Source organism: uncultured Phyllobacterium sp., assembly GCF_902479695.1.
GTDB classification, from domain to species: domain Bacteria; phylum Pseudomonadota; class Alphaproteobacteria; order Rhizobiales; family Rhizobiaceae; genus Phyllobacterium; species Phyllobacterium calauticae.
This window is the reverse complement of the sequence record NZ_CABSQF010000004.1, coordinates 112,334-168,619: the sequence shown is the minus strand read 5'-3', so window position 1 is coordinate 168,619 and position 56,286 is coordinate 112,334. Positions and strand designations below refer to the sequence as shown.

57 protein-coding genes and 1 tRNA gene (2 of these 58 only partly in view) are annotated in these 56,286 nt (G+C 57.0%); 27 read left to right on the top strand and 31 right to left on the bottom strand.

The features are described 5' to 3' along the window. The 3 genes from RDL77_RS04400 to ccmA form a co-directional block, all read right to left on the bottom strand. Nucleotides 1-55: the beginning of a heme ABC transporter permease gene (locus RDL77_RS04400; protein ID WP_223613903.1), read on the bottom strand. 710 nt of this gene lie to the left of the window's left edge; the window shows 55 of its 765 coding nt (coding positions 1-55); the start codon lies at nt 53-55; the stop codon falls past the left edge of the window. A gap of 91 nt (nt 56-146) precedes the next feature. After that, entirely contained in the window at nt 147-812 is a 666-nt protein-coding gene (gene ccmB / locus RDL77_RS04395; RefSeq protein ID WP_288191932.1) for a heme exporter protein CcmB, read from the bottom strand. Next, on the bottom strand, nt 812-1,423 hold the full coding sequence (gene ccmA, locus RDL77_RS04390; protein WP_288191931.1) for a heme ABC exporter ATP-binding protein CcmA: 612 nt from the start codon (nt 1,421-1,423) through the stop codon (nt 812-814). Before ccmA ends, ccmB begins: the two co-directional genes overlap by 1 nt. 300 nt (nt 1,424-1,723) lie before the next feature. On the opposite strand from ccmA, the gene acnA reads away from it, so the two are divergent. The 3 genes from acnA (at nt 1,724) to RDL77_RS04375 (ending at nt 6,156) form a co-directional block, all read left to right on the top strand. Then, entirely contained in the window at nt 1,724-4,411 is a 2,688-nt protein-coding gene (gene acnA / locus RDL77_RS04385) for an aconitate hydratase AcnA (protein WP_288191930.1), read from the top strand. A gap of 207 nt (nt 4,412-4,618) precedes the next feature. Further along, entirely contained in the window at nt 4,619-5,389 is a 771-nt protein-coding gene (locus tag RDL77_RS04380) for a thioredoxin family protein (protein WP_288191929.1), read from the top strand. A 395-nt stretch (nt 5,390-5,784) separates the two neighbouring features. Beyond that, nucleotides 5,785-6,156, top strand: coding sequence for a DUF2794 domain-containing protein (locus RDL77_RS04375; RefSeq protein WP_223613908.1), 372 nt, complete (start codon nt 5,785-5,787; stop codon nt 6,154-6,156). 6 nt (nt 6,157-6,162) lie between these two features. Here RDL77_RS04375 and RDL77_RS04370 read toward each other — a convergent pair whose 3' ends face one another. The 4 genes from RDL77_RS04370 to RDL77_RS04355 form a co-directional block, all read right to left on the bottom strand. Further along, complete coding sequence (locus RDL77_RS04370; protein ID WP_288191927.1) at nt 6,163-6,711, bottom strand: GNAT family N-acetyltransferase; 549 nt, start codon at nt 6,709-6,711, stop codon at nt 6,163-6,165. 99 nt (nt 6,712-6,810) lie between these two features. Then, a complete protein-coding gene (locus RDL77_RS04365; RefSeq protein WP_288191926.1) occupies nt 6,811-7,587 on the bottom strand; it encodes a Bax inhibitor-1/YccA family protein in 777 nt (258 codons plus the stop codon). Between the two features lie 191 nt (nt 7,588-7,778). After that, complete coding sequence (locus RDL77_RS04360; RefSeq protein WP_288191925.1) at nt 7,779-10,343, bottom strand: ABC transporter permease; 2,565 nt, start codon at nt 10,341-10,343, stop codon at nt 7,779-7,781. Continuing rightward, complete coding sequence (locus tag RDL77_RS04355; RefSeq protein WP_223613912.1) at nt 10,340-11,044, bottom strand: ABC transporter ATP-binding protein; 705 nt, start codon at nt 11,042-11,044, stop codon at nt 10,340-10,342. The genes RDL77_RS04360 and RDL77_RS04355 overlap by 4 nt, the downstream gene beginning before the upstream one ends. 70 nt (nt 11,045-11,114) lie before the next feature. Between RDL77_RS04355 and RDL77_RS04350 the strand changes: the two genes are divergently transcribed. Together RDL77_RS04350 and thpR are read left to right on the top strand one after the other, a co-directional pair. Next, nucleotides 11,115-11,795 carry an arylesterase gene (locus tag RDL77_RS04350; RefSeq protein ID WP_288191924.1) on the top strand — a complete coding sequence of 227 codons (681 nt, stop codon included), beginning with the start codon at nt 11,115-11,117 and terminating at the stop codon, nt 11,793-11,795. A 220-nt stretch (nt 11,796-12,015) separates the two neighbouring features. Further along, nucleotides 12,016-12,609 (top strand): RNA 2',3'-cyclic phosphodiesterase, encoded by a 594-nt coding sequence (gene thpR, locus RDL77_RS04345; protein ID WP_105734179.1) that lies wholly within the window; start codon nt 12,016-12,018, stop codon nt 12,607-12,609. Here the strand turns inward: thpR and RDL77_RS04340 are convergent. After that, a complete protein-coding gene (locus tag RDL77_RS04340) occupies nt 12,561-13,031 on the bottom strand; it encodes a low molecular weight protein-tyrosine-phosphatase (protein WP_288191923.1) in 471 nt (156 codons plus the stop codon). The genes thpR and RDL77_RS04340 overlap by 49 nt on opposite strands. A gap of 56 nt (nt 13,032-13,087) precedes the next feature. On the opposite strand from RDL77_RS04340, the gene RDL77_RS04335 reads away from it, so the two are divergent. From RDL77_RS04335 to RDL77_RS04315, 5 genes are all read left to right on the top strand, one after another. Then, entirely contained in the window at nt 13,088-13,384 is a 297-nt protein-coding gene (locus RDL77_RS04335; RefSeq protein ID WP_223613915.1) for a 4a-hydroxytetrahydrobiopterin dehydratase, read from the top strand. Nucleotides 13,385-13,462: 78 nt separating this feature from the next. Continuing rightward, the gene (locus RDL77_RS04330) at nt 13,463-13,843 is read left to right on the top strand and encodes a YkvA family protein (protein ID WP_288191922.1); all 381 of its coding nucleotides are present in this window, start codon (nt 13,463-13,465) and stop codon (nt 13,841-13,843) included. A gap of 296 nt (nt 13,844-14,139) precedes the next feature. Continuing rightward, on the top strand, nt 14,140-14,643 hold the full coding sequence (locus RDL77_RS04325) for an invasion associated locus B family protein (protein WP_223613917.1): 504 nt from the start codon (nt 14,140-14,142) through the stop codon (nt 14,641-14,643). Between the two features lie 180 nt (nt 14,644-14,823). Next, nucleotides 14,824-16,005, top strand: coding sequence for a 23S rRNA (adenine(2503)-C(2))-methyltransferase RlmN (rlmN, locus tag RDL77_RS04320; RefSeq protein WP_223614135.1), 1,182 nt, complete (start codon nt 14,824-14,826; stop codon nt 16,003-16,005). Beyond that, nucleotides 16,002-16,439 carry a hypothetical protein gene (locus RDL77_RS04315; protein ID WP_223613918.1) on the top strand — a complete coding sequence of 146 codons (438 nt, stop codon included), beginning with the start codon at nt 16,002-16,004 and terminating at the stop codon, nt 16,437-16,439. The genes rlmN and RDL77_RS04315 overlap by 4 nt, the downstream gene beginning before the upstream one ends. A 6-nt stretch (nt 16,440-16,445) precedes the next feature. Here RDL77_RS04315 and RDL77_RS04310 read toward each other — a convergent pair whose 3' ends face one another. Further along, a complete protein-coding gene (locus RDL77_RS04310) occupies nt 16,446-17,087 on the bottom strand; it encodes a LysE family translocator (RefSeq protein ID WP_288191920.1) in 642 nt (213 codons plus the stop codon). A gap of 71 nt (nt 17,088-17,158) precedes the next feature. After that, nucleotides 17,159-18,109, bottom strand: a complete 951-nt coding sequence (locus tag RDL77_RS04305; protein WP_288191918.1) for a LysR family transcriptional regulator — start codon at nt 18,107-18,109, stop codon at nt 17,159-17,161. Between the two features lie 129 nt (nt 18,110-18,238). Between RDL77_RS04305 and tam the strand changes: the two genes are divergently transcribed. From tam to RDL77_RS04280, 5 genes are all read left to right on the top strand, one after another. Further along, nucleotides 18,239-19,039, top strand: coding sequence for a trans-aconitate 2-methyltransferase (gene tam, locus RDL77_RS04300; RefSeq protein ID WP_288191953.1), 801 nt, complete (start codon nt 18,239-18,241; stop codon nt 19,037-19,039). A gap of 206 nt (nt 19,040-19,245) precedes the next feature. Further along, nucleotides 19,246-20,037, top strand: coding sequence for a phosphatase PAP2 family protein (locus RDL77_RS04295; RefSeq protein WP_223613922.1), 792 nt, complete (start codon nt 19,246-19,248; stop codon nt 20,035-20,037). A gap of 112 nt (nt 20,038-20,149) precedes the next feature. Beyond that, the gene (locus tag RDL77_RS04290) at nt 20,150-21,850 is read left to right on the top strand and encodes a glycosyltransferase family 39 protein (protein ID WP_288191917.1); all 1,701 of its coding nucleotides are present in this window, start codon (nt 20,150-20,152) and stop codon (nt 21,848-21,850) included. 118 nt (nt 21,851-21,968) lie between these two features. Continuing rightward, nucleotides 21,969-23,192, top strand: a complete 1,224-nt coding sequence (locus RDL77_RS04285; RefSeq protein WP_288191916.1) for an argininosuccinate synthase — start codon at nt 21,969-21,971, stop codon at nt 23,190-23,192. 164 nt (nt 23,193-23,356) lie between these two features. Then, on the top strand, nt 23,357-25,408 hold the full coding sequence (locus RDL77_RS04280) for a M3 family metallopeptidase (protein WP_288191915.1): 2,052 nt from the start codon (nt 23,357-23,359) through the stop codon (nt 25,406-25,408). A 54-nt stretch (nt 25,409-25,462) separates the two neighbouring features. Here RDL77_RS04280 and RDL77_RS04275 read toward each other — a convergent pair whose 3' ends face one another. Together RDL77_RS04275 and RDL77_RS04270 are read right to left on the bottom strand one after the other, a co-directional pair. Then, nucleotides 25,463-26,443: an alpha/beta fold hydrolase gene (locus RDL77_RS04275; protein ID WP_374042657.1), complete on the bottom strand. Its 981-nt coding sequence runs from the start codon at nt 26,441-26,443 to the stop codon at nt 25,463-25,465. Between the two features lie 24 nt (nt 26,444-26,467). Next, complete coding sequence (locus tag RDL77_RS04270) at nt 26,468-26,890, bottom strand: organic hydroperoxide resistance protein (RefSeq protein ID WP_288191914.1); 423 nt, start codon at nt 26,888-26,890, stop codon at nt 26,468-26,470. 161 nt (nt 26,891-27,051) lie between these two features. Between RDL77_RS04270 and RDL77_RS04265 the strand changes: the two genes are divergently transcribed. Then, complete coding sequence (locus RDL77_RS04265) at nt 27,052-27,522, top strand: MarR family winged helix-turn-helix transcriptional regulator (RefSeq protein WP_374042660.1); 471 nt, start codon at nt 27,052-27,054, stop codon at nt 27,520-27,522. A gap of 16 nt (nt 27,523-27,538) precedes the next feature. Here RDL77_RS04265 and RDL77_RS04260 read toward each other — a convergent pair whose 3' ends face one another. From RDL77_RS04260 to RDL77_RS04250, 3 genes are all read right to left on the bottom strand, one after another. Further along, a complete protein-coding gene (locus tag RDL77_RS04260; RefSeq protein ID WP_288191913.1) occupies nt 27,539-28,975 on the bottom strand; it encodes a HAMP domain-containing sensor histidine kinase in 1,437 nt (478 codons plus the stop codon). Continuing rightward, entirely contained in the window at nt 28,972-29,646 is a 675-nt protein-coding gene (locus RDL77_RS04255) for a response regulator transcription factor (RefSeq protein ID WP_223613928.1), read from the bottom strand. Before RDL77_RS04255 ends, RDL77_RS04260 begins: the two co-directional genes overlap by 4 nt. Nucleotides 29,647-29,763: 117 nt before the next feature. Continuing rightward, nucleotides 29,764-30,156, bottom strand: coding sequence for a hypothetical protein (locus RDL77_RS04250; RefSeq protein WP_288191912.1), 393 nt, complete (start codon nt 30,154-30,156; stop codon nt 29,764-29,766). A 214-nt stretch (nt 30,157-30,370) separates the two neighbouring features. Here RDL77_RS04250 and leuB point away from each other — a divergent pair, with 214 nt between their 5' ends. Continuing rightward, complete coding sequence (gene leuB, locus RDL77_RS04245) at nt 30,371-31,483, top strand: 3-isopropylmalate dehydrogenase (protein WP_288191911.1); 1,113 nt, start codon at nt 30,371-30,373, stop codon at nt 31,481-31,483. Nucleotides 31,484-31,551: 68 nt separating this feature from the next. Here leuB and RDL77_RS04240 read toward each other — a convergent pair whose 3' ends face one another. Further along, nucleotides 31,552-33,435, bottom strand: a complete 1,884-nt coding sequence (locus RDL77_RS04240) for an MFS transporter (protein ID WP_288191910.1) — start codon at nt 33,433-33,435, stop codon at nt 31,552-31,554. A gap of 562 nt (nt 33,436-33,997) precedes the next feature. Here RDL77_RS04240 and RDL77_RS04235 point away from each other — a divergent pair. Then, nucleotides 33,998-35,032: an aspartate-semialdehyde dehydrogenase gene (locus RDL77_RS04235; RefSeq protein WP_223613932.1), complete on the top strand. Its 1,035-nt coding sequence runs from the start codon at nt 33,998-34,000 to the stop codon at nt 35,030-35,032. A gap of 77 nt (nt 35,033-35,109) precedes the next feature. Here RDL77_RS04235 and leuD read toward each other — a convergent pair whose 3' ends face one another. Next, entirely contained in the window at nt 35,110-35,715 is a 606-nt protein-coding gene (leuD, locus tag RDL77_RS04230) for a 3-isopropylmalate dehydratase small subunit (RefSeq protein WP_105734158.1), read from the bottom strand. 151 nt (nt 35,716-35,866) lie between these two features. On the opposite strand from leuD, the gene RDL77_RS04225 reads away from it, so the two are divergent. Both RDL77_RS04225 and RDL77_RS04220 read left to right on the top strand, forming a co-directional pair. Next, nucleotides 35,867-36,751, top strand: coding sequence for a CoA ester lyase (locus RDL77_RS04225; RefSeq protein WP_288191909.1), 885 nt, complete (start codon nt 35,867-35,869; stop codon nt 36,749-36,751). Continuing rightward, nucleotides 36,748-36,954: a DUF1737 domain-containing protein gene (locus RDL77_RS04220; protein ID WP_105734156.1), complete on the top strand. Its 207-nt coding sequence runs from the start codon at nt 36,748-36,750 to the stop codon at nt 36,952-36,954. Before RDL77_RS04225 ends, RDL77_RS04220 begins: the two co-directional genes overlap by 4 nt. A 148-nt stretch (nt 36,955-37,102) precedes the next feature. On the opposite strand, the gene RDL77_RS04215 is transcribed toward RDL77_RS04220, so the two are convergent. From RDL77_RS04215 to RDL77_RS04190, 6 genes are all read right to left on the bottom strand, one after another. Continuing rightward, nucleotides 37,103-37,525: a metallopeptidase family protein gene (locus RDL77_RS04215; RefSeq protein WP_223614138.1), complete on the bottom strand. Its 423-nt coding sequence runs from the start codon at nt 37,523-37,525 to the stop codon at nt 37,103-37,105. Nucleotides 37,526-37,593: 68 nt separating this feature from the next. After that, nucleotides 37,594-38,166, bottom strand: a complete 573-nt coding sequence (locus tag RDL77_RS04210; RefSeq protein ID WP_288191908.1) for a TetR/AcrR family transcriptional regulator — start codon at nt 38,164-38,166, stop codon at nt 37,594-37,596. Between the two features lie 76 nt (nt 38,167-38,242). Then, nucleotides 38,243-38,437: a Trm112 family protein gene (locus RDL77_RS04205; RefSeq protein WP_288191907.1), complete on the bottom strand. Its 195-nt coding sequence runs from the start codon at nt 38,435-38,437 to the stop codon at nt 38,243-38,245. An 18-nt stretch (nt 38,438-38,455) separates the two neighbouring features. Continuing rightward, nucleotides 38,456-39,118: an LON peptidase substrate-binding domain-containing protein gene (locus tag RDL77_RS04200; protein WP_223613936.1), complete on the bottom strand. Its 663-nt coding sequence runs from the start codon at nt 39,116-39,118 to the stop codon at nt 38,456-38,458. 61 nt (nt 39,119-39,179) lie between these two features. Further along, nucleotides 39,180-40,160, bottom strand: coding sequence for a thioredoxin (trxA, locus tag RDL77_RS04195; protein ID WP_288191906.1), 981 nt, complete (start codon nt 40,158-40,160; stop codon nt 39,180-39,182). Between the two features lie 67 nt (nt 40,161-40,227). Further along, nucleotides 40,228-40,737, bottom strand: a complete 510-nt coding sequence (locus RDL77_RS04190; protein ID WP_223613938.1) for a prolyl-tRNA synthetase associated domain-containing protein — start codon at nt 40,735-40,737, stop codon at nt 40,228-40,230. Nucleotides 40,738-40,972: 235 nt separating this feature from the next. On the opposite strand from RDL77_RS04190, the gene RDL77_RS04185 reads away from it, so the two are divergent. After that, nucleotides 40,973-41,047 (top strand) — tRNA-Gly (locus RDL77_RS04185). Between the two features lie 198 nt (nt 41,048-41,245). Continuing rightward, nucleotides 41,246-42,295 (top strand): DNA polymerase III subunit delta, encoded by a 1,050-nt coding sequence (gene holA / locus RDL77_RS04180; protein WP_288191905.1) that lies wholly within the window; start codon nt 41,246-41,248, stop codon nt 42,293-42,295. 78 nt (nt 42,296-42,373) lie between these two features. Here the strand turns inward: holA and RDL77_RS04175 are convergent, their stop codons facing one another. From RDL77_RS04175 to mnmE, 5 genes are all read right to left on the bottom strand, one after another. Continuing rightward, nucleotides 42,374-43,258 (bottom strand): ParB/RepB/Spo0J family partition protein, encoded by an 885-nt coding sequence (locus RDL77_RS04175; RefSeq protein ID WP_288191951.1) that lies wholly within the window; start codon nt 43,256-43,258, stop codon nt 42,374-42,376. A gap of 38 nt (nt 43,259-43,296) precedes the next feature. Next, on the bottom strand, nt 43,297-44,091 hold the full coding sequence (locus tag RDL77_RS04170) for a ParA family protein (RefSeq protein ID WP_223614140.1): 795 nt from the start codon (nt 44,089-44,091) through the stop codon (nt 43,297-43,299). A 51-nt stretch (nt 44,092-44,142) separates the two neighbouring features. After that, the gene (gene rsmG / locus RDL77_RS04165) at nt 44,143-44,787 is read right to left on the bottom strand and encodes a 16S rRNA (guanine(527)-N(7))-methyltransferase RsmG (protein WP_223613940.1); all 645 of its coding nucleotides are present in this window, start codon (nt 44,785-44,787) and stop codon (nt 44,143-44,145) included. Then, a complete protein-coding gene (gene mnmG, locus RDL77_RS04160) occupies nt 44,784-46,652 on the bottom strand; it encodes a tRNA uridine-5-carboxymethylaminomethyl(34) synthesis enzyme MnmG (protein WP_288191903.1) in 1,869 nt (622 codons plus the stop codon). The genes rsmG and mnmG overlap by 4 nt, the downstream gene beginning before the upstream one ends. 142 nt (nt 46,653-46,794) lie before the next feature. Continuing rightward, nucleotides 46,795-48,129, bottom strand: a complete 1,335-nt coding sequence (mnmE, locus tag RDL77_RS04155; protein WP_288191901.1) for a tRNA uridine-5-carboxymethylaminomethyl(34) synthesis GTPase MnmE — start codon at nt 48,127-48,129, stop codon at nt 46,795-46,797. 74 nt (nt 48,130-48,203) lie between these two features. Between mnmE and RDL77_RS04150 the strand changes: the two genes are divergently transcribed. Beyond that, nucleotides 48,204-50,213 (top strand): thioredoxin domain-containing protein, encoded by a 2,010-nt coding sequence (locus RDL77_RS04150; RefSeq protein WP_288191900.1) that lies wholly within the window; start codon nt 48,204-48,206, stop codon nt 50,211-50,213. 5 nt (nt 50,214-50,218) lie between these two features. Here RDL77_RS04150 and rho read toward each other — a convergent pair whose 3' ends face one another. The 3 genes from rho to hemE form a co-directional block, all read right to left on the bottom strand. Then, complete coding sequence (gene rho / locus RDL77_RS04145) at nt 50,219-51,484, bottom strand: transcription termination factor Rho (protein WP_091879370.1); 1,266 nt, start codon at nt 51,482-51,484, stop codon at nt 50,219-50,221. Between the two features lie 197 nt (nt 51,485-51,681). Continuing rightward, nucleotides 51,682-52,173 carry a protoporphyrinogen oxidase HemJ gene (gene hemJ, locus RDL77_RS04140; protein ID WP_374042659.1) on the bottom strand — a complete coding sequence of 164 codons (492 nt, stop codon included), beginning with the start codon at nt 52,171-52,173 and terminating at the stop codon, nt 51,682-51,684. A 72-nt stretch (nt 52,174-52,245) separates the two neighbouring features. After that, nucleotides 52,246-53,277: a uroporphyrinogen decarboxylase gene (hemE, locus tag RDL77_RS04135; protein WP_288191899.1), complete on the bottom strand. Its 1,032-nt coding sequence runs from the start codon at nt 53,275-53,277 to the stop codon at nt 52,246-52,248. Between the two features lie 413 nt (nt 53,278-53,690). On the opposite strand from hemE, the gene RDL77_RS04130 reads away from it, so the two are divergent. The 4 genes in view from RDL77_RS04130 to coaE are tightly spaced (at most 28 nt apart) and all read left to right on the top strand, a layout consistent with a single transcriptional unit that may run on beyond the window. Then, nucleotides 53,691-54,512, top strand: a complete 822-nt coding sequence (locus RDL77_RS04130) for a pyruvate, water dikinase regulatory protein (RefSeq protein ID WP_223613946.1) — start codon at nt 53,691-53,693, stop codon at nt 54,510-54,512. A gap of 28 nt (nt 54,513-54,540) precedes the next feature. Beyond that, on the top strand, nt 54,541-55,134 hold the full coding sequence (locus tag RDL77_RS04125; RefSeq protein ID WP_288191898.1) for a Maf-like protein: 594 nt from the start codon (nt 54,541-54,543) through the stop codon (nt 55,132-55,134). Beyond that, nucleotides 55,127-55,972 carry a shikimate dehydrogenase gene (locus RDL77_RS04120; protein WP_288191897.1) on the top strand — a complete coding sequence of 282 codons (846 nt, stop codon included), beginning with the start codon at nt 55,127-55,129 and terminating at the stop codon, nt 55,970-55,972. The genes RDL77_RS04125 and RDL77_RS04120 overlap by 8 nt, the downstream gene beginning before the upstream one ends. Then, nucleotides 55,969-56,286, top strand: the 5' portion of a protein-coding gene (gene coaE / locus RDL77_RS04115; RefSeq protein WP_288191896.1) for a dephospho-CoA kinase. 267 nt of this gene lie beyond the right edge of the window; 318 of the gene's 585 nt are visible here — the first part of the coding sequence; it begins with the start codon at nt 55,969-55,971; its stop codon lies off the right edge, out of view. Before RDL77_RS04120 ends, coaE begins: the two co-directional genes overlap by 4 nt.

Genomic DNA, 56,286 nt, shown 5'->3' with positions numbered 1-56,286 from the left:
GGGTTGGGTTGGCCAGATCGATCCAGCGTCCGGCTTTTGAAACAGCTTCAGTCATGGCGATTTCTTAGCTTCCCGGGCTCTGTTTCGCAATTCACCATCACATGATCCTCCCAAGCCCGAAAGGATCGTGCGTCGCGCGGCGCATGTCAATCAGCCGACGATTTCAACGCTGCGGCGGCTGCCAGCGGTCCAATGACCGCAAAGAACAGTGTAATTGCAACGAGAATAAGAAAGGGCGCGACAAAAGGCGCGGGGTCTTCCACTGCCCCGTAGGCTGCCGACACGCCGAAGATCAGCACGGGAATGGTCAAAGGCAGGATGATCACCGACACGAGCAGGCCGCCGCGCGGCAGTGCGACGGCAACCGCGGCGCCGACGGCGCCGATCAGCGTGATAGCCGGTGTGCCGACGAGCAGGGTCAGGGTTGTGGCGCCGATGGCTGCGGGCTCCATGTTCATGAACAGGCCGAGCAAAGGGGAAGCTATGACCAGAGGCAGCACACACGTGCTCCAATGCGCCAGGCATTTCACCAGTACGGTCAATGCCAATATGTGCCGGTCCGAAGCCATGATTAGCAGATCGAGAGATCCGTCGTCGCGGTCGGCCTGAAACAGCCGGTCGAGACCGAGCAGCGTCGCCAGAAGGGCGCCGATCCACAGCATCGCAGGTCCGATTCGCGCAAGGAGCTTCAAATCCGGCCCGACACCGAACGGCACGACGGCGATAACGGCGAGAAAGAACAATATCCCGATCAGCACGCCTCCACCGGCACGCAGACCCAATCGGGTGTCGCGGAGAAACAGCGAAAGCATCAGAAACCGCCCCTCCCCATCACGAGTTCCTGAGCCCCGTCCAATCCCAGCGGCAGATGGGTTGCGGCGACGACAATACCGCCGCCGGAAAGATGCGCATGCATGACGCCGGCAAACTGATCCTCCGATCCTTTGTCGAGGCCCGCTGTCGGTTCATCCAGAAGCCAGACCGGGCGATGGCTGATCAGGAGCCGCGCGATGCTGGCACGCCGTTTTTGCCCAGTGGAGAGATAGCCGAACGGCAGATGGCCGATATCGCCGAGCTGCACGCGGTCCAGCGCTTCACCAACGGTATGGTTCCCGATGCCGCTGAACGACTGCCAGAAGCGCAGATTCTCTTCGACGCTCAGGACGGGTTTCATGGCATTGAGGTGACCGAGATAATGGCAGGCCGAAACAAGCCCGTCGAAACCCGATGGCGCATCGTCAAGCCGGATACGGCCTTCGGCTTTGTCCAGAAGTCCGGCGATGATTCGCAGGAGCGTTGATTTCCCGGCCCCGTTCGGCCCCGTAATCATCAGCGCCTCTCCACCCGCGACGGCAAAGTTCAGCCCGGAAAACAAAATCTCCCCGCCCCGCTCCCCTGCCAGATTTTCGGCGACTAACCGCATGAAGTTCCCGCTCTTGTTAACCCCGACGTGCCGCCCGGAATGACCCATGTGCATTTCGACGCAGTCTCAAATTTTGACGAATGTCGGTCTGGCACAGATCGATGAAAATCTCTATATAGCAGTCAACCATGCCAGCGGTCGGCATGGAAACCATTTTTGGCCGATCTTCAATACGGGCGCCTTTTCGGACCTGTAGCGGGACGGACAGCGGAAATGACTGCACCCGCACCTTAGCGCGTCCTTGAAACGCGGCAAAGGCGTTCGTCCCGGGTGAGGCCAGTAGCATAAGGACGACGCAACATGTCTCAAATCGACAGTTTCAAATGCCGTAAAACCCTATCCGTAGGGGATAAGGAATATGTCTATTACAGCTTGACCGAAGCTGAGAAAAACGGCCTGGAAGGCATTTCCAAGCTCCCCTTCTCCATGAAAGTCCTCCTCGAAAACCTGCTTCGCTTTGAAGACAATCGTTCGGTTTTCAAGAAGGACATCGAAAACGTCGCCAAATGGCTTGTCGATCGCGGCAGTGCCGGCGCTGAAATCGCCTATCGCCCGGCCCGCGTTCTCATGCAGGACTTTACTGGCGTTCCTGCGGTTGTGGACCTTGCAGCAATGCGCGATGCCATGGTCAACCTTGGTGGCGACCCGGAAAAGATCAATCCGCTCGTCCCGGTTGATCTGGTTATCGATCACTCGGTGATTGTTGACGAGTTCGGCAATCCGCAGGCTTTCAAGCGCAATGTTGATCTCGAATACGAGCGCAATGGCGAACGTTACCGCTTCCTGAAGTGGGGCCAGCAGGCATTCAAGAATTTCCGCGTTGTTCCTCCGGGCACTGGCATCTGCCATCAGGTCAACCTTGAATATCTGGCCCAGGCAGTCTGGACCAAGGAAGAAGACGGCGTCACCGTCGCCTACCCCGATACTTGCGTTGGCACTGATTCGCACACGACCATGGTCAACGGCCTTGGCGTTTTGGGCTGGGGCGTTGGCGGCATCGAAGCGGAAGCGTCCATGCTGGGTCAGCCGGTTTCCATGCTCTTGCCTGAAGTCATCGGCTTCCGCCTGACCGGCAAGGTCAAGGAAGGCGTCACGGCAACCGATCTCGTGCTCACCGTGGTTCAGATGCTGCGCAAGAAGGGCGTCGTCGGCAAGTTCGTCGAGTTCTTCGGCCCCGGCCTCGAGAGCATGACGCTGGCTGATCGTGCCACCATCGGCAATATGGGTCCGGAATACGGCGCCACCTGCGGCTTCTTCCCGATCGACCGCGAAACCATCAACTACATGCATATGTCCGGCCGCGACGAAGAGCGTCTGGCACTGGTCGAAGCCTATTCGAAGGCGCAGGGCATGTGGCGCGAACCCGGCTCGGCCGATCCTGTTTTCACCGACACGCTGGAACTCGATCTCGGAACCGTGGTGCCGTCCATGGCCGGCCCGAAGCGTCCGGAAGGCCGTATCGCCCTCGAGGGCATTGCCTCCGGTTTCCATGAATCGCTGCAGAAGGAATACAAGAAGACCACGCAGCTTGATGCCCGTTATCCGGTTGAAGGCGAAGACTATGATCTCGGCCATGGCGATGTTGCCATTGCGGCGATCACCTCCTGCACCAACACCTCGAACCCGAGTGTGCTGATTGCAGCCGGCCTCCTCGCCCGCAACGCCGCTGCCAAGGGTTTGAAGTCCAAGCCCTGGGTGAAGACGTCACTGGCGCCCGGCTCACAGGTTGTTGCCGCCTATCTTGAAAATGCCGGCCTGCAGGTTGAGCTCGACAAGCTCGGCTTCAATCTGGTCGGTTTCGGCTGCACCACCTGCATCGGCAATTCCGGCCCGCTGCCTGCACCGATCTCCAAGACCATCAATGACAAGGGTCTGATCGCTGCAGCCGTGCTTTCCGGCAACCGCAACTTTGAAGGCCGCGTTTCGCCGGACGTCCAGGCGAACTACCTGGCTTCTCCGCCGCTGGTTGTTGCCTATGCCCTGGCTGGATCGGTCACCAAGGACCTGACAACCGAGCCGCTTGGCGAAGATCAGGACGGCAACCCGGTGTTCCTCAAGGATATCTGGCCGTCTTCGCACGAGATCCAGGAGTTCATCACCAAGAACGTCACCCGCAAGCTGTTCGCATCCAAATATGCGGATGTGTTCAAGGGCGACCAGAACTGGCAGGACGTCAAGGTGCCGGCTGGCCAGACCTACGCATGGGACGACAACTCGACCTATGTGCAGAACCCGCCCTACTTTGTCGGCATGGGCAAGACACCCGGCATCGTCAACGATATCAAGGGTGCGCGTATCCTTGGTCTCTTCGGCGACAAGATCACCACCGACCACATCTCTCCGGCCGGTTCGATTAAGGCAGCCTCGCCTGCCGGCAAATACCTGACCGATCACGGTGTGGCACCCCTGGACTTCAACCAGTACGGCACGCGTCGCGGCAACCATGAAGTGATGATGCGCGGCACGTTCGCCAACATCCGCATCCGCAACCACATGCTTGGCGAAAATGGCCGCGAAGGCGGGTACACGATCCATTACCCCTCGAAAGAGGAAATGCCGATCTATGATGCCGCCATGCAGTACCGCAGCGAGAATGTCCCGCTGGTCATCTTTGCCGGTATCGAATACGGCAATGGTTCATCGCGTGACTGGGCTGCCAAGGGCACGAACCTTCTCGGCGTTCGCGCTGTGATTTCCCAGTCTTTCGAGCGTATCCATCGTTCGAATCTCGTGGGAATGGGCATCGTCCCCTTCGTGCTGGAAGAGGGCACGAGCTGGCAGTCGCTTGGCCTGAAGGGCGACGAGTCAGTTTCCATCGACGGTCTTGCCACAATCCAGCCGCGCCAGAAAACCCATGCCACGGTGACGTTCGCCGACGGTACGGTCAAGCAGGTACCGCTGATCTGCCGTATCGATACAATCGATGAGCTGGAATACCTCAAGAACGGCGGCATCCTGCAGTACGTGCTGCGCGATCTCGCCGCTTAAAGCAGCGAAAAGTTCTGAAATCGGAGACCGCCGGTTGCCCGGCGGTCTTTTTTTCGCGATTTCGCCAATAATTATATGGTTTTGCCTGTAAACGTGATCGAATTCACCTCAAAGTGACTTCCTCTTGATAAAACGCATCCCTATCAATTGTCTGGCAATCACTCTCATACAAGATCAAAGAAAAATTCGGGAAGAAAGCTCGTACCCTTGACCCTGCGCCCTCTGCTCAAAGCCATTCTGATCGCCTGCCCGCTCCTTGTAGCGGCGGGGTTCACGTGGCCGGTTTATGCCGGGAGCATCGGCACGAAACCGGATGGCGTCGTTGAGCTTTATACCTCGCAAGGCTGCGGCTCATGCCCACCTGCCGATGCCGTCCTCAAACAGCTGGTCGCGGAAGGGAAAGTCGTCGCACTGGCCTTCCATGTTGACTATTGGGATTATCGCGGGTGGGTGGACAATCTTGCCCTGCCCGAAAATACCGCGCGGCAGAATGCCTATCGCAAGGCACTTGGACTGACAGGTGTTTACACACCGCAGGCAATCCTCAATGGTCGCGAGCATGTAAACGGTCAGGACGGCGGTAAAATCCGGCGCCGAATCGATGAGATGCGCAATAGTGATTCTGGCCTGACAATTCCCGTATCGATCGAAAAAACCTCCCCGGATCGCCTGGTCATCAATATTGGTGAGGGGCCTGCCGCAAAAAATCCTGTGCGCGTTCTTCTTGCCTATTTCAATAAGGAAACCATTGTTTCCATACCCGATGGCGAGAACGGCGGGCGCAATGTCAGCTACGCCAACAGCGTCCGCGCGATGGAAACGGTTGGCATGTGGGATGGCAAATCCCAGAAGATCGAAATTCCGCTGACCGAAATCGCCAGCAAGAAGGCTTCCGGCTGCGCTGTCCTGTTGCAGGAAATGCTTGGTGAAGGCAAACCGGGGCCTATCATCGGCGCCTCGATCATGACAAAGCCCTGATTTTAAAGAGCATTTCTGCTGACAAGAAAAAAGGCTGGTAAAACCAGCCTGAAGTCTTGGGGCTTGTTGCCATTGAGAGACTGAATGGTTCGGCCAGAACAGCCCGTTTGGGCGGGGGGCTTGGGGTATCGGACCGCTCAAGACCGAACCGTCTCAGACAACGAGCTGAAGGTGGGTCTGAAATCCGGCGGCAATGCGAGTGCAACATGGCGAAACTGTGGCCAGACATCACCAATGGAAACAGGGCGTATTCCTTTGTGAAAGGCACAGTAGCAGCGACATTTTTGCGTTCAATTGCGCGCGCCCTGACACTTACAGGCTTGTAAATGCGGGCGGAACAGGTCACCCTTCTGTCATCCAGTTGTCATACGGCAAATCTAAGGGCGGATTGATTGATGGACAGCAATGCAGGTGGCGACGAATCGCAACAGCAGGCGAAACTCATTTCACTCTCCGGCGCACGTGATCTCCCCGTTACATTCAATCGGCGGGAACTTGATCAAATCCTCAGAATATACGGCTTCATGGTTTCAGCAGGCGAATGGCGCGATTATGCCATTGACCACCTGAATGACCGGGCTGTGTTTTCTGTGTTTCGCCGAACCAGTGAAGTGCCGATGTTCCGGATCGAGAAAAATCCGCGGCTGGCCCGCAAGCAAGGCGCCTATAGCGTGATTGCCGCGAGCGGTCTTATTCTTAAGCGCGGCACGGAGCTCGACAGGGTACTCAGGATCTTCGACAAATCGCTGCGGGTTGTGCGGAGCTAGAGCTGCTCAGCCTCTCAAAGGGGCCGGCCCCGGGAGGGTCGTGGTCCCGCCATTCATATCAAGCTGCATGAGAACCGTATCCAGCCAGCGGCCGTGCTTGAAACCCGATCCTTCAATGGTGCCGCAATGCCTGAAACCACAACTGGTATGCAGGCGCACCGACGCTGACGCAGCGTGACCATCACCGATAACAGCGATGAACTGGCGAAATCCAAGCGCTGTGCAATCGATGATCAAGCGTTGAAGCAGGGCTTTACCCATGCCTTTGCCCTTGGCTTGCGGCGCAATGTAGATCGAATCCTCGACACTCCACCAATAGGCCGGGCGGGTACGGAAATAACTGGCATAGGCGTAGCCGCTCACGATGCCGTCCATCTCTGCCACGCTGTAGGGGAAACCATCACTGGTGATCGTATGGAACCGCTTGGTCATCTCCGTCAGCGCGGGCGGCTCGATCTCGTAGGTGGCCGTACCATGCAGAACCGCATCGCGATAGATTGCGGTGATAGCGGGCAGGTCAGCGGGCTGTGCCGGGCGGATATGAATGCTGGTCATGACCGCAATCGATCGCAAAAATACCGGATGAATGCAATGCCGCCAAGAAAAAGGGCAGCGTTTCCGCTGCCCTTTTTCACTCGTTCATAACGTCCAGGATCAGTTGCGGTTGCCGAGGAACTGCAACAGGAACATGAACATGTTGATGAAGTCGAGATAGAGGCGCAGCGCACCCATGATCGCCTTGCGGCCATAGGTGTCCGAGCTGTCACCTTCATAGTACATTTCCTTGATGCTCTGGGTGTCATAGGCCGTCAGACCTGCAAAGACCAGAACGCCGATCGCAGAGATTGCAAACTGCAAAGCACTGGACTGCAGGAAGATGTTGACCAAACCGGCAAGGAGAATGCCGATCAGACCCATGAACAGGAACGAACCCATTCCGGAGAGATCGCGCTTCGTCGTGTAGCCGTAGAGCGACAGCGCACCAAAGGATGCAGCGGTGATGAAGAATGTCTGCACGATGCTTCCCGACGTATAGACAAGGAAGATCGATGACAGAGAAACACCGACGAGCGCAGCATAAACCCAGAAGGTTGTCTGGGCCGCCGAAACGCTCATTTTCTCAATGCGGAAGCTCAAGAAGAACACCGCTGCGAGCGGTGCGAGCATAACAACCCAACGCAGGGGCGAGCCGTAAAGCGCCACGCCAAGGCTGGTCAGCATCTTGCCATTCGGCAATTGATGCGCGGCAAGTGATGCGTCATTGGTGGTTGCGAGATAAACAATTGCAAGCGCGGCAAGACCGGTCACTGCGAGACCGATCCCCATCAGATTGTAGACCTTCAGCATGTAGCTGCGTAGACCTTGATCGATCCCCGCGTCCACACGCACTCCGGCCGATGTACGGGCCTGGATGTTGCGATAGTCAGCCATGGTTTTCCTCATTGCTTCGTCCCGTCGGGTGTCGGGGGTTATTCCCAGGCGCCGCTGGCGGGACCCCAGCATGCCTTGCGGTGAATTATGGGGATTCAGCAGGGCGATAACAAGACCTGTTTTACTCAAGATCGCGTGTTTGGACGGCAAATGCGGGCAAAACGCTCGCATATTACGCTTTTTTAACGATTTCAGAGGTTTCGCAGGATTGGAGCCGCCTTTTGACCAAGGATTCTCCAGGTTCCCGCTAGGCCAAATCCGACGGTCAGAACCAGCGCCAGGACCAGCGTGGAAACCGCCACTTCCGGCTGGAATGATGCAGGCAGCTTCATCACCCGCACAACCACATACCAGGCCGCCAATCCGCCCGCCAGGAGCGCGAAAGTCGCTGTCGCCAGCCCCAGGATGACATATTCGTAGCTGAACGCCTTGATCAGAGTGCGCCGCGTGGCGCCAAGGGTTTTCAGCACCACCGCGTCATGCACGCGGGCGCGGTTGCCGGCCGCAAGCGCGCCGCCGAGCACAAGGATGGAGGCGATCAGAGCCACCGACGCCGCGGCGCGGATCGCAACCGCCAGCTGTCCGACCAGCTCATTGGCAATGCTAATGGCATCCTTCACCCGCACGGACGTGACGGCGGGAAAAGCCCGGGTCACATCACGCATGACCGTGGCCTCTTCCTGTGTTGTCGCAGAGGGATCGGTGAGCGTGGCAAGCCAGGCATGCGGGGCACCGGCAAAAGCATTGGGCGAGAACACCATGACGAAATTGATCGCAAGCGATTCCCACTCCACCTGCCGGAAGTTGGCAATGCGCGCCGTGATGTTGCGGCCGAGCGCATTGACGGTGACCGTATCGCCAAGCTTGAGGCCAAGGTTACGCGCCTCCTCGGCCGAGAAGGATACCAGCGGCTCGCCGGTGTAACCTTCGGGCCACCAGGTACCCGCTGTCAGCACCGAGTTTTCCGGTATCTTCTTGGCGTAGGTAATACCGCGATCCCCACGCAACACCCATGCCCCTTCCGGCGGTATGGTCAGCTTGCCGACATCCGTGCCGTTGAAGGCAACGATGCGGCCGCGCAGCATTGGCGCGCTGACAATCTTGCCTTGCGGCGCAGCCTTCTGCAGAAGGCTGGTGAACTGGTCGACCTGCGTACTCTGGATATCGACAAAGAAAAAGTTCGGTGCCCGTTCCGGCAAGTTGCCGGCGAGCTGCTGGCGCAAGCTGCCATCGATCAGCGCCAGCGTCACCAGCAGTGTCAGTCCCAATCCGAGCGACAGGACGACCGACGGCGTCAACGCGCCGGGCCGGTGAATATTGCCGATGGCAAGGCGAAGCGCCGTGGAGCGAACCCGGGGCGCACGCCGCGCCAGCCATTGCACAAGGCTGGAGACAGCGCGTAGCACAAGGAACGAAAAAGCGACCGCACCGATGAACGTGACGGCAATACGCCGGTCATAGGCGAACACCACCGCCAGGACGCAAAGCGTGGCGACAAGAACAGCCGCCACCGCGATATAGACAGGTTTTGGCCAGCCGCGCTGATCAAAACCCTGTTCGCGGAACAAGGCCGTCGCCGGAATATCGCGTGCCCGGCCCAGGGGCAGGATGGCAAACGCCAATGTGGTCAACAGGCCGAACAGTGCGGCCCACGCCAGTGCGCCCGGATAAAAGCCGCCCTTGGCCGCAATGGGCAGCACGCTCTGCAAGGCGTAGCCTGCGACATAGGGAATGATTGCAGCCAGGATCAAGCCAGCGGCGATACCGAGCAGGGCAATCAGCACGATCTGAATGAGATAGACGGCGATGACAAACCAGCCCGGCGCACCCAGCGACTTGAACGTGGCAATGACACCGCGTTTTGCGTCGAGATAAGCCCGGACCGCATTGGCCACGCCGACACCGCCGACGATCAGTGCCGTCAACCCGACCAATGTCAGGAACTGCGAGAACCGCTCGACATTGGCACTCAGCGACGGAGCAGCATTGGAGCGGCTGCGGATGGTCCAGCCGGCCTGCGGGAATTTTTCCTGCGCTTCATTGCGAATGCTTGCAATATCTGCCTCGCTGGCACCTGCCGGCAGGGCAATCTTGTAGCTGTGTTCGACCAGACTGCCCGGTTGAACCAGGCCCGCGGCGCGCAATCCGTCAAGCGAGACAAGAAAACGCGGCGCAAACCCAAAACCGTCCGACAATACATCCGGCTCGTTGTCGATCACCGCCCGCAATTCAAATGTCGCTGAGCCAAGCAAGACCCGGTCACCGAGCTTCAGATTGAGCCGGTCGAGAAAAATCTGGGCAACGGCAGCGCCAAATGCACCATCCTTTTCGCCAAAGAGAGCGCCCTTATCCAGCTTCGGCGCGGTATCTAGCGATACGTAAAGCGGATAGGCATTGTCGACGGCTTTCACCTCCACCAGAGACTGATCGGAACCATCGGCCAGCCGGGCCATGGAACGCATGTTGGCAGCGACCGCGACACGGCCTTTGCTTTCAACAAAGGCACGTTCTTCCGCATTGACCTCGCGCTGATTGAGCTGAAAGCGGATATCTCCGCCAAGTATGCCCTGCCCTTGCGTGGAAATGCCCGATGTGACCGAATTGGCCACCGAATTGACGCCGCCAATCGCGGCTACGCCAAGTGCAATGCAGGCAAGAAAAATATAGAACCCCGACAGGCCATTGCGCATTTCGCGCAATGCGAAACGCAGGGCCAGCTTGAGCGACGGCGATGCAGCGGAACCGTTGACACTCATGCGGTTTTCTTCAGTTGCGGGGCGTCTTCATCCGCCTCGATCAGTCCTGAACGGACTTTGATCTCGCGATCGCAGCGGGCCGAAAGCGCCGGATCATGGGTGACCAGCACCAGGGTGAGACCGAGATCCTTCTGTTTCTGGAAGAGCAGATCGGCGATCTGCCGGCCGGTCGTCGTATCAAGATTGCCGGTTGGCTCATCGGCAATCAGGATTTTCGGTGATGGCGCAAGGGCGCGGGCGATGGCCACGCGCTGCTGTTCGCCGCCGGACAGTTCGCCGGGATAGTGGGTGACACGGTCTGCCAGGCCGACCGCGGCCAGCTCACGCCGAGCGATCTCAAAAGCGTCGGGATGCCCCGCCAGCTCCAACGGAACAGCGACATTTTCCAGCGCGGTCATGTTGGGAATGAGGTGGAAGGACTGAAAAACGATCCCGATGTTCTTGCCGCGAAAGGCTGCCGTTGCATCCTCGCTCATCGTCTCCAGTTTTTGCCCGGCAATCTCGACTGAGCCGGAATCGATCCGCTCAAGTCCGGCCAGCACCATCAGCAAGGTCGACTTTCCCGAGCCCGAAGGCCCGACGATGCCCACCGATTGCCCGCCGACGATGGCAAGGGATATGCCCTTGAGCACATGCACCGAGGAAGCACCCGTCCCGAGAGTCAACTCAATGTGATCGAGTGTGATGACAGATTTAGTCACGAATGCAGATCCTTTACGCTATGGTCGACACTGACTTAAGTCGCATCCGGTCAGATATGGGTACCCGAACATGATATTCAAACCATTGATAAAGATCGTTGTGTCGCTCGGCCTTGTTGCCCTGCCCTCTCTGACCTTGGCCAATCAAAATCCCGTGTCCGGCCACGCTCTCTCCGTTGTCGGGTTCGGCGACAGCCTGATGTCCGGTTTCGAGCTTCCCGTACAGGATTCCTTCACCGCACAGCTGGAAAAGTCCTTGAAAGACAAGGGCGTCGAGATTTCGATCGCCAATGCCGGTGTCGCCGGAGATACCACGACCGGGGGCCTTGCACGCCTTGATTGGTCCGTCCCTGATGGCACCGATCTCGTCATCCTCGAGCTGGGTGCCAATGACGCATTGCGCGGCATCTCGCCGGAGATCAGCGAAAAGAACCTGGCCGAGATGATCGAGAAGCTGCAGAAGCGCAAAATTCAGGTGATACTCGCCGGAATGCTCGCCCCACCGAACATGGGCGGCGACTACGAAGAGAAATTCAACGCGATCTTCCCGGATCTCGCCAAGAAATACGATGTTCCGCTTTATCCGTTCTTCATGGAGGGTATTGCGACACAGGCCTCGCTGCTGCAGGCGGATGGAATGCACCCGACCACCCAAGGCGTTGCGGTCATGGTGAAGGGGTTCCTTCCCATCATGCAGAAGACCATCAAACAGCCAACGGTTACCTCGGACACATCCGACACCGAGCAGTGAGGCTTTCTCTGTAGAGCCCTTGGGCAAGACAGGCCCAGGGCCTATTTGATCATCCCGATGCCCTTAACCTCAAGGGCAAGCTATCCACATTGTTGTCATCTTCACACCACATCTTGCGTGTCTTATTTGTCGCGGCGCAAAAGAATGTGAAATTGTGCCTTGCTCTTGGACTCATTCAATGATTCCCTGAGGTTACAACTCGATTCGGGGAGGATGCCTTATGCCGCGTCTCTTTACTGCCCTCGAGATCCCGAGGGACGCCGCTCTCTCACTGTCGCTCCTGCGCGGTGGTTTGCCAGGTGCCCGATGGATCGATGTTGAAAACTATCACATCACGCTGCGCTTCATCGGTGATGTCGAAGGCCATGTGGCCGACGAGGTCGCCAACGCGCTTGATCGGATAAGGCGGCCGGAATTCACCCTGCAGCTTTCGGGCGTCAACGCATTCGGGTCCAAGAAACCCCACAGCGTATTTGCCGCCGTTTCGCCCTCCCCTGATATTCAGGCGTTGCATGCGGAAATCGAGCGTATTTGCCAGCGGTTGATGCTGCCGGCCGATCCGCGGAAATTCACGCCGCATGTCACGCTGGCGCGCTTGCGCAATGCCCGCAACGAAGAAGTGGCGCATTATCTCGCCTCGCGCGGCAACTTTTCCACCATGCCCTTCACCATCGGGCGCTTTGTCCTGATGTCATCACGCGATTCCGTCGGCGGCGGCCCTTACATCGTCGAGGAAGCATGGCCGCTGGAATCGGCACGCACCTATCAGAAGCGCTTCGAGAGGCCTTTGGAGGCCTTGAGGACCATCCGATAAACCCGCTCGAAATCGGCCTGGGTGCCGCAATAGGGATCGGGTATCTGACTGGCTTCGCCAAGTGCGATTTCACTGAAGAGCCCGGTCTCGGCGGTCGCATTGGCCGGTCGCCGGTCTTGGATGGCGGCGACGTTGGCGCGGTCCATGCCAAGGATCAGATCAAAACTCACGAAATCCTCCGCCTTGAGCTGCCGGCAACGCTGGTCTGAGATATCGATCCCGTGTTGCCTGGCCGCCAGGATGGAGCGCTCATCGGGCGCCTCGCCCGTGTGATAGCCATTGGTTCCGGCGGAATCGATATGGATGCCCCGGTCTTTTCCTTCTGCTGCAAGGACCGACCGGAACACACCTTCCGCCAGCGGCGACCGGCAGATATTGCCCAGACAGACAAAAAGGACAGAGCGAAGTGGATGGGTTTTCATGGGCCGTTGCACTATGGTTGGAAGCAAAGCAATGACCGTATATGAGGAAACACAGCATGGCGCGCAACCGGTTAAATCCCAGCGAACTCGACAAGGCATTGCAGGAACTGACCGGCTGGTCCAGGACCGGTGACCGCGAGGCAATCAACAAATCATTCAAATTCAAGGATTTCAACGCGGCATTCGGCTTTATGGCCCGTGTGGCCCTTATCGCCGAAAAGATGGACCATCATCCCGAATGGTTCAACGTCTACGATCGCGTTGACGTCACTCTTGCCACCCACGACGCCGATGGCATCACCGAACTTGATGTCACAATGGCCCGGGCGATGGACCGTTTCGCTGCCCTTTGACGATAATATCGACAAAACTCTTGCAGCAACAGGCGTGTCTTCCCATGTTGTCTCCTGAACAGACCTGAAGGAAGAGGAATGGACGACGTCAAGATTGGTGAAATTCTGCGGCCGGGCAGCACGTATGAACAGCGTGCCCGCGAAGAAACGGTGCGCGCCCGGTTCTGGAAAACTGCGCGCAAGGCCGCCAAGTCCATCCCCTTTCTCGACGAGGTGATTGCCGGGTATTACTGTGCCTTGGACCCTGCAACTCCGACATGGGTTCGCGGTACGCTTCTTGCTGCGCTTGCCTACTTTGTCATGCCGTTCGACATCATTCCCGATTTCATTGTGGGCCTTGGCTTTACCGACGACGCTGCGGTGCTGATGGCTGCACTGAATGCCATTCGCAACCATGTGACACCAGCGCATCGTGAGGCGGCAAAGAAAGCAATCGAGAACCTGGACAAGGACAACTAGGGTAGTGGGCGGTAAGTCTGGAGAATCCGGAACCGTTACCAGCCGTTTTTGCATCACATCCGCGTGATGGGATGAATTGTCAAAGTGTCGCCGCTTTTATTCCGCTGGAGTGCCACCGTGGGATTTTGCGCGGACAACGTGATCTTCTCGCTGACAAAATCGCTTTTTTGACCCCGTCTTCACCGTTTGGTAACCCAGATTAAGTCAAATTAAGAGAAAGCGAACTGGACAGTGGGGCCTGGCGGCTCTTGCCGGTTCGTCAGTTATGAAATGAACGATAAAAACTGGTAGGTAACATGTTTGGAAAATCAATCGCAGCGACCTCTGTGCTCATGCTTGGGCTGACAGGGACGGCTCTTGCCCAGACCCCAAGTCAGATCAGCCAGTTCAACGCATGGGGCGCCTATAGCTACCAGCAGGGCAAGGGCAAGGTTTGCTATGTCCTGTCCGTACCGGTCGACAAGCAGCCCGCAAAGATTGACCACGGCGACAACTTCTTCATGGTCAGCCAGAAGCCCGGCCAGAACGTCAGCTTCGAACCGCAATTCAAGGCTGGGTACGACCTTCAGGTCAATTCGAAAGTGACCGTCACCATCGATTCACGCAGCTTCTCCATGTTCACCAATGGCAGTCATGGCTGGATGGAAAACGCGGCGGAAGAGCCGCAGCTTGTGGCGGCGCTGCGCACCGGCCATACCATGTCCATCGCCGCGGTTTCCAAGCGCGGGACAAAGACCAGCTACACCTATTCGCTCAAGGGCGTATCGGCGGCGCTCAAAGCCATCGCCACCTGCAAGTAAACCGCCTGAATCTTCTTCTTTTGCAGAGGCCGGACAGCACGTGTCCGGCCTTTTTGCTTGTGGAGGTGACGGAACGGCCAGAACATGATATGAGCCGCGCTTCACTAGAGAACGTTAGAAAACCCAATGTCCGTTTTGCCTGAGACACAGTCCTTCGCCCGGGAGAAATCCCGTGATGCCATGCTTGCCGCCATGAATGGCAAGCCGACACTGATCGGCCTGTCCCGTGCCGAGATGGGCGAGGCTTTGGCCGAAATCGGCGTAGCCGAGCGTCAGGTCAAGATGCGCGTCGCCCAGCTCTGGCACTGGCTCTATGTCCGCGGTGTGTCGGATTTCGCCGATATGCTCAACATTTCCCGCGATATGCGCGAGCTCCTCGACCGGCATTTCACCATTGCCCGGCCAGAAATCGTCGAGGAACAGATTTCCACTGACGGCACGCGCAAATGGCTTTTTCGCTTTCCGCCGCGCGGTGCCGGCCGGCCGGTGGAGATCGAAACCGTTTATATTCCCGAGGAAGGCCGCGGCACGCTGTGCATTTCCAGCCAGGTCGGCTGCACGCTCACATGCTCCTTCTGCCATACGGGCACCCAGAAACTGGTGCGCAACCTGACGGCGGAAGAAATTCTCTCGCAGTTGCTGATTGCCCGTGACCGGCTCGGCGATTTTCCGGATCGCAACACACCGGACGGTGCCATTGTTCCCGCCGAAGGCCGCAAGGTCTCCAATATCGTCATGATGGGCATGGGCGAACCGCTCTACAATTTCGAGAACGTCAAGAAGGCACTGCTGATTGCGTCCGACGGTGACGGCCTGTCGCTGTCGAAGCGGCGTATCACGCTGTCGACATCGGGCGTCGTGCCGGAGATTTACCGCACCGGTGAGGAAATCGGCGTCATGCTTGCCATTTCCCTGCATGCGGTAAACGATGACCTGCGCGATATGCTGGTGCCGATCAACAAGAAATATCCGCTCAAGGAACTGTTGGATGCCTGCCGGGCCTATCCAAGCCTGTCCAACTCCAAGCGCATTACTTTCGAATATGTGATGCTCAGGGGTGTGAACGACTCGCTGGCTGATGCCAAGGAACTGGTGCGCATGCTGAAAGGCATTCCCGCCAAGATCAATCTCATTCCCTTCAACCCCTGGCCTGGCGTCAATTACCAGTGCTCGGAATGGGAGCAGATCGAGAAATTCGCTGACTACGTCAACAATGCCGGTTATGCTTCACCCATCCGCACCCCCCGAGGCCGCGATATTCTGGCGGCATGCGGTCAGCTGAAGTCGGAATCGGAACGAATGAAGAAGACAGAGCGTTTGGCATTTGAGGCTGCCATGATCGCCGGGCACGGTGAAGATTGAGCCAGATCGCCTTCTATATCTTCCGCTTTGCCCTGATCGTTTTCGGTTTCGTTTGCGCGACCTTCGCCGCATCGTTGTTTCTCAACCTTCTCTGGCTCGGCAGCACGGAAGCCATCGGAAGCGAAGGCCCATTCCTGTATTCCACGGTTCCGATCTTTGCCACGATGATTGGCTACAGCGTCTTCATTCCCGCCTGTATCCTCATCTTGTTTGCAGAACTGACCGCATGGCGGGACTTGTTGTTCTACGCCCTTGGCGGTGCAGCGACCGCCGTTGTCATCATCGTCTGGAAGTGGCGGCCACAGACCGAAGACATCGACACATTCGCGGCCATCCTCGCCACCGGCGTTGTCGGGGGCTTTGTCTATTGGCTTGTTTCCGGGCGAAGCGCCGGGCTGGTGATGCCCCCGCGCTCCGGTGGCCCCACCGCATAGAGGCGCCTACTTCGCCTGAGCCATCAGGATTTTTGTCGCAAAGGCCGAAAACACCCCGGCAAACAGCCAATCGGTCACCCGCGTAACCGTCGGGTTCTTCTTGAGAAGACCGGCAAACCGGTCAGCTGCAAGAATCATCGGCGTTACCACCGGCAAAGACAACGGGATGAACAGCAGGCCAAGGAAGAAAAGCTTGCCCGGCGCATGCGGATCGCTTGCCGACACGAACTGCGGCAGAAACGTCATGAAGAACAGGATGATCTTGGGGTTGAGCAGATTGATGCCGATCCCCGTCAGCCAATTCTGGAACAATGTGTGCGACTGGCCGCTCTTCTTCTCTGGAGAAAAGGCTGATCCCTTGCGGATAGCCTGAAAGGCGAGCCACACGAGATAACCCGCACCAACGACTTTCAGCGCAAGGAATGCGGATGGCGATGCGATAATCAACGCGGAAAGGCCGAGTGCGACCATTGTTGTATGCACCACAATTCCGCAATTGGCACCGGACAGACACGCAAACCCGGCCACTTTTCCCTCGGAAAGAGCCCGCCCCACGAAAAGCGTCATATCGGGACCCGGAGTGATCGAAAGAACAAAGGTTGCAATCGCGAACTGCAGGATAATCGGCCATTCGGGAATGAAGGTCATGGGAGGCTCCGTCGAAAAACTGGGGGAAGCTAACGCGGAACCGTCCTTTTGGCCACCCGATTCTGAGGGGTCTAGCGATTTCCCCGATCCGCCGCGGCATCAGCCAGATTCGCTGCGCGCATTTCTGCTGTCATGCGCTGCACGAGACCGCGAAATTGCGCGAGGGCCGGTGCCGGATGCGTCTGCCGCATGGCCAGAAGCAACGGGGCTATCAGTTTGGAACTGCCCGCAACCGCCCGGTAGGCGATATCGTCGCCGCCAAGGCGCCGCATCGATGCAGGCACGAGGGAAATACCGAATCCTGCAGCCACCAGGCTCAGCGTTGCGGTCAAGCGCGGTGCCTCCTGCGCGACAGCCGGGCTGAACCCCGCCTCCCGGCATGCGGTCAGAATGGTGTCATAGAGGCCTGGCCCTGCGGTGCGGCGATAGAGAATGAAGGGTTCGGTGGCCAATTCTGTCAGCAGCAGCCGCGAGGCAGTATCCCGCGCCAGCCTATGCCCCATCGGCAGCGCGACGAGCATCGGTTCCTCCAGCACGGCATCGATCCGCAGGCCCGGCGTGCGTCCTACGGGAGAGCGAATGAAGGCTGCGTCGAGCCGTTCATGCATGAGCGCATCCACCAACTCAGCCGTGCCGGCTTCTTCCAGCACGACGGAAAGTTTCGGCAGGCTTTCATGAAAAGCCCGCAACGCTTTCGGCACGAAAGGATGCAGGGCAGCAGAGCTGGTGAAGCCGATGGCCAGACGGCCCTGTTCGCCGCGTGCCGCCCGGTGAACCATATCGGCAACACCATTGGCGCGCTCCAGAATGATCTTGGCTTCATCAAGCAGCACTTTTCCGGCCTCGGTGGGACGAACGCCGCGCGGCATGCGGTGCATCAGGATTACACCCAGTTCCGCCTCCAGCCCCTGCAGGAGCCGCGTCAGCGGCGGTTGCTGTATACCCAACCGCTCGGCAGCCCGCGTCACATGGCCTTCCTCTGCCAAGACAACAAAAGCGCGAAGACGCCGCAGATCAATCATCACCATACCTTGAAAGTATTGAAATTGTAAAAAGCATGCATTGGAAATCATAAGGCAGAAAGCCTATTCTGCCAATGCACTGCTTTGGGGCCAAGCGATGCGCCATGACTTGCCCCTATCGTCCCGCCTATCCGGCGGGCAACAAAAAGGAAACCCGTTGTGAGCTGGTCAGCCGAACAATATGTGAAATTTGAAGATGAGCGGACACGTCCAGTCCGCGATCTCCTGGCGGCGGTACCCGGCGTATACGCCCGATCCGTGATTGATATCGGTTGCGGTCCCGGCAATTCCACGGAAGTCCTCATTGCCCGTTTTCCCAGGGCAGTTGCAACGGGAATGGACAGCTCCGAGGATATGGTCAAAGCAGCCCGCAAACGGCTTCCTGAAATCCGCTTCGACGTCGCTGATATCGCACGATGGGATGCACAGGGACCCTATGATGTCATTCTTGCCAATGCGGTGCTGCAATGGCTTCCGGACCACGCCACCCTGTTGCCAGCCCTTGTCAGCAAACTGGCCGTGGACGGCAGCCTCGCAATCCAGATTCCGAACAATCTGGATGAACCCACACACCGTCTGATGCGGGAAATAGCCGCTGACGGCCCATGGGCGGCCAAACTGGCGAAATCAGCGGGGCAAAGGTCGCCGCGGCAGAGCGCGGAGTGGTATTACCGAATCCTGCGGCCGATAGCGTCCAGGGTTGATATCTGGCAAACCACTTACCACCACCCGCTTGCCGGAGGAGCTGCAGCCGTGGTCGAATGGTTTAAAGGAACGGGCCTGCGGCCATATCTGGACCCGCTCAATGAAACCGAACGGGCGTCCTATCTCAAACGGTATACGGACGCGGTTGCGGAAGCTTATCCGGCGCTGCCTGACGGCACGGTTTTGCTGCCTTTCCCGCGGCTTTTCATGGTAGCTACCCGCTAAGGCGGCATTCACGCCCTATCTGAGGCACGGATTTTCCATACCCATGGCGGCCCAATGGCCGCTATTTGCATTTAAGACATCAAAATACTGACATTGCGCGGCCTTAATTAAATACTTTTCTGCAGTCACTGGAAAAATATGCTCTGTAATGACACTGCAATCATCGCAAGCCAGAACAGGCAAGTTTTTCAGCCTTTGAGAGCCGCATGGTCTATTACCGAACAACATCTGCTTCATGCGGTAAAGCGCTCTATGGCTTCGGCGTTTGGAGCCAGCCAGCCCTTGCGATCAGCCTTATCCTCGTGTGGGCGGCCCTGGCCATCCTGTTTAACCGCGCGCCTGAGATCGACAAGGCCGTTTCGTCGTTTTTCTTCCTGAGCTCTGACTGCATCGCCACTGCGACCGCAAAAATTTGCGGGGATTTTCCTGCCGCATCGGTGCCGCTTTTCAAGACACTGCGGCGTGTCTTCTATGCCCTGCCCATCGTGGCCGCTTCCGTGGTCGTCACCATCGCGCTGCGCGATGTTGCCTCCGGTCTCCGCTGGAATCACGAGCGCATTCGCATATCAATCGTATCGCTTCTTACGCTGGCCATCGGCCCCGGTCTGTTGGTCAACGCGTTCATGAAGGAATTCATCGGACGTCCGCGGCCCGCGAACACATGGCTTTTCGGCGGGGAGCAGCCCTTCGTGGCGGCGGCTGAATGGTCGCACGTCTGCCAGCACAATTGCTCCTTTATTTCCGGGGAAGCTGCCGGGATAGCTTGGCTTGTCTGCCTTTTGCCCTTGTGGCCCCATCAGACAAGGAAAAAGCTCATGTGGCCCATCGCTGCTATCATCATAACCACCGATTTCCTTCGCGTTGCTTTTGGCCGGCACTATCTCTCCGACGTCGTCCTTGGGTCTCTTTCAACCGTGATTGTTTTCTGCGTGCTGACCACGATTTGCGAGTCGTGGACGGGGCATTGGCGTGGCACATCCAAACAGAGAATCAAGTAACCGCTGAAACCGCATAGTACGTCCCCTGTTGAAGACATAAATTTTTATTGGCGCTACTGTTCGTTCGGGTTATTAAAACTGAGGGGACAACAACAAGCGCGACAATCAGACGATGCTTCAGAAGAATCCAAGCCTGAGCATTTCGGACGACGCGGTGGATTCAGCTGCAAGCCGGCGCTTTGTTCTCATGTTGGCCTTGGCCCTGATCGTGAGCCTTCTCCCGCTTGCCAGCAACCTCATCACGCATTTTCCCGACGAACGCCATTACTCCAATGGTGCTGTCATCATGCTGCACACGGGCGATTACCTGACACCGCATACGGCGGAGGGCGATGTCCGGCTGAAAAAGCCGCCCCTCACATACTGGATGAGCGCAGCCGGCATGAAAATCTTCGGGATCTCCGTGCTCGGATCGCGCTTCCTGTGGCTGATAGCCGGGGCGGCCACGCTGCTGATCACGTTCTGCCTGGCCCGCACTATCACGCGCAATGACCGAACGGCATTGCTTGCAGCTTCGCTTCTGGCAACGAATGCCGTCTTCCTGCGCGCCTGTGTCAACGCCATTCCTGACATGCCCCTGACCATGTTCATGCTCATCGGCATGCTCGGCTTTGTCGGCCTTCTCTTCCGTGATGACCATCACCACGTCTACGGCATTCTTGCCTATGCCGGTACGGGATTGGCTATTCTGGCCAAGGGCCTCCTTCCCGTGGCAATGCTCGGCTATATCCTGCTCTACTGCATGACGGTGCCGGCGCTACGCCGGCGCAGCCAGCGCCTGTGGCAGCCCCTGACAATCGCCGTGTGCCTCGGCATCGTCGGCATCTGGTTCATCTATCAGTCTCTGCACACACCAAGCATGCTTTCGGCCGATTTCGTTGCCGACCAGATTTCAGACAAGATCAATGTCAATCCGGATATCATCGCCATGGGATTGATCCACAGCTTCGCCGGCCTCATCGGTCCGACATTTGTCTGGCTGGGGTTGCTTTTCTATGGCGCGCGGAAAGCGGGACTGAGACTGGAGAGGGATTCACTCAACGGCATAGCCCCCTTCTTCCTCGGCTGGATCATTGCCGTTTCGATTATTTTTTCCCTCAATAGCCTTCCCTCTCACCGTTACGTCATTCCCGTTATACCGCTGCTTTGCGTGCTTCTCGCCTGCGGGTTTCAGGAAGTGACAGATTCCCGCTTCGAAAAATTGGTTCGGCGGGTATTGCGCATCATCATCCTGTTTGCAGCCATCCCTATCGCCGGCGTATTCTTGGTCGGGATACAATTGTTGTCGCCACTATATGTGGCAGGATTGGCAGCCGGGATCGCAGGCGTCATGACGACGCTGTGGGTCGTTAACGCCGGCCTGAAAATGCATGGTCTGGCAGCCTCCGCCGCCGTGCTTGCCATGGTCAGCACATTAGCCGTTACCCCCGTTGCAAAGGCTCTGCTTGTACCGGACATCGGCAAGCCTCTCGCGGCCAGGATCAACACATTGCATCTCCAGGAGAACCAAGTCCTCTTCGTCGGACCCGTGCTGGACGCTGCGAAAATCCGGCTTCACGCCAATTTTGATGCACAATTCAGGCAAAGGACCGTGTTTCCGCCTGCAGAGATTGATCCCGGCGTGAAAGTCGTTCTTTCGACCGACAAGCACATTGCAGATGCATTGGCACAACGAGGTTTTGCCGTGGAAGAGGTTACAGCCGGCTGGCGGCGCATTCACATACAGGATTTCCTTTCCGCGCTGAAAACGGGCACGTTGCAGGAGGCCCGCGAGCGATATGGTGAGCACGGTTACGTGGCTATCCGCAGCTGATTTCCCCGTACAGGTCCGCTGCAGCCAAAGCCGATCTTGCCAACATCCCCTCACCTGATAAAAGAACCTCCATCTTCACCAAACGACAGCGAGACTGCACAGCGGTCAGGGAAACAGAATGAACAAGTGGAAAGACGTCAAGAAAGTCGTGCTGGCCTATTCCGGCGGTCTCGATACATCGATTATCCTCAAATGGTTGCAAACGGAACTGGGTGCGGAAGTCGTTACCTTCACTGCCGATCTCGGCCAGGGCGAAGAGCTGGAACCAGCGCGCAAGAAAGCCGAAATGCTCGGCATCAAGGAAATCTATATCGAAGATGTGCGTGAAGAATTCGTGCGCGACTTCGTGTTCCCGATGTTCCGTGCCAATGCCGTCTATGAAGGCGTCTATTTGCTCGGCACGTCCATTGCACGGCCGCTGATTTCGAAGCATCTCGTTGAGATTGCCGCCCGCACCGGAGCCGATGCCATCGCTCATGGGGCGACCGGCAAGGGCAATGACCAGGTTCGTTTCGAGCTCTCCGCCTATGCGCTGAATCCTGATATCAAGGTTATCGCCCCGTGGCGCGACTGGACATTCAAGTCACGCACCGATCTTTTGGAATTTGCCCGCGAACATCAGATTCCGATCGCCAAGGACAAGCTCGGCGAAGCCCCCTTCTCCGTCGATGCAAACCTGCTGCACTCCTCATCCGAAGGCAAGGTTCTGGAAGATCCGTGGCAGGAAGCGCCGGAATACGTGCATCAGCGCACGATTTCACCGATGGAAGCGCCCGACAAGGTCACGGAAATCGAAATTGCCTTCGAGAAGGGCGACGCCGTCGCTATCGATGGCAAACCGCTTTCTCCGGCAACATTGCTGAAGACACTCAACGATCTCGGCCGCGACAACGGTATCGGTCGCCTTGATCTGGTCGAGAACCGTTTCGTTGGCATGAAATCACGCGGCGTTTACGAAACCCCCGGCGGCACGATCCTTCTCGCTGCCCATCGCGCCATGGAGTCGATCACACTGGATCGCGGTGCGGCGCACCTCAAGGATGAGTTCATGCCACGCTATGCGGAGCTGATCTATAATGGCTTCTGGTATTCGCCGGAACGCGAAATGCTGCAGGCCATGATTGACAAGAGCCAGGAAGATGTGGAGGGCGTCGTGCGCCTGAAGCTGTACAAGGGCAATGTCATGATATCCGGCCGCAAGTCGAAGAAGTCACTTTATTCCGATGCGCTCGTGACTTTCGAGGATGATCGCGGCGCCTATGATCAGAAGGACGCGGCGGGCTTTATCCGCCTCAACGCCCTGCGCCTGCGCACGCTGGCTGCCCGTAAGCGCAACAGCTGATCCGGCAAATATCGACTGAGAACGGGGCGCAAGCCCCGTTTTTTTGTTGGCTGACCGTTTGATATACTTTCGTGCCGCGCTTTCTGTACCTGCCGACTTGTGATCCCCCAGTTGCGAGCTTAGATGTTAAAGTCAGAGTTCATCAGCCATGACGGAGCCTTCCCATGTCCTCACAGAAACCAGCCATCAATCCCGCACTGACGGACTGGACCGGACCGCTCGGACTTCCCGACTTTACTGCCTTCACCGACGACGATTTTGCCCCGGCCTTCGATGCGGCACTTGCGGCCGATCTTGCCGATGTTGACGCGATCATCAACCATCACGAGGCACCGACCATCGACAATACGCTGAAGGCCTTGCAGCTATCCGGCGAAGGTCTCAACCGCGTCTCTTCCATTTTCTGGATGCGGGCCGGGGCCAATACCAACGACACCATACAGGCGTTGGAGCGCGTCATCGCGCCCAAGATGTCCCGTCACTATTCGTCCATCATGATGAACCCGCAGCTGTTTGCCCGTATTGACTCGCTCTACGAACAACGCGATTTCCTCGGCCTTGACGCCGAAACGGATCGCGTTCTTGAGAAGACATGGAAGGGCTTCGTACGCAGCGGCGCGCGGCTGGATGAGCAAGGCAAAGCACGTCTTGCAGACATCAATGAGAAGCTTGCGGGATTTGGCGCACAGTTTGGTCAGAATGTCCTGAAGGATGAAGCCGACTGGGCGCTTTTCATCACCGATGAAGCGCAAATGAAAGGCCTGCCGGACTTCGTGCGTGCTGCCATGCGCGGTGCTGCCGAGGAACGGGATCGGCCGGACGCCTGGGCGGTTACCCTTTCGCGTTCGATCATTGAACCTTTCCTGTCCTTCTCTGAAGACCGCGGCCTGCGGGAAAAGGCATTTCGTGCCTGGGCCGCGCGCGGCGAGAACGGCGGAGCAAGCGACAACCGTGCAATTGTTGCCGAGATGGTGGCGCTGCGTGCAGAAAAGGCCAAGCTGCTCGGTTATCACAGTTTTGCCGCCTACAAACTTGACGACACCATGGCCAAGACACCGAAGGCCGTTATGGACCTGCTCGAACCGGTGTGGGACAAGGCGCGCAACCGCGCTGCCGAAGAAGAGATTGATCTGGAACGCCTGATCGCCGCCGAGGGGAGCAACCACAAGGTTGCTCCATGGGATTGGCGGTTCTACGCAGAGAAACTGCGCAATGAGCGCTTTGCATTCGACGAGGCGGAACTGAAACCATACCTGCAGCTGGAAAAGATCATCGAAGCTTGTTTCGACGTGGCAACCCGACTCTTTGGCATCCGCTTTGAAGAGAAGACCGGCATTGCGACCTGGCATCCCGATGTGCGGGTGTGGGAGGTCCAGAATCCGGATGGCAGCCGCCGCGGTGTTTTTCTGGGCGATTATTTCAACCGCCAATCCAAGCGTTCCGGCGCCTGGATGAGCGCATTGCAATCGCAGCACAAGCTCGACGACGGCCAGACGCCGATCATCTACAACGTCATGAATTTCGCCAAACCGCCGAAGGGTGAGCCCGCGCTTCTTTCGTTGGATGGTGCACGCACCCTCTTCCACGAGTTCGGCCATGCTTTGCACGGCCTATTGTCCGACGTGACGTGGCCGGCCGTGTCGGGCACATCGGTTTCGCGCGACTTTGTCGAACTGCCTTCGCAGCTCTACGAACATTGGCTGACGGTACCCGCAGTTCTGGAAAAATATGCGGTCCACTACCGCACTGGCGAGGCGATGCCCAAAGCGCTCCTCGACAAGGTGCTGGCTGCCAACACCTTCAATGCCGGGTTCAACACGGTAGAATTCACCTCGTCAGCACTGGTCGACATGGCTTTCCATGCGGACGGCACACCGCCAACCGACCCGATCCAGTTCGAGGCTGACACGCTGAAAAGTCTGTCCATGCCCGACGCGATCATCATGCGTCATCGCACGCCGCACTTTACGCACGTCTTCTCCGGCGACGGCTATTCCGCCGGGTATTATTCCTACATGTGGTCGGAAGTGCTGGATGCCGATGCGTTCAAGGCATTCGAGGAAACCGGCGACGTGTTCAATACCGACCTCGCCAAGAAGCTCAAGCAATATATCTATTCGGCTGGCGGTAGCCGCGACCCGGAAGAGCTCTACAAGGCTTTCCGCGGCAAGATGCCAACACCCGATGCGATGATCGAGAAGCGCGGTCTTGCCTGATCCAAGTAAAAGCCCGCCGCGCTGAAAACACGGCGGGTTTTTCATGTCAGCGGATCATGCCTTGGCGAAAGCCAACAGATCCTTGTTAAGCTGATCCTTGTGGGTGGTTGCAAGACCATGCGGAGCGCCCGGATAAATCGTAAGCTTCGAGCCCTTGACCAGTGTCGTGGCGATTTTGGCCGAGTCATCGATCGGCACAATCTGATCATCGTCGCCGTGGACGAACAGGGTCGGAACGTCGAACTTCTTCAGATCTTCGGTGAAATCAGTCTCCGAAAATGCCTTGATGCAATCGAGTTCGTTCTTCAAACCACCCTGCATACCCTGAGCCCAGAAGGCATCGCGTACACCCTGCGAGACCTTGGCGCCGGGACGATTGGCTCCGTAAAACGGCGCTGTCAGATCCTTGAAGAACTGCGAGCGGTCCGCAGTCACACCGGCGCGAATGCCATCGAACACTTCCATTGGCAGACCCCCGGGATTGGCGGCGGTCTTCAGCATCAACGGCGGAACGGCCCCAACCAGTACGGCCTTGGCAACACGCTTGGTGCCGTGGCGGCCGATATAGCGCGCGACTTCACCACCGCCCGTGGAATGACCGACCATGATGGCGTCCTTCAGATCAAGCTTCTCGAAGAGCTCAGCCAGATCATCCGCATAAGTGTCCATGTCATTGCCGTTCCAAGGCTGACTGGAACGGCCGTGGCCGCGCCGGTCATGGGCAATGGCGCGGTAGCCATTGGAGGCGAGGAAGACCATCTGGTCTTCCCAGGCATCGGCATTGAGCGGCCAGCCATGACTGAATACGACGGGCTGTCCCTTGCCCCAGTCCTTGAAATAAATCTCGGTTCCATCCTTGGTGATAAACGTGCTCATGGTCTTGTGCCCTTTCGCGGCTTCCTTGGATTTGGTTTTGCTGATCTTGTCTGCTGCGTCTGCGTCGCCGACCTTGAGGCTGACAGCCGCGACGAGAGCCGCCGTCGCTGTCAGGAAGGAACGGCGTGATGTCAGTCCGGTCTTGCTCATGGTCTTCATTCCTCTGCCAACGCCTGCGGCGTCTTAATTGATCGAGATACGGACCTTCAGATTGCTGCGGGTGGCTTCGGAATAGGGACAAACGATATGGGCACCATCAACGATCTCACGGGCGGTGGCTGCCTCGATCCCCGGCAGCGATACGGCCAGAGCCACATCAAGGCCAAAACCCTTGCCATCGTCGCGCGGACCGATACCCACGGTTGCCGTGACCGATGTGTCATCGGCGAGCTTGACCTTCTTCTGCGCGGCAACAAACTTCATTGCGCCGATAAAGCAGGCGGAATAGCCCGCAGCAAAGAGCTGCTCCGGATTGGTGCCTTCGGCGCCGTTACCGCCCAGTTCCTTCGGTGTCGATAGCGTCACCTTCAGGCGGCCATCTTCACTCGATGCAGTGCCGTCACGTCCGCCCGTTGCTGTCGCTTTGGTTGTGTAGAGAATGCTCATCGTAGGCTCCTTTGGTTGAGTTGGGTTGTTCGATGCATATTAAGTTGCACACAATTAAATTGTACGCAATATGAAATTATGCATAAGTTATGAAAAATTAAATGATGCGCAATTTAATTGCTTTGTGTATTGTAAGCGGGAATACAAATGGAGTGATGACGATGGAGAAGACAGGTTTAAACGATCAGGAATCCCTCCTTAGCCTGGAGAACTTCCTGTGCTTTGCCATCTATTCCACGGCCAATGCGGTGACGCGGGCCTATCAGCCCCGCCTCGCGGCGCTGGGCCTGACTTATCCGCAATATCTTGTCATGGTTGTCCTCTGGGAAGAGGAAAACCAGACCGTCAAGGCAATCGGCGAGAAGCTCAGCCTGGACTCGGGCACGCTCACGCCGTTGCTTAAGCGCCTGGAAACGGCTGGTCTGATCACACGCCGCCGTGACACGGTGGACGAAAGACAGGTCTTGATTGGCTTGACCGCAGACGGGCGTGCAATGCGCGCACGCGCTGAGGCAGTACCTGTCGCCATGGGCAAGGCTTTCGGCTGCACCATGGACGAAGCAAAGTCCCTGCGATCGGAACTGATCGTCATGCGGGACAATCTGATTGAAAGCATTGAAGAGGTGAAGTAGCCGCCCGGCTATTGTCTCAGGCCGACTTGTAAAGGGGCAATTGCAGGCGGATTCGGGCGCCGCGCCATGGCCCGGTCAATATGTCAACGCGACCGCCGTGCAGCCGCGCAATCTGCCGCGTCAGGTTAAGACCAAGACCGGCACCGCTGGAACGCGGCCGCAAGCGATAAAACGGCTCGAACACGTGTTCATGCTCTTCCTCGGGAATACCCGGTCCTTCATCGCGAACCTCAATGCCACCCGCTTTGTCCACCAGTACGGTGATTGTTCCCGTCCCGTCGCAATGTTCGATGGCATTGCGGATAAGGTTGGCCACGGCTTGTTCGATTTGCAGGGCATTGACCTGTGCGCGGACGCTTTTGGGTGCCGGTTCGAATGAAAGATCATAACCGGCGGCAATCGCCAATGGCGCGAAGTCCGCCACGATCTGCCCCGTCAGTTCGACCAGATCGACAACTTCCCCCGGCCCCACCGGCTGGTCGAGCAATTGCCGGTCGAGCAATTGCTGCGCCAGATGAGAGAGACGCTCAATGTCCTGCAGCAAACGGGCGCTTTGCGGATCCTCTGTCAGAAGCTCGGCGCGTGTACGCAGAATCGCGATAGGAGTTCGCAACTCATGCGCTGCATCCGTCAGGAAGCGATTGTGCTGATCATATCCTTGGCCAAGGCGTGCAAGCGCGTGGTTGAAGGCTTGGACCAGCGGTGTGATTTCCGACGGCACCTGTTCGATCGGCAGTTGCATGGCGCGGTTGTTGATGTCGATACGTCCGGCCTGGCTGGCGATGGCAACCAGGCCGGCCAGAGATCGGCGCACCACCGCCGGCGTTGTCACCAGCGTTGTTACGCCCATGACAATGATGATGGGCAGAAGCAGTGCGACGATGATGATGATCAGAACAGGAATAACCCTGATCCAGGCTGTGGTTCCATCCGGATTGCGCGCCATATCGACCTGCATGTCGATATTGACTTCCAGCCCTTCGTTCTCATCCCGCGATGCACGGGTTGAAGTAATGACCTGTATCGGTCCCGCCTTGGTATCAATCTTCGAAACCACCGCCTCGGGTCGCAGATCGCCCTCTCGAAAACCGAGCGTCGCATGATCCACGGCTTTCAGGAGATCACTGGTATCATTGCCATAACCGACGGGAACGTCACCACGTTGGACAGCCTGACCATTCGTGTCACGTGCTATGTACCAAAGTTTTGGAAATTCCTGCAGAAAGGTTTTTAGCTCTTCCGTCTCATGAACGATCAGTTTGCCATCGGCATCCCTGTCGATTGCGCTCTTCAGAATGGCAACCGCCGCCTCATTGTCGATGAGCAGCCGCGGATTGGCCACCCACAACACCAATGTGAATAGGCCGATAAAGATAAGCAATGTCGCCGCCTGCAGCAAAATGAGCCTGCGCACCAGAACCCATTGCAATGAGCGCGGGCGGGTTTTCTTCATACAATTGCCCGTAACAGATAGCCGAGATTGCGTATAGCCCGTATCTCGACACCTGCCGACACATCCTCCAGCTTGCGTCTCAGCCGCGATACATGCGCGTCAAGCGCGTTGGATCCGATTTCATCGTCCATGGCATAGACGGATTCCTCAAGTGTCGCGCGCAGAACTGTCCGGCCGGGGCGGCGGATCAGCGTCTCAAGCACCAATCGCTCGCGCCGCGGCAACTCCAGCGGCTGATCTTCTATCAGCGCCTCCCGGTGGCGAAAATCATAGGTAAGGCGCCCGATAACCGTTTGTTCCGCGCGCAGCGTGAACGGACGCCGATGCAATGCCCGCAACCGGGCCATCAGCTCTTCCGTCGCAAAGGGCTTTACCATGTAATCGTCGGCCCCCGCATCGAGCCCGGCAACACGATCACTCAGGCTGCTCATGGCGGTCAGCACGATGACCGGGGCATCGACATGCAGCGCCCGCAGTCTTGGGATCAGACTGAGGCCTTCGCCATCAGGTAATCGCCGGTCCAGCACGACAGCATCATAAGGGCCAAATTTTGCCATGGCCTCGGCGTCGGCCAATGTCGATACATGATCGACGACCACATCGCGACGCTCCAGCGCGGCCTTCAGGACCGAAGCCATTTCCGGCTCGTCCTCAAGCAGCAAGATGCGCATTTGAATTCTCCGTTCGTAGAAAGTCGGCAGCAATACCGATTGTGGCGGTCAAATCTCTACCATGCATCGCAAGCAAAAGCAGTGTCACTCACTCGGCACGGCCGCCGGCGAGGATGCTTACTCACACTCCAGTTTTGGTTTACGGAAGTTGGTGATATACCAGCGGCCGCCCGACGACCGCGCATAGAACGTATAGAAACACTCCTTCTGTTCGACATAGCTTGGCGTTTCCGTTTCGATATATCGCCTGCCATGCCTTGTATCGCGAACTTCACCAGTGGATGTGCCGGATACGGCATTGGTCGATATCTTGCGCCACTGGTACGCGCGCTCGCCTGGCCCCAGATCGAGGACTTCGGTCGGCGGCCCGTAGTCGATAACCACGGATTCCAGCGGCTGCCCGATATAATTCTTCATGATATCGGACGCACACCCGGCCAGAACCGCTGCAGCCAGTACGAAACCGGCTCCGATTGCCCGCTTGCAATTGCGAGCATTGCGTGTCGACATGTGGAAGATTCCCATCAAAAATATTCATGAGCGGCAACTAGGCTGCGAAGATTGCACCGACATTACCGGAGGGTTGCGGGGGCTGACCGCTGCTTCACAATTCATTGCAGGGCGTATCAGCTATCGGAAAATTTCGCAGAAAGCTTTCCATCTTTGCTGAACTTGCGCTAAGGAACCGCCATCCCTTTCAAACACTCCTAGAGGTTTCCCCGAAATGGCATCGAAAAAGCTCCTTCTTCTTCCCGGCGACGGCATCGGACCTGAGGCAATGGCCGAAGTTCGCAAGATTATCGCCTATATGAATGCTGAACTGAAAAGTGGCTTTGAACTTGAAGAAGGCCTTGTCGGCGGTTCCGCTTACGATGCCCATGGCAAGGCGATCTCAGATGCCGACATGGCCAAGGCCATGGCCGCCGACGCGGTTCTCTTCGGTGCCGTCGGCGGACCGAAGTGGGACAGCGTTCCCTATGACGTTCGCCCGGAAGCCGGTCTTCTGCGTCTGCGCAAGGACATGGAACTGTTTGCAAACCTGCGCCCTGCCATCTGCTATCCCGCGCTGGCCGATTCCTCGTCCCTCAAAAAAGACGTGGTTGAAGGTCTCGATATCCTGATCGTGCGGGAATTGACCGGCGGTGTCTATTTCGGTGAACCGAAGGAAATCATTGACCTCGGCAACGGCCAGAAGCGCGGCATCGATACCCAGGTCTACGATACCTATGAGATCGAGCGTATTTCGGGCGTCGCCTTTGAATTGGCCCGCACGCGCCGGAACAAGGTTACATCGATGGAAAAGCGCAACGTCATGAAATCGGGTGTGCTGTGGAATGAGGTCGTTACAGCAACCCATAAAGCCCGTTATTCCGATGTTCAGCTCGAGCACATGCTGGCCGATGCCGGCGGCATGCAGCTCGTGCGCTGGCCCAAGCAGTTCGACGTGATTGTCACGGACAATCTCTTCGGTGACATGCTTTCCGATATTGCCGCCATGCTGACCGGTTCTCTCGGCATGCTGCCCTCAGCCTCACTCGGTGCGCCAGATGGCAAAACAGGCAGCCGCAAGGCGCTCTACGAACCCGTGCATGGGTCGGCCCCCGATATCGCCGGAACCGGCGCCGGCAATCCGATTGCAATGATCGCCTCCTTTGCCATGTGCCTGCGCTACTCATTCAACATGGTGGAAGAAGCGGACCGGCTGGAAGCTGCGATTGCCAGTGTGCTTGGCGACGGCATCCGCACCGCCGACATCATGTCGGAAGGCAGCACCAAGGTTGGTACCACCCAGATGGGTGATGCGATCCTTGCCAAATTCAAGGCGCTCGCTGCCTGATCACACTCATACGGACAAAGAAAAGCCCGGCGCGAGGAATCGCGCCGGGCTTTTTATTGAGCCGTCGACTACTTGATGTCGTGCAGATCCTCGTTTTTGGTTTCACGAACGAAGATCAGGCCGATCACCAGCGTCATGGCTGCAATAACGATCGGGTACCAAAGGCCATAATAGATATCGCCCTTGGCGGCGCTCATCGCAAAGACCGTTGCCGGAAGCAGGCCACCGAACCAGCCATTGCCAATGTGATAAGGCAATGACATGCCGGTATACCGGATGCGGGTCGGGAACATCTCAACCAGAATCGCGGCAATCGGGCCATAAACCATCGTCACATAGAGCACCAGAACGAACAGGATGGCGATGGTCATCGGCCAGTTAACGGCCTTGGGGTCAGCGACCATGGTGAAGAGACCGCCATTGGAAATGGTATAAACCGCCATCTCCGTGGCACCGGCTGCCTGCTCCGTGGTGATCAGCTTTGCTTTGACGAGATCAGCGACCGGGGTGACCGCCTTTTCGCCGGCACGAACCGCGGCAGCATCGATGTTCAATTCGGGATTGGCCTTGATGAAGCCGTCAAGTTTGACATCGGCTACCTTGGCAGGCGCCCGCACAAGCGGGAAACCGGCCTTCTGCAACGCTAGGTTCAGGTCATGGGTAAGCACGGCGCTTTTGGCAGCAGCATCGGGACCAGCGGCCACGGCATCATAGGATGGAATGACCGTATCGCCGATTTTGACAGTGGCTGGCTGACCGGCGGGACCGGCAACCACTTCATAGGGCACCGAACTGCGGGACAGGAACGCTGTCGCAATGTCACATGAATTGTTGAACTTGGCTGTACCAACCGGGTTGAACTGGAAGGTACAGTCGCCCGGTGCCGCGGTCACCGTAGCGCGGACTGTTGCCTCCGCCTGGGCCAGCGCCGGATTTGCAGCGTGCGTGAGTGCCTTGAACAGCGGGAAGTAGGTCAGGATTGCCAGGGCAAGACCTGCCATGATGATCGGCTTGCGGCCGATCTTGTCGGAGAGCCAGCCAAAGAAGACAAAAAATCCCGTGCCAAGCAGGAGCGCGATTGCAATCATGATATTGACGGACTGCCCATCCACCTTCAGCACGTTCTGCAGGAAGAACAGGGCATAGAACTGGCCGGAATACCAGACAACAGCCTGACCGGCGGTCAGGCCGAACAGGGCGAGCAGCGCAATCCGGGCATTTTTCCACTGACCGAAAGCTTCTGACAGCGGTGCCTTGGAGCCCTTGCCTTCTTCTTTCATCTTCTTGAAAGCCGGTGATTCACTCAACGAGAGCCGAATCCACACCGATATTCCCAGAAGAACAAATGAGAGAATGAAAGGCACGCGCCAGCCCCAGGCAGCAAATGCGTCCTTGCCAAGCCAATTCTGGACGATGAGGATAACCACCAGAGACAGAAACAGACCGAGCGTTGCGGTCGTCTGGATCCATGACGTGTAATAACCGCGACGATTGTTCGGCGCGTGTTCCGCCACATAGGTTGCAGCACCGCCATATTCGCCGCCGAGAGCCAGTCCCTGCAACATGCGCAGCGCAATCAGGATGATCGGTGCGGCAATGCCCCAGCTGCCTGATCCTGGAAGAATACCGACCAGAAACGTCGACAGACCCATGATCAGAATGGTCACCAGGAAGGTATATTTGCGGCCGACGAGATCGCCGATCCGTCCGAAGACCAGGGCGCCGAAGGGGCGGACGAGAAAGCCCGCGGCAAACGCCAGAAGCGCAAATATGTTGCGCGTCGCTTCAGGGTATTCACTGAAAAACGCTGCACCAATGAAGGCAGCTAATGAGCCGTACAAGTAGAAATCATACCATTCGAAAACAGTTCCGAGTGAGGAAGCGAAGATAACTTTCTTCTCCTCTCTCGTCATACCCCGGCTGGCAGTACCAGCCACAGAAGTGGTCGCCATTTGCATTCCTCCCAGAAAACAGCATTTACGCCGGGACTCGATCGGCTCAGCAACCGCTCACGTCCCTCGGATTTGTCACTGCGTATGAATCAACGGCAAAGTCCTGCGGGACTTCGACTGACCTTACGCCGGTGAATGTCCTCCGGAACTCTCCCCCCAAAGGTCATGCACCCCATGCACCGCTCAAGTGTTGAACAAATATTCGCGAAAGCAAAGACCGCATTTTACGGCAAAAGTTCAAAATTGTGCGTAACGCGACATATTCTTCTCTTTTGAATGGACAATTGACTCTTTTTGGAAAGCGGATACAAGCATGTCAGGTTAAGGAGACGCCCCGTGAGCAGCGAATCAACTGCACACTTTTTGACGAGCGGTTCCGGCATTCGTGCCGGATGCGCAGGCGCGTCTGTTCTTTCCACCAAAATGCCGGCCAAAACGACCACCAAAACGGTCTGATTTCCCTTGGCCTGCTCGCCCCCTCCCGGGTCCGGCCCGGGGGAAAAGACCCGCAATGGCCAGCGGGTTTTTCGCAAAGAGCGGTGAGGGACAGGAGATAACACAGATGAGTTTCAAGGTTGCGGTTGTAGGCGCCACAGGCAATGTGGGCCGCGAAATGTTGACAATACTGGAAGAGCGCGGCTTTCCGGTCAGTGAAGTCGTGGCGCTCGCCTCACGCCGGTCCCAGGGCACCGAAGTCTCCTTTGGCGACCGCACGCTGAAGGTCAAGGCCCTCGATACCTATGATTTTTCCGATACCGATATCTGCCTGATGTCGGCTGGTGGCAATATATCCAAGGAGTGGTCGCCGAAGATCGGGGCGCAGGGCTGTGTCGTCATCGACAATTCCTCCGCCTGGCGCTACGATTCCAACGTTCCGCTGATCGTGCCGGAAGTAAATCCGGACGCGATTGTCGGTTTCTCCAAGAAGAACATCATTGCCAACCCGAACTGCTCCACGGCACAGCTTGTGGTGGCGTTGAAGCCGCTACATGACAAGGCCAGAATCAAGCGTCTTGTGATCGCCACCTACCAGTCGGTTTCCGGCGCCGGCAAGGATGGCATGGATGAGCTGTTCCAGCAGTCACGGGCGGTGTTCGTTGCCGATCCGGTGGAAGCCAAGAAGTTCACCAAGCGCATCGCTTTCAACGTCATCCCGCACATCGACGTCTTCATGGAAGACGGCTACACCAAGGAAGAGTGGAAGATGGTCGCCGAGACCAAGAAGATGCTCGATCCCAAGATCAAGCTCACGGCGACGTGTGTCCGCGTACCCGTCTTCATTGGACATTCCGAAGCCGTGAATATCGAATTCGAAAGCCCGATGAGCGCTGAAGAAGCCCGCGAGATCCTATCGGATGCACCGGGCTGCCTGGTTATCGACCGGCACGAGGATGGCGGCTACATCACCCCCTATGAAGCAGCGGGCGAAGACGCCACCTATATTTCGCGTATCCGCGAAGACATCACTGTCGAGAATGGCCTGTCGCTTTGGATTGTTTCGGACAATCTGCGCAAGGGTGCGGCCCTCAACACCATCCAGATCGCCGAGCTTCTCGTCGCGCGCGGGCTGATTCAGCCGAAGCAGCTCGCAGCCTGAAACCCGGCATGCCGCAAAAATAGAAAAGGGCGCAGTTTCTGCGCCCTTTTTCGTTGAAGCAATTGCCGCGCCCGAACTCAGGCCCAGGGATGCCTTTGGGCGTTGGCCGCCTCGAAGCTGTCGATCTTGGCCGCCTTTTCCATAGTCAGGCCAATGTCATCAAGACCGTTCAGCATGCAGTAGCGGCGGAATTCATCAAGATCGAAACTGATCTGGCCGCCATCCGGGCCCTTGATCGTCTTCTCTTCCAGATCGATCGTCAGCGTTGCATTGGCGCCGCGCTGCGCATCATCCATCAGCTTGTCCAGGTCCTCATGGCTGACGCGGATAGGCAGGATGCCGTTCTTGAAGCAGTTGTTGTAGAAAATATCGGCGAAGCTGGTCGAGATGACGCAACGGATACCGAAATCGAGCAATGCCCACGGCGCATGCTCACGGCTGGAGCCGCAGCCGAAATTGTCGCCGGCCACCAGAATCTGGGCCTTGCGATAGGCCGGCTTGTTGAGGACGAAATCCGGATTTTCCGAACCGTCTTCATTGTAACGCATTTCGGCAAAGAGCCCTGTACCAAGACCGGTGCGCTTGATCGTCTTCAGGTAGTCCTTCGGAATGATCATATCCGTGTCGATATTGATGATCGGCAACGGTGCGGCAACGCCGGTGAGCTTGGTAAACTTGTCCATGATCTCTGCCTGTAGTGTTCGGTAACATGAGTATCTTCGCTTTACACCAGCTTGACGGCGAATCAAAGACTTTCCCCCTGTGGCAGATTGGGGCAGGCCACGCCGCATGATTGCGCTTGTCTTGCCCCGTCGATCAATGCAAAAAAGTGCCATGCGCAAAACATTTCGCCCTCGCCGCTCGGTTCTCTATGTTCCCGCCTCGAACGCCAAGGCTCTTGCCAAGATTGCGAGCCTTGACGCAGATGCGGTCATTTTTGATTTAGAGGACGCCGTCGCTCCGCAGGCCAAGGACGATGCCCGCGAAGCATTGCGCAATTATTTTCGCGCGAATCCGGCAAGCAAGGCCGAACGGATCATCCGCATCAATGCACTTGCAAGCGAATGGGGCGCCGAGGATCTTCTCGCCGCGCGCGCCTGCAAGCCTGACGCCATCCTTCTCCCCAAGGTGGAAACACCGCAGGACGTGACTGGCGTGACTGAAATACTTGAGGAAACCGATGCATCCGAAAACATTCGGCTGTGGGCGATGATCGAGACACCGCGTGGTATCCTCAATGCGGACGAGATCGCCGAGCTGGGTCTGCGATCCACCGGGCGTCTGGATTGCTTTGTCGTCGGGACAAACGATATAGCCAAGGAAACCGGTGTGAGCACGGATGGCAATCGCGCCTATCTCGTCCCGTGGCTGATGCAGATCGTGCTTTGTGCCAAAGCCGGAAAGCTGGACGTGATCGATGGCGTCTATAATGACTTTGCCGATGCGGTGGGTTTCACGCTTGAATGCGACCAGGGCTCAAGGATGGGTTTTGACGGCAAAACGCTCATTCATCCCGCACAGATCGGTGCTGCAAATCACGCCTTTTCACCGGATAAGGCAGCCCTTGCCGCCGCACGATCGATCATCGAGGCATTTTCCCTTCCGGAAAATGCTGACAAGGGCGCAGTTGCCCTGAACGGAAAAATGATAGAACGCCTGCATCTTGCCAACGCGGAGAAGATGATGGCCAAAGCACTGATGACAGGAGACAAAGCATGAAACTTTATCGCTTTTTGACCGGACCGGATGATGCCAGCTTCTGCCACAAGGTAACGGCGGCCATCAACAAGGGCTGGCATATCTATGGTTCCCCCACCTATGCATTCAACACCGTTACCGGGGTGATGCAGTGCGGTCAGGCTGTTGTAAAGGATGTCGATGGCGTCGATTATGAGCCGGGTATCAAGCTCGGCGACTACTGACCGGTGGCGGCGTTCCACACAGGATGCCGTTTGAGCGCTTGATATTGCTGCTCTGACGTACGCGCCATGGCGTCTTCGCGCGAGACCGGCCTGTCCTCAAACGGAATAGGCCGGTCAAACCGGCTGATGGCAGGGTCCCGTCAGCCGATTATTCGACACTTGCCTCAATGCGCTCCATATCCTCGTCCGAGAGGCCGAAGTGATGGCCGATTTCATGGATGAGGACATGGGTAACGATATCCCCCAAGGCCTCCTCATACTCCGCCCAGTAATCCAGCACGGCGCGGCGATAAATCGTGATGATATTGGGTCTTTCCCCGGTTTGAAGCGAGAACCGTTCTCCGATACCCCGGCCTTCAAACAATCCAAGCAAATCAAACGGCGATTCCAGCCCCATGTCCTCGACAATCTGATCATCGGGGAACTCCGATACCTGAATGGTGATGTCACCGCACAAACTGCGAAAATCGTCGGGCAGATGTGCATAGGCCTCTATCGCGAGTGATTCGATCTCACTCAAGGCTGGTGACAAGCGATTGCCCCAATCGGCGGTTTGATTACTTCTGGCCATTAAAACTCCTGGAGCACTTTCCGGCCTCATATAGTGCCTTTGCAGCAAGGATGCGAGTGGTATGCAGACTAACCCCGCATTGGCACCAGAAGCCGCTCCATACGCCGGAAGCTTTCAGCAAGCACTGTCGCGTCTTTGAGACCATGCGCGAGCATGATGCCGCCCTGCCATTCGGCCAGGGCATTGCGGGCGGTTCCAAGTGCTGCAGAGGGGCGCACGCCGGTTCGCCCCAGCTCTCTCCCAATGAATCCGATCAGGAGGCTGAAAACTTCGGCCGCCCGTTCGGCGGCTTCCGGCGATTCATGGCGAAAATCCCGTATTCCCAAGGCGATCGGGCAGCCATTCTCGACACGGCTTTTGAGGGAATGCGACAGCTTTTCAATCAGCAGCAGCAGACGCTTGCGCGGATCCTGATCCGCTTCGACAATGGCCGTCAGCATATCCTCGGTTTCAGCAACGAAAATATCGGCAACGCCGCGCGCCAGCTCTGCCTTTGTCTTGAAATAATAATAGATGTTTCCAAGCGGAATTCCCGATTCCGCCGCGATGTGCGCAAGGCTTGTCACGGTAAAGCCCCGCCGCCAGAACAAGCCGGCGGCCGTGGCAACAAGGATATCACGTTTGTCGTTCCGCCTGGCCATCGCACCACCTTCGAATATCAGTTGTTCAACTGACTCATATTTTGGCAGGTTCGGCAATGATTGCAGTAAAAATAAACTAATCTTCGATGGTTCGCGCTTCCGATGGCAGCATGATCGGTATCCCGTCCCGGATCGGATAGGCGAGACGAGCCGACTTCGAGATCAGCTCGGACCTCTCCTGATCGTAGACAAGCGGCCCCTTGGTCAGCGGGCAAACCAGAAGCTCAAGCAGCTTGCGATCAATGGAAGGGTCGCGTTTTGGTTCGATCATGGCTCGCTTCCTCGGGGATTACTGCAGGTTCGATTCGTAACCATCCTGGTCTTTCGCCAGCATGATTTCGGTGATCGCGATCAAAGTCTCGGCCCGCGTTTTCAGATCGGCGGCTTCCAGCAAAGCCTGCTTTTCCGCGGCTCCAAAGGGCGACATCATGGCGAGGGCATTGACCAGCGTTTCGTTGCCCGCGCGGGAAATACCGTCCCAATCCGCTTCGAGGTTGTTGGCATCGAGATAATCCCGGAAGACGCGCAGCAGCGCCGGCCGGTCGACTTCCGAGTCGTCTGCCTCGTCCAGATCCGCCAGAAGCGGCGCAATCTTGCACTGACGGAACGGTGTCCGTGTGGAAAGTTCCTTGACAATTCGAAAGCGGCAAATGCCCTGCAATGTGATGAGAAGGCGCCCGTCACCGGTCTCGGCAAACGATGTGATGCGGCCAAGGCATCCCACTTCACACAGTTCATCCGCGTCCGTATCGCCCTCGTCAAAGCGTGGCTGAATCATGCCGATGACGCGCTTTCCACTCAAAGCCGCGTCCACCATGGCCAGATAACGCAGTTCGAATATATTCAACGGCAACTGACCACCCGGAAGCAACAGGGCTCCCGAAAGGGGGAAAATCGGCACGCTTTCCGGAATATTGTCCAGCGTCCGATAACGAACATTGCCTGCTTGCATCACCAGCTCCAGTGATTGATCCGCAGCATCAGGGATCGATCGCTATTGTGCCCTATTTCAGTCAGGAAAACAGCAGGGAAGACAGTTTCCGGCGCGCGGTCAGGGAAGCCTGATCAGCCGGACCCCATGCGTCGAAAAACTGCAACAGCTGTTTGCGGGCTCCGTCATCATTCCAGGTACGATCGGCCTTCATGATGGCGAGAAGATGATCGGCCGCCTCATCCCGCTGTCCGGTGGCATTCAGGAACATGGCAAGGTCGAACCGCGCCTGATGATCCCTGGGATTCGCCGCAAGTTTTGCTGCCAGCGCAACAGGGTCACCCAGCTTGGCCGCTTGATCAGCCAGGGCAACTTTTGCTTCTGCCGCACGCACACTGGCATCGTCTTTCTTGTTCGCGGGAACCTGCTCCAGAACGGCCTTGGCCTGGTCAAGATCACCCAGATCAATCAGGCAATTGGCAAGTCCGGCAAGCGCCGCCACATGATCGGGCACTTCCGCCAGAACGGCCGAATAGATCTGGGCGGCCTGCTCCATATCTCCCGCTGCTGCAGCCTGGGTAGCCGCATCCAGCGCCGATTGAATGGCCGCATCCCTGCCGCCATCCGGTGACGCAATGCGATCAATGAATTCCTTGACCTTTGATTCCGGCAATGCGCCCATGAAACCATCGACCGGCTTGCCATCAGCAAAGGCAATCACCGCCGGAATTGATTGAATACCGAGCTGCCCTGCAATGGCAGGGTGCTCGTCAATATTCATTTTAACCAGCTTTACCCGCCCGCCGGCGGCATTGACCACCTTTTCAATGATCGGTGTCAATTGCTTGCAGGGCCCGCACCAGGGGGCCCAGAAATCGACCAGAACCGGTTGGCTCTTCGATTCGGCGATCACATCCGCGGCAAATCCCGCCGTGGTGGTATCCTTGATCAAGGCGCCAGCTGCGGTTGGGGCGGCCGCGGGGGCCGCGCCGCCATAGGATACCGTCGTTGTCGCAGCTGCACTGCCGTAGCCGCCGCCGAACGGGTTATCAGTATTGCTCATCAAAATTCTCCCGTATCCGCTGGTTACATGTTTCCCGGGTCCGCTTGGACCGGTTTACAGCCTGCACTCAGGTTGGGTTGGATTCATCAATTTTCAAGATCAGGGGTTCGTGATCGGTGGATGCGAGAAACCGTAAGAGATCGTCTCGTCGAATGGATGTTGTGGCATCGTTGCTCAGCGGGTGCGCATTGATGATCTCATTGTGCATGAGAGCCTCATCAAGCACGACCTTCACCTGATGTTCCTCGTCGTTGATAATGCCAAGCACACTGACCGAACCCGGAACAAGCCCAAGATACTCCATCAGCTTTTCCGGTTTGCCGAATGAAACGCGGCTTGATGCACCAATCTTGGTATGGATTGTTTTGAGATCGACCTGCGCCTCTTCATCCACAGTGACGAGAAAGAACTTGTCCTTCTTGTCCTTCAGGAACAGGTTTTTGGTGTGGGCACCTGGAACCTGCCCGCGCAAATCCTGCGCTTCGGCAACGGTGAACACCGGAGCATGCCGAATCGTTGACACTTTGATTCCGAGATCGTCGAATTTCTGCATCAGTTCTGCGTATGTCTTGGGCATTCTGGCTCTCGCGGCACCGGCAATCGGAAAATATGCTTTTGTTGTCCTAATCGCTTCACCGCACGCTCTCAAGCGAAAACCCAGCCGCACCTTGGTTTAATCGGACATTTCATTGCCGGGCCGATCCATCCGTTGAATTTTTTTTCGAATATCGTCACAAAGTCAAAAATTCACTGTTGCAATTGGTCTGTCCTTGGGTCATATAGGCCCCGCTTCGCAAGACAAACTGGCGCATGCGGGAGTAGCTCAGGGGTAGAGCACAACCTTGCCAAGGTTGGGGTCGAGGGTTCGAATCCCTTCTCCCGCTCCAGTTGTTCGAAGTTCAAAAGGCCCGGTTTTTACCGGGCCTTTTTGCTTTTAGGCCTGACTGCGCCATTGTCGTCAAAACCCTTTGATTGCCCGATATTCACTGCGGCTGGCAACGATGCCGTCTCCTTGATGGCTGTTTGTCTCACCCGGTGAAGGGCCCGCAATTGCAATCCGCGTTCAATGCGCTAAACCCTTCGGCATGGCACAGAAGAAAGCACACGAGGTTGATTCCTTCCTGAAGAGGCTCGACAGGGCTTATCCGATCGTACTGCTCTACGGCCCCGACAAGGGCCTTGTGAGCGAACGGGCCGGCGTCTTTATCAAGCTGACAGGACTCGCCCAGGACGATCCCTTTGCCGTCATACGCCTCGATGCCGATGATGTTCAGGCAGAGCCCGGGCGGCTGTCCGACGAGGCCAACACCATTTCCATGTTTGGCGGCGAGCGCCTGATCTGGGTCCGTAACGCAGGCGGACAGAAGGGATTGGCCGATGCCGTAACGCATCTGACGAAAACACCACCCGTCGACACATTCATCCTGATCGAGGCGGGCGACCTCAAGAAGGGCGCAGGTCTGCGCGGCATTGTCGAGCAGAGCGCAAGCGCCATGGCTTTGCCTTGCTACAGCGATGATGCGAAGGGCGTGGACGCAACCATTGATGACATGCTTGCCCGCAACAAGCTGCAGATCACGCTGGATGCCCGCAATCTGCTGAAAGAAAGCCTTGGGGGAGACCGGCTGGCCACGCGCGCCGAGCTTGAGAAAATCTGTCTTTATGCCCACGGCTGCGAACGGATAACCATTGAGGATGTCCGCGATATCATCGGCGATGTCAGCGCTACTTCCTACGAGACGATTGTCGATGCCATGATGACGGGCAATCTGACGGATTTTACCCATGCATTCGATCGGGTTATCGGTTCCGGATCTTCGAGCTTTCTGATCCTGAGTTCCGCCATACGCCAGTTCCAGACATTGCAAAGCCTGCGTTACGGCATGGAAACGGAGGGCAAGAATGCCGGATCGGCCGTGGCATCCGCGCGTCCGCCGGTGTTTTTCTCGCGACGGCGGCTGGTGGAAACCGCACTGCAGCGCTGGACAACACAAAGTTGCGCCCGCGCCATCGAACGGTTGCAGAAAACTGTACTGGAGAGCCGCCGCAACGCGACACTTTCCATACCAATCATTCGTCAGTCACTGATCGCTCTGGCTGCTGAAGCCGCCCGGGCAGGGCGGAGCGGCCGTTAGGTAACGTCCGCGCGCATCTCCCATGCGCGTCAAAATCGTGCTAACTATTTGAATTAAAAGAGCTTACTGCGTCACCGCTCAGCTTTGCAGCCGGCGGCAGATCTCATCCAGCTGCTCCAGCGTTGCGTAATGAATACGCACGTCTCCGCCCTTGGCCTGATGATTGACCGTTACACGCATCCCAGTCACGTCCGACAGCAGTTTTTCCAGTGCCCGCGTATCCGCGTCCTTGTTTTCATCATTGTCCGCCTTGACTTTCGGAGCGCTCGGTTTGCCGCCGCCCTGGGCCAGTGCTTCCGCTTGACGAACAGACAGGCCGTCGCGAATGATCCGCTCGGCCAGGACATCCGGATGTTCCGCGGTGATCAGCGTACGTGCATGTCCAGCCGACAGGGCGCCATTCGTAATGTGGTCGCGAACCGTTTCCGGCAGTTTCAACAATCGCAATGTATTGGCCACGTGGCTTCGGCTCTTGCCGATAACCTGGGCCAAGTCCGCCTGCGTATAGTCATGATCGTCAATCAGTTGCTGATAGCCCATGCCTTCTTCAATCGGATTGAGGTCGGCGCGCTGAACGTTCTCGATGATCGCCAGTTCAAGCGCGACCCGGTCATCGACTTCGCGAATGATCACGGGAACAGTGGTCAGACCAGCACGCTGCGCCGCGCGCCAACGCCGCTCGCCGGCGATCAGCTCATAGCGATCCACGGAATCCTTGACGGGTCGAACCACGACAGGCTGAACAATGCCGTGTTCGCGGATCGACTGGGTCAAATCCTCCAGATCGGCTTCCGTGAACAAACGCCGGGGATTGCGCGGATTGCGCGTAACAAATTCAATGGGAACCTGACGATCCAAAGTGGCGATGCGCGGAGGAACATTTTCTTCCGGCAGACGGTCCATCTCTCCAATGAGCGCAGCAAGACCTCGACCGAGGCGCTTTTTTGACGGATCTTCATTCATTGTCATAGGCTCTCATAAATGTTTCGTATTCGAATCGATCAAGCAGCACGCAAATGCCGCTCCCTTTGAATAACTTCCGACGCCAGCTGCAAATAAGCCTGGCTGCCCGCACACTTCAGGTCATACAGAATGGCGGGAGTCCCGTAGGAGGGCGCTTCCGAGACACGCACGTTGCGCGGAATGACCGTGCGATAGACTTTGTCGCCCATAAACGAACGGACATCGTCAACAACCTGTGTCGCCAGATTGTTTCGGCCGTCAAACATGGTCAGTACAATACCCTGAATGTTCAGGGCCGGATTGAGCGCTGTCCGTACCTGGTTGACGGTTTCGAGTAGCTGACTCAATCCTTCCAATGCGAAAAACTCACATTGTAACGGTACAAGCACGGAATCGGCCGCTGCCATGGCATTCATGGTGAGGAGATTGAGCGATGGCGGGCAATCGATCAGAATATAGGTAAAGGGCGAGGCCGCATTATCACCACGAAATGCCTTGCGCAAACGCGTGGCACGGTCGGCAGAGCCAGCAATCTCCATCTCAACCCCCAGAAGGTCGAGCGTAGACGGAATGAGCGACAGGTTGGGAACAGCGGTCGCAATGGCTGCCTCGCCGACGGATGCAGTCTGCATCAGGACATCATAGGACGACAGATCACGGTTCTTGCGATCGATGCCCAGGCCGGTACTGGCATTGCCCTGGGGATCGAGATCGACAATCAGGACGTTCTCGCCAATGGCTGCAAGCGCCGTAGCCAGGTTGATGGCAGTTGTGGTCTTGCCCACGCCGCCCTTCTGATTGGCTATGGTAATGATACGAGTCTGACTGTTCATCACTGTTTTCCCGAGCAAACCATTACTATCGGCGATAAAACGAAAAATGACCTATTTCGCCGCCAGGTTGCGCCGCACATTGCTGATCTGCAACACCACCGACTCAACATCGACCACACTGGCATGTTGTACCAGATCAAATGACCAGCCGTCACGGCTTTCCTCGATCTCGCGACGATAATCCCGGCCTTTTTGAAAAAGTGCCGTTGCGCCGTTCGTCAGCCAGGGCTCTGTCAGCGCAAAAAGTTCCTTCAACGGCGCAAGTGCACGGGCCGTAACAACATCAGGTGTGTCGATTTTCGACCAAACCGCATCAATCCGAACTGGATGCACCGTTCCAGGAGTGTGAAACTGGCCCAGAGCGGTCCGCAAAAACGCAGCCTTCTTGCCATTGCTCTCGACAAGATCAATCGCCGCACCCGCCGTTTCCTTCAGGAGAATAGCAAGAACAACGCCTGGAAAACCGCCGCCTGAACCGAGATCAAGCCAGCGCTTGGCTTCAGGCATAAGCGGGCGGAGCTGTACGCTGTCGATAATATGCCGTTCCCACAGCTCATCCAGCGTGGCGGGGGAGGCGAGATTGATCGCCTTTGACCACTTTCGAAACAGATCTTCGAAGTCAATAAGGTCCTTGACTGTTTCACGTGAAACATTGGGGATAACCCCACACAGCTTCTTCTCCCGCCAATCGCTCACGCCACGTCTCTTGCGACAGTGTTGCGACGAATCTGCGTGATAATAAGGGCAAGCGCAGCCGGCGTCATGCCATCGATGCGCTGGGCTTCCGCAATCGAACGCGGCTGGCGCTGCTTCAGCTTCTGCTTCAACTCATTGGACAGGCCGGAAACCACCGAAAAATCAATGCCCTGCGGTATGAGCAGCGCTTCTTCGCGTTCCATCGCGGCAACGTCGGCCTTCTGGCGTTCGAGATAAACCGCATACTGCGCTTCGATCTCCAAAGCCTCCGCCACACGACCGTTAATGTCAGCCAGTTCCGGCCAGATCAGCTGCAAACGCGCCAGGTCTATCTCAGGAAAGGCAAGCAATTCATAGGCCGAACGGCGAACGCCATCCTGGTTGAGATGCAGATTTACGGCCGCTGCCGCATTCGGTGTGATGGTCAAGCGCTTTGCCAAATGACGCGCCGCATCCAATTGATCCGTCCGTGCCCCGAAGCGATCCCGGCGATCCGAGCCCAATATTCCCAATCGGTCCGCCATCGGTGTCAGACGTTCGTCGGCATTGTCCGCCCGCAGGGAAAGCCGGAATTCCGCACGCGACGTGAACATGCGATAGGGTTCGCTCACGCCGCGCGATGTCAAATCATCGATCATCACCCCGATATAGGCTTCGGTACGATGAATGATCACAGGCTCGCCACCGCCGGATAGCCGCGCCGCGTTCAGTCCCGCCAGCAAACCCTGTGCCGCCGCTTCCTCATATCCCGTTGTTCCATTGATCTGCCCGGCGAGAAACAGGCCGCCGATGCGCCGCGCCTGCAGGCTTCGATCCAACTCGCGCGGATCAATGTAGTCATACTCAATGGCGTACCCCGGCTGCAGCATGGTCGCGCGCTCAAGACCAGGTATCGTCTTGAGAATTTCCAACTGCACATCCTCGGGCAGGGATGTTGATATCCCATTGGGATAGACCGTATGATCATCCAAACCCTCGGGCTCCAGGAATATTTGATGGCCATCCCGATCGCCAAATTTGACGATCTTGTCTTCCACAGACGGACAATAGCGCGGGCCAATGCCTTCAATCGATCCGGAATACATCGCCGAGCGATGCAGATTCGCGCGGATAATGGCGTGCGATTCCGGCGTCGTGCGCGTGATCCCGCAGTCGATCTGCGGGTTGGTGATGACATCCGTCATCAGCGAAAACGGCAGCGGATCTTCATCAGCGGATTGAACGTCAAGCCCTGACCAATCGATCGTGCGGCCATCCAGCCGCGGCGGCGTGCCTGTCTTCAATCGGCCCAAAGCGAATGCATGTCTCGTCAGGGTATCCGACAAACCGAGGGCAGGGGCCTCGCCCATTCGGCCTGCTGGTATCTTCTTTTCACCGATATGGATCAAGCCGCGAAGAAATGTTCCCGTCGTCAGGACAACAGCACCACAGGAGAAAACGCGGCCATCCATCAATTGGACGCCTGCAACCTTTCCGTCGTGAATGACCAGATCGTTGGCGCCACCTTCAACGACAGTCAGATTCTGCTGTTCTGCAATCGCCGCTTGCATCGCCAGCCTATAGAGCTTGCGGTCCGCCTGGGTGCGCGGGCCGCGCACAGCAGGGCCCTTGCGCCGGTTGAGAAGTCGGAACTGAATACCAGCGGCATCGGCAACGCGGCCCATCAGACCATCGAGCGCATCGATCTCCCGGACCAAATGCCCCTTGCCAAGACCGCCGATGGCGGGATTGCAGGACATGACACCGATCGTATCCGCTTTGTGCGTCACAAGCGCCGTGCGTGCGCCATAGCGTGCTGAGGCCGCTGCGGCTTCACAGCCGGCGTGCCCACCACCAATGACGATGACGTCAAAATTGTCTTCCACGAGCCAAACTTTCCGAGATTCGAATTCAGTGTCTTGATGAGCAAATCAACGCCCTGAGTCAAGTGTGAGTCAAAGAACAATGTTTCACGTGAAACAATTCGTACGCGCAGATCGCCGTTATAGTTTCAATGTTTCACGTGAATCATTTGCCTATACAGAACTGTGAGAATACCACATCGAGAATATCCTCGACATCCACGTCTCCAGTAATCCGGCCCAATGCATGCGAGGCCCGGCGTAGATACTCAGCGCGAACTTCCAGCGGCGCGGCTACGTCAGCCACAGCGTGATTGATTTCCCGGCTCGTTTCGGTGAGTAATTCCATATGACGGCGGCGGGTGGGAAGCGGATCAGAGAGATTCCCAGCTGCAGATTCGGCCCTGGATTGCAAAGCCGCTATCAGATCATTCAAGCCCTCACCTGAGCGGATTGAAACTTTCAGATCATAGCTATCGGATGTCGTTCTCTCGACAACATCCAGTTTCGTTCCAATTCGCAGCGTATCGATCGCATCCAGTTCGACAAATGGCGCTGGAAGCGGGCTCGCCATATCCGTCAGCAATAGTACCAGATCCGCGGCGTGCGCGCGGTCAAGCGCCCGTTCAACGCCGATCTGTTCCACCTTACCCTCGGTTTCCCTGAGACCCGCCGTATCGGTGATAAGGACGGGCAAGCCCCCCAGATCAAGTTTGATTTCAATCAGGTCGCGTGTCGTTCCCGGTTCGTCGGAGACAATCGCCACATCGGTTCCCGCCAGGGCATTCAGCAAGCTCGATTTGCCGGCGTTCGGCGCACCAACAATCACCACACGGAAGCCGTCGCGCACGATTGCGCCACGTTTTCCCTCCGCTACGTGTTGTTCAATCTTTTCCGCAAGATCACGCATCGATATCCAGACTTGATCCGATACGGAACTGGGTACGTCGGATTCGTCAGCAAAATCGAGTTCCGCTTCAATCAGAGCGCGCGCGCGGATCATCTCGGTGCGCCAGGATGAATAGAGCTGAACTTGCGAACCCGATGCGATCTGCAGTGCCAGGCGGCGCTGACCATCGGTCTCAGCGGCGATCAGATCCGCGAGACCTTCAGCCACCGTCAGATCGAATTTTCCATTGGCAAAGGCGCGCCGTGTGAACTCACCGGGTTCGGCCAAGCGGCAATTGTCAAAGGTATAGAGAAGCGAAATCATGGCATCAACAACCGCACGACCGCCGTGCAGGTGAAACTCGCCGCAATCCTCACCGGTAAAGCTATGGGGATTGGAGAAAAACAACACGAGTCCCCGATCAACGGGACTACCAAGTGAATCGCGGAACGTACGTAGCTCAGCCCGCCGCGGCGACGGAAGGTTACCGCAAATTGTTTCGATAACGAATCGAGTCTTCGATCCGGAGATACGGATCACGGCGACACCAGACGGAAGCCGCCCACTGGACAGGGCAAAAATAGTCTCGCTGAAATTCTGGTTCTGTTTCATTTGCATTTATCCACGGCTACACTGCATGACTTGATAACCCTCAAGCCGGCATTCGGGAAGAGCGGAGTAATCCAATGTATCAGCAAGCCAATCTGCTTGGAAACGAGTCCAGCCCGTATCTTCGTCAGCATGCCGGCAACCCGGTGCATTGGCGGCCGTGGGGAAAGCTTGCGCTGGCGGAGGCACAGGAGACGGGCAAGCCCATTCTGCTGTCCGTTGGTTACGCTGCCTGTCACTGGTGCCATGTCATGGCGCACGAAAGTTTTGAAGATGGCGACGTTGCTGACCTGATGAATGCCCACTACGTCAATATCAAGGTGGACAGAGAAGAACGGCCGGATATCGATCAGATCTACATGGCAGCTCTTGGCGCAATGGGAGAGCAGGGGGGCTGGCCGCTGACGATGTTTCTCACACCGGAGGCAAAGCCGTTTTGGGGAGGAACCTATTTTCCCAAGAACTCACGCTATGGCCGGCCTGGTTTTGTCGACGTGTTGCAGTCTATCGACAGGGTATGGCGCGAAGACCGCGCGCGCGTTGTCCAGAACGTCGATGCCTTGACCAGCCACGTCAGCGCCCGTCTTGACGCCCAGGCGGGTCCGGCAGCGCTGGACAAACATATCTTTGATCAGTTTTCCGCCAATATATCCGGCATGATCGACATGCAGAAAGGCGGCTTGACCGGCGCTCCCAAATTCCCGAATGCGCCTTTCATGGATACACTCTGGCTTTCATGGCTGCGCAACGGCAATGCCCAGCATCGGGATGCCTTTCTCAGGAGCCTGCAAATGATGCTGCAAGGCGGCATCTACGATCATCTCGGCGGCGGACTGTCCCGGTATTCCGTCGATGATCGCTGGCTTGTTCCGCACTTTGAAAAGATGCTTTACGACAATGCCCAGTTCATCCGTCACGCGACGTACGCCTATGCCGAAACCAAAGATGAATTGTTCCGCCTGCGAATCGAAGAAACTGTCGGTTGGCTGGAGCGCGAAATGCTGGCGAACCGCCAGCGCTTTGCCTCGAGCTTGGATGCCGACAGCGAGGGTGAAGAGGGCCGGTTCTACGTTTGGTCTGCGGATGAAATTCCGGCGACGCCGGATTTCGATATCTTTCGCACCGTTTACGATGTCCGCCCAGAGGGAAACTGGGAAGGCAAAACCATTCTCAATCGCCTGACCTCGCCCGGCTCATCAGATGCGGACACCGAGGCACATTTGGCAAAGGCTAGGCAGATACTTTTCAACCGCCGCGAGAGCCGGGTCCACCCCCATCGCGACGACAAGTCGCTCACTGACTGGAACGGGCTGATGATCCGTGCGCTCGCGGAAGCGGCGCGGTTATTCCAGCGCAAGGATTGGCTGGATCTGGCATTGGGCGCTTATCGTTCCATATCCGAATCGATGGTTGATGGGCGTCTGCCGCATTCCGTTCTGGAACAGTCCCGCCTCTTTCCCGGCTTGTCATCGGATTATGCATCGATGATCAATGCCGCCATCTCCCTCTGTGAAGCGACGCAGGACAAAACGTTTCTCGACGACGCGGCTCTTTGGCTCCAGTCTCTTAACCGCTGGCATCTTACGGAAGATGGCAATCATGCCCTCAGCGCCATTGACAGCACCGATGTCATCATCCGCGTGCGCGGTGATCAGGATGAGGCCATACCGAGTGCCACCGGGCAGATCATCGAAGCCATCTCGCGTCTGGCGACAGCAACATCGGACTACGCATTGCAACAGCGAGCCGACGAACTCGCTGAAAACGCGCTCGGCCGTGTGCTTGAACAGCGCTATGGCCAGGCCGGTGTTCTCAACAGCGCAAGCCTGCTGCTGGAACCGATGAAGCTTGTGCTGGTCACTCCGGACAAAGGCCATCCGCTCCTGCGGCTTGCAAACGATTATCCGGATCCGCGCCGTACTGATATCTGGATGGAGTTTAGAGAAAACACCACAATCGAGCTGGTGCCCGGCAGCGGAGCAATCACCATAAAAAAACCCGCGGCCTATCTCTGCCGCGGGTTCGTGTGTCTGGCGCCTGTCGAAACGGCCGAGGCGCTGGCAGCGCTGCTCAAACCGCAATCCTAGGACTGTTACGTATTCATCGAATCGAAGAATTCGCCGTTGGTCTTGGTCTGCTTCAACTTGTCGATGAGGAACTCGATCGCATCCGTGGTGCCCATCGGGGCCAGAATACGGCGCAGGACAAAGATCTTCTGCAGATCCTGACGCGGTACGAGCAGGTCTTCCTTGCGCGTGCCGGATTTCAGAATATCCATGGACGGGAAAATGCGCTTGTCGGCAACCTTGCGGTCGAGCACGATTTCCGAATTGCCCGTACCCTTGAATTCTTCAAAGATCACTTCGTCCATACGGCTGCCCGTATCGATAAGGGCCGTCGCAATGATCGTCAGCGATCCGCCTTCCTCGATGTTACGTGCCGCACCGAAGAAACGCTTGGGGCGCTGAAGCGCGTTGGCGTCGACACCACCGGTCAAAACCTTGCCGGATGATGGCACCACGGTGTTGTAGGCGCGGCCAAGGCGCGTAATGGAATCGAGCAGGATGACCACATCGCGGCCATGTTCAACCAGGCGCTTCGCCTTCTCGATGACCATTTCAGCCACCTGAACGTGGCGGGACGCCGGCTCGTCGAATGTGGAGGAGACCACTTCGCCCTTCACGGAACGCTGCATATCCGTGACTTCTTCCGGACGTTCATCGATCAGAAGAACGATCAGATAGCATTCGGGATGATTGGCGGTGATGGAATGGGCAATGTTCTGGAGGAGAACGGTTTTACCGGTACGGGGCGGAGCGACTATGAGACCGCGCTGGCCTTTACCGAGGGGTGCCACCAGATCGATGACGCGGGCTGACAAATCCTTGGTCGTCGGATTTTCCAGCTCCATCTTGAAACGCTCATTCGGGTAGAGCGGTGTCAGATTGTCGAAGTGGATCTTGTGGCGGATTTTTTCCGGGTCTTCGAAGTTGATGGTGTTGACCTTGAGAAGGGCGAAATAGCGCTCACCTTCCTTGGGCCCACGGATCGGACCTTCGACGGTATCACCGGTTTTCAGCGAAAACCGCCGAATCTGCGATGGGGAGATATAGATGTCGTCGGGGCCTGGGAGATAGTTTGCATTGGCAGAACGCATGAAGCCGAAGCCATCCTGCAATATCTCGACCACGCCTTCGCCGATAATTTCGACATCCTGGGAGGCTAGTTTCTTCAAGATCGCAAACATCAGTTCCTGTTTGCGCATGACACTGGCGTTTTCGACTTCCAGTGTTTCAGCAAACGCCAGAAGATCAACCGGCGTCTTGTTCTTGAGTTCTTGTAGTTTCATTTCCTGCATGTGTGCGGAACTCTTAATCTTATAGGTTTGAAATGGGGAAGGGAAATGACGATGCCTGAATGCAGTGCCATGTATGAATGGCTGAAGATCGCTATGGCGGTATTTCCAGAGAAGAGCCCCTATCTAGCCAATCATGACTGCAAGGGCAAGGGGTTTCATGAGTGGTATTGATATCAGGCAGAAAATAAAATGATGAGTCAAAATGGCTTTATGATGACCATGATCACGATAATGATCATCAGAACCGTCGGCACTTCATTCATCATCCGCCAGAAACGGGCAGGCTTTGCGTTTCTATCCTCGGCGAACATGCGGACAGCCTTGGAAAAGTAGCCGTGAATGCCGGAAAGGATCAGGACGGCCAGGAATTTCACATGAAACCAGCCGTCCATATAGGCAACCGTTCGCCACGCGAGCCAAAGTCCGGCGGCCCATGTCACCATCATGGCCGGATTGATGATGGCCTTGAGCAACCGGCGCTCCATCACCTTGAACGTTTCCGATTGGACGGAGCCTTTTACGGCGGCACAATGATAGATGAAGAGGCGCGGCAGATAGAGCATCCCGGCCATCCAGGAGATGACGGCAATCACATGCAATGCCTTCACCCAGAGATAGGCGTTGTCGGGATAGAGATAAACCAGCGTCACAACAACCAATGCAAGAACGATACCGATCGCCTTTGCCATCGATGCTGTCTTGCTTGAATTTTGAACCGGCATCTCGTTGTTGTTCATAATCATTTCCCGGCATTCAACGTGTCAGTTCCTGGCCGTCGCCTGCCGCACGCGCGCAACCATCTGTTCCACATGGGAGACGGGAGCATCGGGGGTGATGCCATGGCCAAGATTGAAGACCAGCGGGCCGTGACCCAGCCCGTCAAGAATGGCATCGACGCCTTCATCCAGCGCTCGGCCGCCGGCAACAACACGCAAGGGATCAAGATTGCCCTGAATTGCCCCTCCACCTTGAAGTGAAGACGCCAGCGACAGCGGCACCGTCCAGTCGAGGCCCAAGGCTGTCACCCCAGTGCGTTCGCGATAATTCACATAAAGCGCGCCGGCACCTTTGGGAAAACCGATGATCGGGACATCCGGGTGGGATGCATGCACCTTTTTGACGATCCTGGCCACGGGAGCGATACAGAACCGCTCAAAGCAGGCTTCGTCGAGAACACCAGACCAGGAATCAAAAATCTGCACCGCGTCAGCACCGGCATCGATCTGGCGGATCAGATACTCCGCTGAAACATCGGCGAGCTCGTCCAGCAGTTTCTGGAAGGCATCCGGATAGCGATAGGCGAAGAGGCGGGCCGGAGCCTGGTCCGGTGTTCCATGACCGGCTATCATATAGGTCGCCACGGTCCATGGAGCGCCACAGAAGCCAAGCAGGGTGGTTTCCTGTGGCAGTTGATGTCGAAGCAGCCGAACAGTCTCGTAGACAGGATCCAGGCGTTCCACAGCCCCATTAGGTTCAAGCCAGAAAATGCCATCCGCATCAATCGGCGTCATCAAAGGGCCTCTGCCCTCTTCAAAGCGCAGATCACGGCCAAGCGCATGCGGCACGACAAGAATATCGGAAAACAGGATTGCCGCATCAAATCCGAAACGGCGGATCGGCTGCAGCGTCACTTCGACGGCCAGATCCGGCGAATAGCAGAGATCCAGAAAACTTCCGGCGTTCTTCCTAACTTCCCGGTATTCGGGGAGGTAGCGTCCAGCTTGGCGCATCATCCAGATGGGAGGCGGAAAAACTGTCTCGCCTCTAAGGACTTTCATCACTTTGCGGACCATTCCGTCTCTCTCCAGCTTTGTCTTACAAAAAAGAAAATTGGATATTTTCTGATTTTCTGATTCTTAGAGTCTGTTTGTATCGGGAATTACCAGATTGCCAACTTTTTCCCACAGGCAATTGGAGTAATGCGAAACAGGGAAAACCATAAAGCAAAATTCAGGAAAAGCGGTAATAAAGAAAAATACCGTTCATTATCAGTCTGTTGAATAACATCGATCTGTGGATATCCATGTGGGAATACGGGGAACAACGGACGAAGAGTCGCAACAATCCCCAGATCGCAGCTATGCCCGGAAGAGTCATCCACAAGTGGGCTCGCTGTGGATGACTTGCCAATGATTCACATGACTGCCATTGCTTGTTCAAAACCGGGAGAATTCTCCCCAGTCATCAACAGGGAGTCGAGTTTTCTGTGACAAAGCCAGTCAACTACTTCCATCTTCACATGATTTCTGATGCGACCGGAGAGACTCTCCTGGCGGCGGGTCGCGCAGCCGCGGCGCAATATGTGCATGCGCGCGCCATTGAACATGTCTATCCGCTCATTCGCACGGAAAAGCAGATCAAAAAGGTGCTTGAAGGTATCGATGCAGAACCTGGCATTGTCCTTTATACCATCGTGGACAAACGGCTTGCGGCAATGATCGATGAAAGCTGCGCGACGATTGGCGTTCCCTGCGTGTCCGTTCTTGAACCGGTCCTCAGCATATTCCAGTCCTATCTCGGTGCTCCGGCGGGACGGCGGGTTGGGGCGCAGCATGTGCTCAATGCGGAATATTTCCGCCGCATCGATGCGCTGAATTTTACCATGGAGCATGATGACGGCCAGCTGCCGCTCGATATCGAAGAAGCCGATGTCATTCTGATCGGCATTTCACGGACGTCGAAAACCCCGACAAGCATTTATCTCGCCAATCGCGGCATCAAGACCGCCAACGTACCCATCGTTCCCGGTGTGCCCATTGCCGATGTGATTATCAATGCGGAGCGGCCGCTGATTGTTGGCCTAATTGCCTCGGCAGAGCGGATCTCACAGGTGCGCCAGCATCGCATTCTCGGGGCGACCCCGGGCTTCGATACGGATCACTATCTTGACCGGGCCAACATTATTGAAGAGCTTTCCTATGCGCGGCAGATTTGCCATCGCTATAATTGGCCTATGATAGACGTTTCACGCCGTTCTATTGAAGAAACCGCGGCGGCGGTTCTCGCCCTGCGTTCCCAAGGGCGATAGCCGCATTGTTAATCAGAGAAGAAGGCAAATGCAGATTATTCTTGCTTCCAAAAGTCCGTTCCGCGCGACGCTCCTGAAAAACGCCGGCATCGCTTTTACCGCACAGTCGGCCAATATCGATGAGCGGGCGGTGGAAGCGCCTCTCTATAAGAGCGGAGCAACGCCGGAGGACGTCGCGCTTGTTCTGGCCGAAGCAAAGGCGCTCGATGTCAGTGAGCGTAACCCGGACGCATTGGTGATCGGTTCGGATCAAACCCTGTCCTTGGGCGACGAGGTTTTGCACAAGCCTGCCGATATGGAGGCCGCGCGCCGGCAACTGCTCAGGCTTTCCGGCAGGACTCATCATCTGAACAGCGCGATTGTTCTGGTCAAGAGCGGGCAGACGGTGTGGCGGCACGTTTCGGTGGCGCGCATGACATTGCGTGATCTCGATCCGGCTTTCATTGGACGGCACCTGGCACGGGTTGGTACCGTCGCGCTCCAAAGTGTCGGCGCCTACCAATATGAAGGCGAAGGCGTGCAGCTGTTCGAGAAGGTGGATGGAGATTATTTCACCATTGTCGGCCTCCCACTATTGCCGTTGCTGAATGAACTGCGCCGGGAGGGTGCGATCGATGGCTGATCATCCCAGCGCTTTCGTAACGGGTTATCCAATCCGTCATTCACGCTCGCCGCTCATCCACGGTTACTGGCTCAGGCAATTCGGATTGGACGGCTCCTATCGGGCGGTCGAGGTTGCACCGGACGCATTTGCGGCCTTTATCCACACGTTGAATGACAATGGGTTTGTCGGCGGCAACGTCACCATCCCACATAAGGAAGTGGCTTTTTCCCTGTGCGGGAAGCGCGATTCTGCCGCGGAAGAAATCGGCGCGGTGAACACGCTCTGGTTCGAGAATGGCATTCTGCATGGCGGCAATACGGATGCTTACGGGTTCTTGGCAAATCTGGACTCGCTAAGCCCCGGCTGGAGTGAGCGCAAGAGCGCTTTGGTGCTGGGTGCGGGCGGGGCAAGCCGAGCGGTGATCTTTGCGTTGAAGCAGCGCGGTTTCACCGACATCGGGATCGTCAATCGGACCGTGGAGCGGGCCCAGGAACTGGCAGACCGGTTTGGAATTTCCGGGGGTGCCCACGGGTGGGACGCGGTGCCGGAATTGCTGAAGGGCGCGTCGCTGATTGTAAACACCACGTCGCTCGGCATGTCGGGTAAAGACGAGCTGGTGATTGACCTGACCGAGGCTAATTCGGATGCGCTGGTGACCGACATTGTCTATGTGCCGTTGGAAACGCCGCTTTTGCGCGCAGCGCGCTTCCGCGGTCTTGAAACCGCCGACGGACTGGGCATGTTGCTGCACCAGGCCGTACCGGGCTTTGAACACTGGTTCGGCAAACGGCCGGATGTAACGGCAGAGCTGCGAAACCTCATTCTGGCCGATATGGCGGCGGGGAAAGCAAAATGATCGTGCTGGGTCTCACCGGATCGATCGGCATGGGTAAATCGACAGCCGCGCAAATGTTCATGGATGCGGGCGTTCCGGTCTATTCCGCCGATGAAACGGTTCACCGGCTATATTCCGGCGCGGCGGCTCCTTTGATAGAAGCAGCTTTTCCCGGAACGACGGTAAGCGGCGTGGTGGATCGCGCCAGGCTCTCGGCAGCGGTCATTGGCAATCCCAAGGCGCTTCGGAAGCTCGAATCGATTATCCACCCCATGGTTCGTTCCGAAGAGAACGCTTTCCGCGATAGCGCTCAATCCCAAGGTGCGAAGCTTGCC

Coding starts and splice junctions, on each gene's coding strand:
- ccmB (WP_288191932.1), bottom strand. CDS start 812: ATGCTTTCGCTGTTTCTCCGCGACACCCGATTGGGTCTGCGTGCCGGT.
- ccmA (WP_288191931.1), bottom strand. CDS start 1,423: ATGCGGTTAGTCGCCGAAAATCTGGCAGGGGAGCGGGGCGGGGAGATT.
- acnA (WP_288191930.1), top strand. CDS start 1,724: ATGTCTCAAATCGACAGTTTCAAATGCCGTAAAACCCTATCCGTAGGG.
- RDL77_RS04375 (WP_223613908.1), top strand. CDS start 5,785: ATGGACAGCAATGCAGGTGGCGACGAATCGCAACAGCAGGCGAAACTC.
- RDL77_RS04370 (WP_288191927.1), bottom strand. CDS start 6,711: ATGACCAGCATTCATATCCGCCCGGCACAGCCCGCTGACCTGCCCGCT.
- RDL77_RS04365 (WP_288191926.1), bottom strand. CDS start 7,587: ATGGCTGACTATCGCAACATCCAGGCCCGTACATCGGCCGGAGTGCGT.
- RDL77_RS04360 (WP_288191925.1), bottom strand. CDS start 10,343: ATGAGTGTCAACGGTTCCGCTGCATCGCCGTCGCTCAAGCTGGCCCTG.
- RDL77_RS04350 (WP_288191924.1), top strand. CDS start 11,115: ATGATATTCAAACCATTGATAAAGATCGTTGTGTCGCTCGGCCTTGTT.
- thpR (WP_105734179.1), top strand. CDS start 12,016: ATGCCGCGTCTCTTTACTGCCCTCGAGATCCCGAGGGACGCCGCTCTC.
- RDL77_RS04340 (WP_288191923.1), bottom strand. CDS start 13,031: ATGAAAACCCATCCACTTCGCTCTGTCCTTTTTGTCTGTCTGGGCAAT.
- RDL77_RS04335 (WP_223613915.1), top strand. CDS start 13,088: ATGGCGCGCAACCGGTTAAATCCCAGCGAACTCGACAAGGCATTGCAG.
- RDL77_RS04330 (WP_288191922.1), top strand. CDS start 13,463: ATGGACGACGTCAAGATTGGTGAAATTCTGCGGCCGGGCAGCACGTAT.
- RDL77_RS04325 (WP_223613917.1), top strand. CDS start 14,140: ATGTTTGGAAAATCAATCGCAGCGACCTCTGTGCTCATGCTTGGGCTG.
- rlmN (WP_223614135.1), top strand. CDS start 14,824: ATGCTTGCCGCCATGAATGGCAAGCCGACACTGATCGGCCTGTCCCGT.
- RDL77_RS04310 (WP_288191920.1), bottom strand. CDS start 17,087: ATGACCTTCATTCCCGAATGGCCGATTATCCTGCAGTTCGCGATTGCA.
- RDL77_RS04305 (WP_288191918.1), bottom strand. CDS start 18,109: ATGATTGATCTGCGGCGTCTTCGCGCTTTTGTTGTCTTGGCAGAGGAA.
- RDL77_RS04295 (WP_223613922.1), top strand. CDS start 19,246: ATGGTCTATTACCGAACAACATCTGCTTCATGCGGTAAAGCGCTCTAT.
- RDL77_RS04290 (WP_288191917.1), top strand. CDS start 20,150: ATGCTTCAGAAGAATCCAAGCCTGAGCATTTCGGACGACGCGGTGGAT.
- RDL77_RS04285 (WP_288191916.1), top strand. CDS start 21,969: ATGAACAAGTGGAAAGACGTCAAGAAAGTCGTGCTGGCCTATTCCGGC.
- RDL77_RS04280 (WP_288191915.1), top strand. CDS start 23,357: ATGTCCTCACAGAAACCAGCCATCAATCCCGCACTGACGGACTGGACC.
- RDL77_RS04275 (WP_374042657.1), bottom strand. CDS start 26,443: ATGAAGACCATGAGCAAGACCGGACTGACATCACGCCGTTCCTTCCTG.
- RDL77_RS04270 (WP_288191914.1), bottom strand. CDS start 26,890: ATGAGCATTCTCTACACAACCAAAGCGACAGCAACGGGCGGACGTGAC.
- RDL77_RS04265 (WP_374042660.1), top strand. CDS start 27,052: ATGGAGAAGACAGGTTTAAACGATCAGGAATCCCTCCTTAGCCTGGAG.
- RDL77_RS04260 (WP_288191913.1), bottom strand. CDS start 28,975: ATGAAGAAAACCCGCCCGCGCTCATTGCAATGGGTTCTGGTGCGCAGG.
- RDL77_RS04255 (WP_223613928.1), bottom strand. CDS start 29,646: ATGCGCATCTTGCTGCTTGAGGACGAGCCGGAAATGGCTTCGGTCCTG.
- RDL77_RS04250 (WP_288191912.1), bottom strand. CDS start 30,156: ATGTCGACACGCAATGCTCGCAATTGCAAGCGGGCAATCGGAGCCGGT.
- leuB (WP_288191911.1), top strand. CDS start 30,371: ATGGCATCGAAAAAGCTCCTTCTTCTTCCCGGCGACGGCATCGGACCT.
- RDL77_RS04240 (WP_288191910.1), bottom strand. CDS start 33,435: ATGGCGACCACTTCTGTGGCTGGTACTGCCAGCCGGGGTATGACGAGA.
- RDL77_RS04235 (WP_223613932.1), top strand. CDS start 33,998: ATGAGTTTCAAGGTTGCGGTTGTAGGCGCCACAGGCAATGTGGGCCGC.
- leuD (WP_105734158.1), bottom strand. CDS start 35,715: ATGGACAAGTTTACCAAGCTCACCGGCGTTGCCGCACCGTTGCCGATC.
- RDL77_RS04225 (WP_288191909.1), top strand. CDS start 35,867: ATGCGCAAAACATTTCGCCCTCGCCGCTCGGTTCTCTATGTTCCCGCC.
- RDL77_RS04220 (WP_105734156.1), top strand. CDS start 36,748: ATGAAACTTTATCGCTTTTTGACCGGACCGGATGATGCCAGCTTCTGC.
- RDL77_RS04215 (WP_223614138.1), bottom strand. CDS start 37,525: ATGGCCAGAAGTAATCAAACCGCCGATTGGGGCAATCGCTTGTCACCA.
- RDL77_RS04210 (WP_288191908.1), bottom strand. CDS start 38,166: ATGGCCAGGCGGAACGACAAACGTGATATCCTTGTTGCCACGGCCGCC.
- RDL77_RS04205 (WP_288191907.1), bottom strand. CDS start 38,437: ATGATCGAACCAAAACGCGACCCTTCCATTGATCGCAAGCTGCTTGAG.
- RDL77_RS04200 (WP_223613936.1), bottom strand. CDS start 39,118: ATGCAAGCAGGCAATGTTCGTTATCGGACGCTGGACAATATTCCGGAA.
- trxA (WP_288191906.1), bottom strand. CDS start 40,160: ATGAGCAATACTGATAACCCGTTCGGCGGCGGCTACGGCAGTGCAGCT.
- RDL77_RS04190 (WP_223613938.1), bottom strand. CDS start 40,737: ATGCCCAAGACATACGCAGAACTGATGCAGAAATTCGACGATCTCGGA.
- holA (WP_288191905.1), top strand. CDS start 41,246: ATGGCACAGAAGAAAGCACACGAGGTTGATTCCTTCCTGAAGAGGCTC.
- RDL77_RS04175 (WP_288191951.1), bottom strand. CDS start 43,258: ATGAATGAAGATCCGTCAAAAAAGCGCCTCGGTCGAGGTCTTGCTGCG.
- RDL77_RS04170 (WP_223614140.1), bottom strand. CDS start 44,091: ATGAACAGTCAGACTCGTATCATTACCATAGCCAATCAGAAGGGCGGC.
- mnmE (WP_288191901.1), bottom strand. CDS start 48,129: ATGAAACAGAACCAGAATTTCAGCGAGACTATTTTTGCCCTGTCCAGT.
- RDL77_RS04150 (WP_288191900.1), top strand. CDS start 48,204: ATGTATCAGCAAGCCAATCTGCTTGGAAACGAGTCCAGCCCGTATCTT.
- rho (WP_091879370.1), bottom strand. CDS start 51,484: ATGCAGGAAATGAAACTACAAGAACTCAAGAACAAGACGCCGGTTGAT.
- hemJ (WP_374042659.1), bottom strand. CDS start 52,173: ATGGCAAAGGCGATCGGTATCGTTCTTGCATTGGTTGTTGTGACGCTG.
- hemE (WP_288191899.1), bottom strand. CDS start 53,277: ATGGTCCGCAAAGTGATGAAAGTCCTTAGAGGCGAGACAGTTTTTCCG.
- RDL77_RS04125 (WP_288191898.1), top strand. CDS start 54,541: ATGCAGATTATTCTTGCTTCCAAAAGTCCGTTCCGCGCGACGCTCCTG.
- RDL77_RS04120 (WP_288191897.1), top strand. CDS start 55,127: ATGGCTGATCATCCCAGCGCTTTCGTAACGGGTTATCCAATCCGTCAT.